The sequence below is a fragment of the Bacillus sp. SYZHCR11 genome, from assembly GCF_057196865.1.
In genome coordinates this window covers 1-57,671 of sequence record NZ_JBXUND010000001.1, presented here as the reverse complement: position 1 = coordinate 57,671, position 57,671 = coordinate 1, and the positions used below count along the sequence as shown (strand labels likewise).

43 protein-coding genes (1 of these 43 running past the window's edge) are annotated in these 57,671 nt (G+C 49.1%); 10 read left to right on the top strand and 33 right to left on the bottom strand.

From position 1 onward, the window contains the following. The 13 genes from AC2CGA_RS00215 to AC2CGA_RS00155 form a co-directional block, all read right to left on the bottom strand. On the bottom strand, window positions 1-1,098 hold the 5' portion of the coding sequence (locus tag AC2CGA_RS00215) for a D-alanyl-D-alanine carboxypeptidase family protein (protein ID WP_003153342.1). 72 nt of this gene lie to the left of the window's left edge; the window shows 1,098 of its 1,170 coding nt (coding positions 1-1,098); the start codon lies at window positions 1,096-1,098; its stop codon lies off the left edge, out of view. A gap of 136 nt (window positions 1,099-1,234) precedes the next feature. Further along, window positions 1,235-2,053 carry a purine-nucleoside phosphorylase gene (locus AC2CGA_RS00210; RefSeq protein ID WP_003153340.1) on the bottom strand — a complete coding sequence of 273 codons (819 nt, stop codon included), beginning with the start codon at window positions 2,051-2,053 and terminating at the stop codon, window positions 1,235-1,237. Between the two features lie 11 nt (window positions 2,054-2,064). Beyond that, window positions 2,065-3,249: a phosphopentomutase gene (gene deoB, locus AC2CGA_RS00205; RefSeq protein WP_003153338.1), complete on the bottom strand. Its 1,185-nt coding sequence runs from the start codon at window positions 3,247-3,249 to the stop codon at window positions 2,065-2,067. A 168-nt stretch (window positions 3,250-3,417) separates the two neighbouring features. Then, window positions 3,418-4,308 (bottom strand): site-specific tyrosine recombinase XerD, encoded by an 891-nt coding sequence (xerD, locus tag AC2CGA_RS00200; RefSeq protein WP_003153334.1) that lies wholly within the window; start codon window positions 4,306-4,308, stop codon window positions 3,418-3,420. A 7-nt stretch (window positions 4,309-4,315) separates the two neighbouring features. Next, window positions 4,316-4,543: a YqzK family protein gene (locus AC2CGA_RS00195; RefSeq protein WP_003153331.1), complete on the bottom strand. Its 228-nt coding sequence runs from the start codon at window positions 4,541-4,543 to the stop codon at window positions 4,316-4,318. 115 nt (window positions 4,544-4,658) lie between these two features. After that, on the bottom strand, window positions 4,659-5,108 hold the full coding sequence (gene fur / locus AC2CGA_RS00190) for a ferric iron uptake transcriptional regulator (RefSeq protein ID WP_003153330.1): 450 nt from the start codon (window positions 5,106-5,108) through the stop codon (window positions 4,659-4,661). A gap of 112 nt (window positions 5,109-5,220) precedes the next feature. Further along, window positions 5,221-5,865, bottom strand: coding sequence for a stage II sporulation protein M (gene spoIIM / locus AC2CGA_RS00185; protein WP_003153328.1), 645 nt, complete (start codon window positions 5,863-5,865; stop codon window positions 5,221-5,223). Between the two features lie 76 nt (window positions 5,866-5,941). After that, a complete protein-coding gene (locus AC2CGA_RS00180; RefSeq protein ID WP_139885582.1) occupies window positions 5,942-6,169 on the bottom strand; it encodes a hypothetical protein in 228 nt (75 codons plus the stop codon). Between the two features lie 56 nt (window positions 6,170-6,225). Further along, complete coding sequence (locus AC2CGA_RS00175) at window positions 6,226-6,516, bottom strand: hypothetical protein (protein ID WP_003153325.1); 291 nt, start codon at window positions 6,514-6,516, stop codon at window positions 6,226-6,228. A gap of 112 nt (window positions 6,517-6,628) precedes the next feature. Next, entirely contained in the window at window positions 6,629-7,942 is a 1,314-nt protein-coding gene (locus AC2CGA_RS00170) for an NAD-dependent malic enzyme (RefSeq protein ID WP_014305342.1), read from the bottom strand. A gap of 12 nt (window positions 7,943-7,954) precedes the next feature. Further along, window positions 7,955-9,361, bottom strand: a complete 1,407-nt coding sequence (gene nhaC, locus AC2CGA_RS00165) for a Na+/H+ antiporter NhaC (protein ID WP_139885581.1) — start codon at window positions 9,359-9,361, stop codon at window positions 7,955-7,957. Window positions 9,362-9,502: 141 nt separating this feature from the next. Continuing rightward, a complete protein-coding gene (gene aspA, locus AC2CGA_RS00160) occupies window positions 9,503-10,930 on the bottom strand; it encodes an aspartate ammonia-lyase (RefSeq protein ID WP_003153322.1) in 1,428 nt (475 codons plus the stop codon). A gap of 37 nt (window positions 10,931-10,967) precedes the next feature. Then, the gene (locus AC2CGA_RS00155; RefSeq protein ID WP_003153321.1) at window positions 10,968-11,957 is read right to left on the bottom strand and encodes a type I asparaginase; all 990 of its coding nucleotides are present in this window, start codon (window positions 11,955-11,957) and stop codon (window positions 10,968-10,970) included. Window positions 11,958-12,133: 176 nt separating this feature from the next. Here AC2CGA_RS00155 and AC2CGA_RS00150 point away from each other — a divergent pair, with 176 nt between their 5' ends. Continuing rightward, window positions 12,134-12,487 carry a helix-turn-helix domain-containing protein gene (locus AC2CGA_RS00150; RefSeq protein ID WP_003153320.1) on the top strand — a complete coding sequence of 118 codons (354 nt, stop codon included), beginning with the start codon at window positions 12,134-12,136 and terminating at the stop codon, window positions 12,485-12,487. 10 nt (window positions 12,488-12,497) lie between these two features. On the opposite strand, the gene AC2CGA_RS00145 is transcribed toward AC2CGA_RS00150, so the two are convergent. Together AC2CGA_RS00145 and AC2CGA_RS00140 are read right to left on the bottom strand one after the other, a co-directional pair. Further along, on the bottom strand, window positions 12,498-13,661 hold the full coding sequence (locus tag AC2CGA_RS00145; protein WP_139885580.1) for a TIGR00375 family protein: 1,164 nt from the start codon (window positions 13,659-13,661) through the stop codon (window positions 12,498-12,500). Beyond that, window positions 13,661-14,215: an NUDIX hydrolase gene (locus AC2CGA_RS00140; RefSeq protein WP_003153317.1), complete on the bottom strand. Its 555-nt coding sequence runs from the start codon at window positions 14,213-14,215 to the stop codon at window positions 13,661-13,663. The genes AC2CGA_RS00145 and AC2CGA_RS00140 overlap by 1 nt, the downstream gene beginning before the upstream one ends. A gap of 78 nt (window positions 14,216-14,293) precedes the next feature. On the opposite strand from AC2CGA_RS00140, the gene mciZ reads away from it, so the two are divergent. Together mciZ and AC2CGA_RS00130 are read left to right on the top strand one after the other, a co-directional pair. Further along, window positions 14,294-14,416 (top strand): Z-ring formation inhibitor MciZ, encoded by a 123-nt coding sequence (mciZ, locus tag AC2CGA_RS00135; protein WP_003153315.1) that lies wholly within the window; start codon window positions 14,294-14,296, stop codon window positions 14,414-14,416. A 62-nt stretch (window positions 14,417-14,478) separates the two neighbouring features. Beyond that, a complete protein-coding gene (locus AC2CGA_RS00130) occupies window positions 14,479-15,399 on the top strand; it encodes an aldo/keto reductase (RefSeq protein ID WP_003153313.1) in 921 nt (306 codons plus the stop codon). Window positions 15,400-15,431: 32 nt separating this feature from the next. Here the strand turns inward: AC2CGA_RS00130 and AC2CGA_RS00125 are convergent, their stop codons facing one another. After that, window positions 15,432-15,656, bottom strand: a complete 225-nt coding sequence (locus AC2CGA_RS00125; RefSeq protein WP_007409396.1) for a YqkE family protein — start codon at window positions 15,654-15,656, stop codon at window positions 15,432-15,434. A 122-nt stretch (window positions 15,657-15,778) separates the two neighbouring features. Here AC2CGA_RS00125 and AC2CGA_RS00120 point away from each other — a divergent pair, with 122 nt between their 5' ends. After that, the gene (locus AC2CGA_RS00120; RefSeq protein ID WP_043867642.1) at window positions 15,779-16,693 is read left to right on the top strand and encodes an alpha/beta hydrolase; all 915 of its coding nucleotides are present in this window, start codon (window positions 15,779-15,781) and stop codon (window positions 16,691-16,693) included. 39 nt (window positions 16,694-16,732) lie between these two features. On the opposite strand, the gene AC2CGA_RS00115 is transcribed toward AC2CGA_RS00120, so the two are convergent. From AC2CGA_RS00115 to AC2CGA_RS00095, 5 genes are all read right to left on the bottom strand, one after another. After that, a complete protein-coding gene (locus AC2CGA_RS00115) occupies window positions 16,733-16,972 on the bottom strand; it encodes a DUF2552 family protein (RefSeq protein WP_003153307.1) in 240 nt (79 codons plus the stop codon). Continuing rightward, window positions 16,947-17,309: an iron-sulfur cluster biosynthesis family protein gene (locus AC2CGA_RS00110; RefSeq protein WP_057080505.1), complete on the bottom strand. Its 363-nt coding sequence runs from the start codon at window positions 17,307-17,309 to the stop codon at window positions 16,947-16,949. The genes AC2CGA_RS00115 and AC2CGA_RS00110 overlap by 26 nt, the downstream gene beginning before the upstream one ends. A 71-nt stretch (window positions 17,310-17,380) precedes the next feature. After that, window positions 17,381-18,349 carry a GNAT family N-acetyltransferase gene (locus AC2CGA_RS00105; RefSeq protein ID WP_014305347.1) on the bottom strand — a complete coding sequence of 323 codons (969 nt, stop codon included), beginning with the start codon at window positions 18,347-18,349 and terminating at the stop codon, window positions 17,381-17,383. Then, complete coding sequence (locus AC2CGA_RS00100) at window positions 18,346-18,690, bottom strand: antibiotic biosynthesis monooxygenase family protein (RefSeq protein ID WP_003153298.1); 345 nt, start codon at window positions 18,688-18,690, stop codon at window positions 18,346-18,348. The genes AC2CGA_RS00105 and AC2CGA_RS00100 overlap by 4 nt, the downstream gene beginning before the upstream one ends. Window positions 18,691-18,702: 12 nt before the next feature. Next, on the bottom strand, window positions 18,703-19,173 hold the full coding sequence (locus tag AC2CGA_RS00095; RefSeq protein WP_003153297.1) for a GNAT family N-acetyltransferase: 471 nt from the start codon (window positions 19,171-19,173) through the stop codon (window positions 18,703-18,705). Between the two features lie 215 nt (window positions 19,174-19,388). On the opposite strand from AC2CGA_RS00095, the gene AC2CGA_RS00090 reads away from it, so the two are divergent. The 5 genes from AC2CGA_RS00090 (at window position 19,389) to AC2CGA_RS00070 (ending at window position 22,683) form a co-directional block, all read left to right on the top strand. Next, window positions 19,389-20,615 (top strand): DNA polymerase IV, encoded by a 1,227-nt coding sequence (locus tag AC2CGA_RS00090; protein ID WP_063174304.1) that lies wholly within the window; start codon window positions 19,389-19,391, stop codon window positions 20,613-20,615. 14 nt (window positions 20,616-20,629) lie between these two features. Then, window positions 20,630-20,974 (top strand): YolD-like family protein, encoded by a 345-nt coding sequence (locus tag AC2CGA_RS00085; RefSeq protein ID WP_139885579.1) that lies wholly within the window; start codon window positions 20,630-20,632, stop codon window positions 20,972-20,974. Between the two features lie 99 nt (window positions 20,975-21,073). Beyond that, the gene (locus AC2CGA_RS00080; RefSeq protein ID WP_003153294.1) at window positions 21,074-21,280 is read left to right on the top strand and encodes a YqzH family protein; all 207 of its coding nucleotides are present in this window, start codon (window positions 21,074-21,076) and stop codon (window positions 21,278-21,280) included. Window positions 21,281-21,353: 73 nt separating this feature from the next. After that, window positions 21,354-22,424, top strand: coding sequence for an AI-2E family transporter (locus AC2CGA_RS00075; protein WP_139885578.1), 1,071 nt, complete (start codon window positions 21,354-21,356; stop codon window positions 22,422-22,424). 91 nt (window positions 22,425-22,515) lie between these two features. Then, window positions 22,516-22,683, top strand: a complete 168-nt coding sequence (locus AC2CGA_RS00070) for a DUF4083 family protein (protein ID WP_095324145.1) — start codon at window positions 22,516-22,518, stop codon at window positions 22,681-22,683. A gap of 1 nt (window position 22,684) precedes the next feature. Here the strand turns inward: AC2CGA_RS00070 and AC2CGA_RS00065 are convergent, their stop codons facing one another. The 5 genes from AC2CGA_RS00065 to AC2CGA_RS00045 form a co-directional block, all read right to left on the bottom strand. Then, window positions 22,685-23,077 (bottom strand): VOC family protein, encoded by a 393-nt coding sequence (locus AC2CGA_RS00065; RefSeq protein WP_015388045.1) that lies wholly within the window; start codon window positions 23,075-23,077, stop codon window positions 22,685-22,687. Window positions 23,078-23,098: 21 nt separating this feature from the next. Beyond that, entirely contained in the window at window positions 23,099-24,058 is a 960-nt protein-coding gene (gene coaA / locus AC2CGA_RS00060; RefSeq protein WP_003153290.1) for a type I pantothenate kinase, read from the bottom strand. Window positions 24,059-24,133: 75 nt separating this feature from the next. Next, entirely contained in the window at window positions 24,134-25,483 is a 1,350-nt protein-coding gene (gene dsdA / locus AC2CGA_RS00055; RefSeq protein ID WP_139885577.1) for a D-serine ammonia-lyase, read from the bottom strand. Between the two features lie 16 nt (window positions 25,484-25,499). Continuing rightward, window positions 25,500-26,276 carry an SDR family NAD(P)-dependent oxidoreductase gene (locus AC2CGA_RS00050; RefSeq protein WP_063174307.1) on the bottom strand — a complete coding sequence of 259 codons (777 nt, stop codon included), beginning with the start codon at window positions 26,274-26,276 and terminating at the stop codon, window positions 25,500-25,502. Between the two features lie 5 nt (window positions 26,277-26,281). Then, a complete protein-coding gene (locus AC2CGA_RS00045; RefSeq protein ID WP_025852791.1) occupies window positions 26,282-27,241 on the bottom strand; it encodes an MBL fold metallo-hydrolase in 960 nt (319 codons plus the stop codon). A gap of 393 nt (window positions 27,242-27,634) precedes the next feature. Between AC2CGA_RS00045 and proC the strand changes: the two genes are divergently transcribed. Beyond that, window positions 27,635-28,477: a pyrroline-5-carboxylate reductase gene (gene proC / locus AC2CGA_RS00040; RefSeq protein WP_014305355.1), complete on the top strand. Its 843-nt coding sequence runs from the start codon at window positions 27,635-27,637 to the stop codon at window positions 28,475-28,477. Window positions 28,478-28,510: 33 nt separating this feature from the next. Here proC and AC2CGA_RS00035 read toward each other — a convergent pair whose 3' ends face one another. The 7 genes from AC2CGA_RS00035 to AC2CGA_RS00005 form a co-directional block, all read right to left on the bottom strand. After that, window positions 28,511-29,257, bottom strand: coding sequence for a polyketide synthase (locus AC2CGA_RS00035; RefSeq protein ID WP_014305356.1), 747 nt, complete (start codon window positions 29,255-29,257; stop codon window positions 28,511-28,513). A 49-nt stretch (window positions 29,258-29,306) separates the two neighbouring features. Then, window positions 29,307-30,554 (bottom strand): hydroxymethylglutaryl-CoA synthase family protein, encoded by a 1,248-nt coding sequence (locus AC2CGA_RS00030; protein ID WP_003153278.1) that lies wholly within the window; start codon window positions 30,552-30,554, stop codon window positions 29,307-29,309. Window positions 30,555-30,610: 56 nt separating this feature from the next. Continuing rightward, complete coding sequence (locus AC2CGA_RS00025) at window positions 30,611-31,765, bottom strand: cytochrome P450 (RefSeq protein ID WP_003153276.1); 1,155 nt, start codon at window positions 31,763-31,765, stop codon at window positions 30,611-30,613. An 81-nt stretch (window positions 31,766-31,846) separates the two neighbouring features. Then, a complete protein-coding gene (locus AC2CGA_RS00020; RefSeq protein WP_139885576.1) occupies window positions 31,847-38,062 on the bottom strand; it encodes a beta-ketoacyl synthase N-terminal-like domain-containing protein in 6,216 nt (2,071 codons plus the stop codon). Then, window positions 38,059-44,214, bottom strand: coding sequence for a type I polyketide synthase (locus AC2CGA_RS00015; protein WP_139885575.1), 6,156 nt, complete (start codon window positions 44,212-44,214; stop codon window positions 38,059-38,061). The genes AC2CGA_RS00020 and AC2CGA_RS00015 overlap by 4 nt, the downstream gene beginning before the upstream one ends. Before the next feature lie 22 nt (window positions 44,215-44,236). Further along, entirely contained in the window at window positions 44,237-51,955 is a 7,719-nt protein-coding gene (locus AC2CGA_RS00010) for a type I polyketide synthase (protein WP_484480096.1), read from the bottom strand. Window positions 51,956-51,959: 4 nt separating this feature from the next. Next, a partial coding sequence (locus tag AC2CGA_RS00005) for a beta-ketoacyl synthase N-terminal-like domain-containing protein (protein ID WP_484480095.1) occupies window positions 51,960-57,671 on the bottom strand: 5,712 nt, incomplete at its 5' end.

The window sequence follows — 57,671 nt, the reverse complement described above, 5'->3', positions numbered from 1 at the left end:
TTTTGCCGTGACCGGGCTTTCAACGAGCACCTTTCCGTCTTTTTTCAGAACGAGGCTGCCGAGCACCTCTCCTTTTTTAACCGGAGCCGTTACATTGCCGTTGATTTTCACTTCTTTTTTTACTTTGTCCATGTTCTCTCCCTTTTTGGCCAGAAGAGAAATCGGCTCAGATGTGGTCAGCTTGATCAGTTTCTGTTTTCCTTTTTTCACTTTTACCGTTCCGACGATTTGATTCCGTTTGTACAGCGGGTGTGTTTTGAACTGGCTGAAGGCGTAATCAAGCATTTTGGTCACTTGGGCGTTTCTTTCTTTCGGGGTGCTGGCTCCGAAAACGACAGCAATGACCCTCATATTCCCTTTTTTAGCGGTGGCGGTTAAACAATACTTCGCTTCGCCTGTAAAGCCCGTCTTCACGCCGTCTACACCCGGGTAAAATTTGATCAGCCGGTTTGTATTGACGAGCCAGAACTTTTTGTCTGTATTTTCTCTTAAATAATCCTCATACGTTCCCGTAAATTGAGTGATTTTATCGTACTTTAATAATTCCTTCGCCATTTTCGCCATGTCATAAGCAGAGCTGTAATGGTCTTTTTCAGGCAGTCCTGTCGGGTTTTTGAAGGAGGTATCTTTCAATCCCAATTCTTTTGCTTTTTTGTTCATCCGGCTGACGAAATCCTCTTCTGAACCGGCGATATACTCCGCCATTGCGACAGATGCGTCATTTCCGGAAGCTATCGCAATTCCTTTGAGCATTTCTTTTACCGTCATTTCTTCTCCGGGTTCAAGGAAAATCTGTGATCCGCCCATGGACGCGGCGTGTTCACTCGTCCTGACTTTATCGCTCATCTTTATTTTCCCTTTGTCAAGCGCTTCCATGATTAAAAGCATGGTCATGATTTTTGTCATGCTTGCCGGCGCCAGACGCTCCCGGCTGTTCTTGTTATAAAGAATGCTTCCCGTATCGCGTTCAATCAGCACGGCGCTTTTGGCTTCATGAGCGAGCTCCGATGTATGTTTTCCGTCCGGCTTTGCAAAAGCGGACGGTGCTGATGCCGTTAATAAAATGCCAATCAACAAAGTGGATATAAGACGTTTCATCTCCAAAGCCCTCCATTTCATAATCCTTTTTATTTTTTCCAAATCCGGTGGTTTTATACGCCTCATCTGGAAAATGTTTCGTGTTGAGGGCACAAAAAAACAGCTGCTTCCGAAGAAACAGCTGACTTATGCTGACTTATTTTTGAGATCGTGCGACTACGGCTTTGACAAGCTTCAAAAAGCCGCCTTTTACTTTTTCCGTCATTTCCATTACTTCTTCATGAGATAACGGCTGGTCAAGAATACCCGCCGCCGCGTTGGAAATGCATGAGATGCCGAGCACGCGCATCCCCGCGTGGTTGGCGACGATGACTTCCGGCACGGTCGACATGCCGACAGCGTCAGACCCCATCGTTCTTAAAAACCGAACCTCAGCAGGTGTTTCGTAAGACGGCCCCGTAACAGCTGTATACACACCTTTTTGAACAGGAATGCCCAGCTCATCGGCCGTTTTTTCAGCCAAGCTTGACAGCTCTTTGTCATAGGCTTCTGACATGTCCGGGAATCTCGCTCCGAATTCAGCTTCGTTCGGCCCGATTAACGGGTTGGTGCCTGTAAAGTTGATATGGTCTGTAATAATCATCAGATCGCCGGCGCGGAATTCAGTGTTGATACCGCCGGCTGCATTCGTCACGACGAGAGATTCAACGCCGAGCGCTTTCATCACGCGGACTGGAAATGTGACCTGATCCATTGAGTAGCCTTCATAGTAATGAAAGCGGCCCTGCATCGCGATGACCTGCACGCCTTCAAGCGTTCCCATCACAAGCTGGCCGGCATGGCCTTCTACCGTTGAGACCGGAAAATCAGGGATCGTTTCATATGTAAGCTTGACAGCTCCTTCAATTTCATCGGCCAATACGCCGAGCCCTGACCCTAAAATCAGACCGATCTTTGGTGTTTCTTTCACGTGTTCTTTAATAAATGCAGCAGCACGTTCGATCTTTTGTTTCAAAAAAAGTCCCCCTACTGTAATCTTGATAAAAAGCTTTTTCCGTATTCCGGCTTTTCCGTTTTAAAATTATCGGCAATAGTTGCGCCGATATCGGCAAATGTATCCGCAAGCGGCAGCTGTTCTGTATGTTTGTGCTTTTTGCTGTAAACAAGAAGCGGCACATACTCCCGCGTGTGATCCGTGCCGTGATGGACAGGATCATTGCCGTGATCCGCAGTGATGATCAAAAGATCGTCTTCTTTCATTTTTTCAAACACTTCCGGAAGCCTCGCGTCGAATTCCTCAAGCGCTTTTCCGTACCCTTCCGGATCGCGGCGGTGTCCGTACAGCGCGTCGAAATCAACGAGGTTGGCAAAGCTCAGGCCCGTAAACTCTTCACCGAGCGTTTCAATCACTTTGTCCATGCCATCCATATTAGATACCGTGCGGCGGGAAGATGTAATGCCTTCTCCGTCATAAATATCAGAAATTTTGCCGATGGAAATGACGTCTAATCCGCTGTCTTTCATTCCGTTCATTACCGTGCGGCCGAACGGTTTGAGCGCATAATCATGACGGTTCGGCGTGCGTTTGAAGCTGCCCGGTTCTCCGACGAACGGTCTTGCGATAATCCGGCCGACCATGTACTTCGGATCAAGCGTCAGTTCTCTGGCCGTTTCACAGATGCTGTACAGCTCTTCCAGCGGAACGACATCTTCGTGAGCCGCAATCTGCAGCACGGAATCTGCTGATGTATAAACGATCAGCGCACCCGTTTCCATATGTTCTTTTCCGAGCTCGTCCAGAATCGCCGTGCCTGAAGCCGGCTTATTTCCGATGATTTTCCGTCCTGAACGCCGCTCAAGTTCCTGAAGAAGTTCATCCGGGAATCCTTCCGGGAACACTTTAAACGGTTTTTCAATGTAGAGGCCCATAATCTCCCAGTGCCCCGTCATCGTATCTTTCCCGTTTGACGCCTCCTGCATTTTTCCGTAGTACGCAAGAGGGTGCTCCGTTTTTTCCACGCCCTTAATGTCTCCGATCAGTCCGAGACCGAGCTGCGCCATATGGGGCATATGTAAGCCGTTCATGTGCTCTGCGATATGTCCGAGCGTATTTGCGCCTATATCATTAAAATCGGCGGCGTCCGGCGCTTCACCGATTCCGACAGAATCCATTACAATTAAAAATACCCGGTTATATTTGTATTCAGACATCATAAAAGCCTCCTTTTCTTCCATCTGTCCATTGTAGCTTACAGAGGTCAGACAACTCAAGTATAAACCGTTTACATTCTTGTTGACAATGCCGATTCAAATAATTAGAACCTTCTCTGTATTCCGCCAATCCGGCAAAAAAAGCCGCGGCCCCTCTGGCAGCGGCTCCTAAGCGCGCGGATGATACTGTTTGTACACGTCCTTCAGCCTTGTTTTCGTCACATGCGTATAAATTTGCGTCGTGGAAATATCGGCATGTCCGAGCATCTCCTGCACGGCGCGCAGATCCGCGCCGTTTTCGAGCAGGTGCGTTGCAAAAGAGTGCCGGAGCGTGTGCGGTGTCAGCTCTTTTTTAATCCCCGCTTCAAGGGCGATTTTTTTCAGGTTTTTCCAGAATCCCTGACGGCTGATCTGCCTGCCGTGATGATTCAGAAAAAGCGCTTCGGTTACGTTTTTCTTTAATAATTTCCCTCTGGCTTTTTCAATGTATGCTTCTATCGCATGGGAAGCGGCTTCACCAATCGGCACAATCCGCTCTTTCCGCCCTTTTCCGAAGCAGCGGACGAATCCCATCGTCAAATGGACGTCGGATAATTTCAGCTCGATCATCTCGCTGACCCGGATGCCGGTTGCGTACAGCAGTTCAAGCATGGCTTTATCCCTGAGACCGAACGGGCTGTCAAGCTTAGGCGTGTCCAATAACCGCTCAACTTCGTGAAGCGCCAATACTTTCGGAAGCGTCCGCTCTGTTTTTTGTGTTTCAATATGTACCGAAGGATCTTTATCCGCGGCTTTTTCCCTTAACAGAAATTGATGAAAAGACCGGATCGACGCCAAATGCCTGGCAGACGTCTTGCCGGATTTCCCGGAGTCCTTTATATGCTTTAAATATTGAATAATATGAAGACGGGTCACATCATTCCATGAAGTGATCTGAAGGGTTTCAGTTAAGAAGAGAGAATAACTTTTCAGATCACGCTCATAGGACATCATCGTATTTTGGGCCAGCCCTCTTTCAACCCTCACATAATGGATGAAATCCTTAATTTGATCCTTCACTCTTGATCTACTCCCCGTTTTGGTAAAAAAAGATCAATCGGCCGAACCAGCCGTCTTTCTCCTCATGTTCCGTTTTGGCCACTTTGACGGCGGAGCCTTCCGGTTTATCGTACCGATGATAGTTTTCATACTCTGAATTCACCCATATCATAGCATAATAGAACAGCGCGGTAAAACCTGTGAACAGAATAAACACTTTGATCGTATCCGCGGCTGTTTTCAGGAATCTGCCCATCTTTCGATCGACCCTTTCTTTTGGCGGCTGTTAGTACACCTTATGCCAATTTCAAAGGCTTTTATACATAAAAACAGCAAAAAACCCTTTCCTGGAAGAAAAGGTTCATAGGCTTTTACTCTGTTTCATCCCCGCGGCAGCGGTGGCAGATTCCGTGAAAAGTCAATCTATGATCTTTAATTTTAAATTTCCAATCACGTTCAATCACTTCTTCAACGTCTTCAAGCAGATCTTCTTCAATTTCATCGACGGCTCCGCACTCCATGCAGACCAAATGGTGATGAAAGTGAGCCGCGCCTTCTTTGCGAAGGTCGTAGCGGGATACGCCGTCCCCGAAGTTAATTTTATCAACGACTTTTAATTCTGTTAATAATTCTAATGTACGGTATACTGTAGCGAGACCAATTTCAGGAGATTTCTCTTTTACGAGGAGGTATACATCTTCTGCGCTTAAATGGTCTTCTTCGTTTTCAAGCAGCACTCTTACCGTTGCTTCCCGCTGTGGCGTAAGCTTGTAGCTTGACGAGTGCAGCTGCTTTTTAATTCGATCAATACGGTTTTCCATGTCTTTCCCTCCTACGCCGCATTCCATGACTCATTATAACAAAATACGCGCAGAGTTCCAACTATAATTATTATAAACTGATAAATAAAAGTATTATTTTGTGATAATTATTCTAAAATATGCGTGAAGACAGCTTTTCCATAAACAGCGGAGACACGTACGCTTCGAGCAGTGAAGCGATGACCGAGAAGAAAACGATGAGAATCAGTACGAAGGCGTAGCGTCCGAACCATTGGATCGGCGCGTCATGAAGGCTGCGTTTGACAAACAGCTGCCGGATCAGTTTCAGTGAAAAAGCGATGGAGCATGTCCCCATGATAAGATATGCCGGAATGAGAACGACGTTTTGCGGCAGAACCGAAATAAATGACAGGAAAAACCCGTTCATTCCCATTTGATTCACTAAAAAACCGACCGTGAAGCCGACGACGATTCCTTTTAAAAACACCATAATGAAAATAACCGGAAGACCGATTACGGAAATACCGAGAATCCACATCAGCCCCAAATATTTTACATCATGAAAGACGGCCTGCCAAAACATTTCTGAAGCGCCGGCATGTTTTCCGTCAGACAGCTGTCCGAAAAACTTGCTTAAATAGTAATACAAATCTTCTTTCTGCGTGATGGTCATGCTGTTGACGATGATCGCCCCGAAAATGACCCCCATCAAAAACAAGACGAACACAAATATATAAAGTGACAGATGATCCTTTACATGGCGAAAAAACAGTTCTTTGTACGATTGTTTTCTCATACCGCTTTCCTCCCGCTAATCTATTGACTTGATTTAGTAGATTGTATGTAAGAAAAGAGAAAACATGACAGAGAAATCATAGAAAGGCGCGAGATTCGGGCATAAAAAAAGAACCCCCGTCATCACTCCGGTGATCATAGGGGTTCCTTTTTTTATGCTTTATTCTTTCAAGCCTGTCTTTTTTGGTTTTCGTCACTCTTTCATGGGTGCTGAAAGACGGCGCCGTCCCCCTTGACAAGACTGCGTCACGCATCCCGTTTCTTCTGAGATGCATCCGCATTTTTTTCGTTTTGCTCTTCGCCATGTGCCAATCGCTCCTTTTTGCCTTTTCTTTATCATAACAAAAAAATCCCGATGTGTTCATGAATACGGCTCATGTTTCGACCGGTAAGCGCGCAGAGACGTTTTGGCAGATGAATAGCTCCCCATGGCGGCGTATCCGTAAAAAAATCCCATGAAAATCCCCGCATACACGTGTTCATGGTGACCGAAAACGATAGACACAACATTTCCGGCAGCAAGGGCAATCGTGGGAACGAATATGCCCGGAACCCGGCAGAACACTTTGATCAGCTGTGTAACGCATAAGACGACCGGCACGCCGATCACAGCATCCCAAATATTTGTATGGATTAGCGGAAAATAATCCACATTGACACCTCTTTATTCCGTCTTTTGCTATCTGTTAGCCTGCCTAAGAATTCCGCTTCCTATTCATGATAAAAAAACAGCACCGGCACATGTCCGGTACTGTAAGAGTTGTTTATTTTCCTGCCGCGGCCCGTTCTACGGCTGCTGATACGGCCTGATGCACGTCCGCATCCAAAGGCTGAGGCACGAGATCGCCGTGTTTTGTGCAAGAGGCGATGGCTTCTGCGGCCGCCACAAGCATTTCATGGTCGATTTTCTTGCTTTTGGCGTTCAGCGCGCCGCGGAAAATCCCCGGGAAGCCGAGAACATTATTGACCGAGCGGCCGTCGGCTGCATAAGCGGCTCCGGCTTGTAATGCGTCTTCCGGTTCAATCTCCGGCTTCGGATTAGATAAGGCCAGAATGACATGTCCTTTTCTGACATCCTCTTTTTTAATGAGACCCGGAACTCCGGTGGTGCTGATCACAATGTCACACGTGTCCATTAAATCTTTGATGCTTCCAAGCGGCTGACCTCCGTACTGAGCGAGGCGGTTCATTGCGTCTTCTGACTTGTCCGTTCCGCAGACCGCTTTGACCCCGTATGCCATAAACATCCGGCAGATGGCGACGCCTGCCGCGCCGAGACCGATCTGTCCGACCTTCGCTTCTTTTAAATCAAGACCGGCGCTTTTACAAGCGGAAATGGCGGCGGCGAGCGTGACGACCGCCGTGCCGTGCTGATCATCGTGCATAACCGGAATATCCAGTTCTTCTTTCAGGCGGTCTTCAATGTCAAAGCAGTGAGGCGAACCGATATCTTCAAGCAGTATTCCGCTGAACCCCGGAGAAATATGTTTTACCGTGCGAATAATTTCTTCCGGATCAGAGGTATCAAGCAAAATCGGAATTCCGCTGATACCCGCCAGCTGGTCAAAAAGCGCGGCTTTCCCTTCCATTACAGGCATTCCGGCGACAGAACCGATATTGCCGAGGCCGAGAATCGCCGTGCCGTCGGTGACAATGGCGACAGAATTGCTGATTGTCGTATAGATGGACGCTTTTTCAGGCTCGTTTTCAATCAGTCGGCACACATCGGCGACGCCCGGTGTATAAACACGGCCAAGCTCAGCCAATGTCCGGATCGGCATTTTGCTTTTCATTTGAATTTTGCCGCCTTCATGAGCAGAGAGCACTTCATCTGAGACTGTATGAAGCCGGATGCCTTCACCGAGAGCTTCAATGGCTTGAATGATTTCCTGCAGCTGCTCCTCATTTTCGGCCTGCACCGTGATGTTGCGCATTGTGTAGTTCGGGCCGACTTTAACGGTTTCAACTTCCCCGATATCTCCGCCCATCACTCCGATGGCGGTTGCCACTTTTCCGAGATTTCCGGGAACAGTCGGCGTTTCAATCATTAACGTCCGAATCATATGCTTTGTAATCATGAAATGAACCTCCTAACCCAATTTTTGAGATTGCAAGGATTTTTCTTTCGTGTACCAAATGAATTTCCCCGTGTATCCGTACAATATTGCCAGTCCGATAGATACAAAACTGAGCCACATGAACGGCAGATATGAAAATGTGGATACGCCGAGAATGCCGGCCATATAGATGCCGTTATCAGACCACGGCACCATCCCTGAAGTAAGCGTTCCGCCCACCTCTGCGTTCCGGGATAAAACTCTTCTGTCAAGTTTCAGTTTATCATAACTGTTCTCCATGATTTTCGGCGTCAGGATCAATGACACGTACATCGCACAGCCGAAAATGTTTCCTAAAAGGGCGACGATCAATGTCGAAAGCGTCACATTTCCCGGTGTGGTCAGCTTTTTCTCAAAAGTTGAGACAATCACTTTTAATACGCCGAGCTTCTCAAGAATACCTCCAAAACCGAGACCGAACAGGATAACGACTAACGTATCCAGCATACCGATAATGCCTCCGCGGTTTAACAGGCCGTTTAAAAATTCGACGTCCGTTTTAATAGAAAAACCATTATAAGCAGTCGCGATGGCACTGGCAAAATTCATTCCCTGAAAGACGGAAGCCCAGATTGCGCCAAGCAAAGCACCGATGATAATAACGGGCATAGACGGCTTTTTCAAAATCAGAAGGACAACGACGACAACAGCAGGAATGAGCATCCATATATGAATGTCAAACGTTTTCTGCAATGAAGATTTTAAAAATTCCACTTTGTCGAGATCAATATTTTTTCCGCCGTATATAAATCCCGTTACGGTAAATAGAATGGCCGTAATAATATAGGACGGAATTGACAGATACATCATCGCTCTGACGTGTGACAGCACATCCACCTTAGAAAGCGTGGAGGCAAGCACCGTACTGTCAGACAGCGGTGAAAGCTTGTCTCCGAAGTAAGCGCCGGACAAAACGGCTCCCGCTACGATCGGAAGCGGTATACCCATTCCCTCTCCGATGGCAATCATGGCGATTCCCGCGGTTCCCACGGTTCCCCACGATGTTCCGGTCGCAACGGACATAACGGAACAGATAACCAGTGTAGCCAGAAGGAAAATATGAGGATTAATAAACTCTAAACCATAATAAATTAACGTCGGCACAACGCCGCCGGCAATCCATGTCCCGATGAGCGCACCGACCGAAACGAGAATCAACACCGCTTCAAGACCGTTTGATATCCCGGTGACAATCGAATCCTGCAAGTCTTTATATGAATATCCCAGCCTGACTCCGAGAATAATAGCGAAAAACCAGGATATTAATAGAGCTAGCTGGATCGGCAGGTCTAAAAACACTGTGAACGATAAGACAAGTGCTAAAAACCCGAATAATAAGATAATAATTTCCAATAAATTTGGCAATCTGACCTCTTTCACAAGAAAATCCCCCTAGAAGAAAAAAGCTAAAACGCTTTCATCAAATGATATAACAAATTATACTATACTGCCTCATCCCTTTGTATGGCAACCGCCTATTCACTGAAAAACGTGAAAAGGCGGCTGTTGTTGCTTTAAAATTTATTTTTCTAATAGATCTTTTCCGGCAATCCCCGGTTTTGTCATTTCATACGGATTCAAAATGATATCCAATTCTTCTTCTGTCAGTACATCATTTTGAAGGCAGAGATCTCTTACAGATTGCCCCGTCATGATGGCTTCACGGGCAATTCGCGCAGCCGCTTCATAGCCGAGGTGCGGATTGACCGCTGTAATGACGCCGACGCTTTTTTCCACGTATTGCTTCAGACGTTTTTCGTTGGCTTCAATTCCCGCCAGACAATGATCGGTAAATGAACGGAACCCGTTATTCATGATGCTGATGGATTGAAGCAGGTTAAATACGAGTACCGGCTCCATTACGTTAAGCTCCAGCTGGCCCGCTTCTGAAGCGAGGCAGATCGTATTGTCATTCCCGATGACCTGGAAGGCGATTTGGTTGATCAGCTCTGCCATTACAGGGTTGACTTTCCCAGGCATAATGGATGATCCCGGCTGACGGGCGGGCAGTGAAATTTCCGCAAGTCCCGCGCGCGGACCTGAAGCCATTAAGCGCAGATCGTTGGCGATTTTAGACATGTTCATCATGCATACTTTCAACGCGGCTGAAACTTCCGTATACGCATCAGTGTTTTGTGTGGCGTCAACCAAATGGCCGGCGCCGACAAGCGGCAGTCCGCTGATGTCAGCCAGATGCTTTACAACCTGTTCTATGTAGCGCGGATCGGCATTAAGCCCCGTCCCTACGGCCGTTGCCCCCATGTTGACTTCATACAGATGCTGGCGGGATTGTTTAATTCGCTTTATGTCACGCTCGAGCACGCGGCTGTATGCTTCAAATTCCTGTCCGAGACGGATCGGCACAGCGTCCTGAAGGTGTGTGCGTCCCATTTTAATGACAGAATCAAATTGTTTCGCTTTATCCTTAAAGACACTCAGCATATGCGCCATCGTATCAAGGAGCTTATCCAAAAGTTTTAAGGTGGAAATATGGATTGCCGTCGGGAACACGTCGTTCGTCGATTGTGACATGTTGACGTGTGTGTTCGGGCTGAGGTGAATGTATTCACCTTTTTTATGGCCCATGATTTCAAGGGCCCTGTTGCCGATTACTTCGTTGGCATTCATGTTCATGGACGTTCCGGCTCCCCCTTGGATCGGATCGACGATGAATTGGTCATGCCATTTCCCCTCAAGGATCTCGTCTGCGGCCTGGACAATCGCATTTCCGATTCCTTCATACAGCCGTTTTACATCCATGTTGGCAAGCGCCGCCGCTTTTTTGACGATGGCGAGCGCATTAATCATCTCTTCGTGGATGCGGTAGCCGGTAATCGGAAAGTTTTCTTTCGCGCGCAGCGTTTGGATTCCGTAATACACATCAGCTTCAATTTGTTTTTCTCCGAGGAAATCTTTTTCCTGACGATATTCTTTTTGCGCGTTTGTCATGCTAAAACCCTACTTTCTCTTTGTGGTAGTCATGTTTTTACAGTACAACGTCGTCTGCGATCGGTGTCTCCATAATGTTTTTGACTTCAGCCAAGTTGTGAGACTGGCCGAGCGCCCACATTAATTTCGGCACGATGGCTTCCGTGTTCATATTTCTGGAGCGGATAATGAGATCTTGATTGACTCTTCGGCCGACTTCATAGACGCTCATGTCCTCTCCTTCTTCAAGACATTGTGTCGTAATGACGACGACAATGCCGCTTTCAATCATTTCATTGACTTTGGCGAGAATGTCTCTTCCTTCAAACGGCACGCCGCCGCTGCCGTAGCTTTCAATGACGATCCCTTTGTACATGCCCTTTAATGCGTCAAACATTTCCGGTTTCAGCCCCGGGTGGAGCTTGAGCAGGCACACGTCCGTGCAAAGTGAGGTATTGACCGTAAAGGCATCGTCTTTTGGCATGTGCACTTGTTTGTTGTATTCAATTCCGTTTTCGGTAATAAACGCGATATACGGATAGTTAATGCTCTCAAATGCATCATAGCTTTTCGTTCTTAATTTAATGGCGCGTGTGCCTTGAATGACTCTGCCGTCAAATACGACGTATACGCCGCCCACCCCTTCACATGCGAAGCGGATCGCGTCTGTGATATTTTTTTTGGCATCGGTTTTTTGAAATGTAATCGGAATTTGCGAACCCGTAATGACGATCGGTTTATCAGCATGCTGAAGCATATAAGACAGTGCCGCTGATGTATACGCCATTGTGTCTGTCCCGTGCGTAATGACGAACCCGTCATATGCGTCATATTTTTCTTTGACAGCATTTGCGATTTCGGCCCAGTATTCAGGCTGCATATTTGTGCTGTCGATGTTCATTAACGAATGGGTTTCCATCGTGTAATCGTTATCAAGTTTTGATACGTAGGTTAACAATTCGTCTGCTTTCACCCCGGGTGCAAGCCCGTTTTCTCCTTCGACTGAGGCGATTGTTCCTCCGGTTGTTAACAGCAATAATTTTTTCATACCCTGCACCTCTTCATCCATTTCTCAAGATGTGTTAAGCATTCGCTTTTCGCATACTTTTAATCAAATTATAGACAGACGATTGAAATTAATCAAGTGATTATTATTCAATTCGCGTACACTTTTGCATATCGATATGATATAATTTGCTCAAGTGAAAAGGAGCGGTTTTGAATATGAATTTAGATCGTTTAACTGAACTGAGAAAAAAGAAAAATTGGTCTCTTCAATATACGGCTGACCGTCTCGGCATCGCCAAAAGCACGTACGCCGGGTATGAATCAGGATACCGGCGTCCGTCATTCGAGGCGCTGGGCACGCTTGCCGATCTGTTTGACACGACGTGCGACGATTTACTGGGGCGCACTGAAAAAAAGGCGGAGCCGTTTACCCAGACCATCGAATTAACAAACGCCGCACAAGGCCGCGGCACACTGACCGTTGACGGACAGCCGCTGAATCAGGATGAAATCATCGAATTGATTGCGTTTGTCCGCACGAAAAAGAAGGTGCAGGAGGAGCTCCGCTAAAATCCGGCTTTTACGGCTTGATTCTGCCGTACGTCCCTCCGCCCCCGGCCTCAAGGACGAGCTGCCCGGTGCGCGCTTTATGAATGACAGCCGCTATTTTAGGCTGGACGACATGCGCCAATTCCTCTTCTTGCGCCTGATGAAGAATCGCCATCTCCGTCCCGAAAGCCCGCTTCAGTTTGTCTAACGTTTTCGGCCCGACCCCCGGAATGAACTGCAGCGGGATTTGATGAATATACGGCGGCCGCGGCACGCGGCTTTTTTTCGGGCCGCTCAGTTCCTCCAGCCGTTCACTGACCCCTTTTGTCATAGTTTTCCCCCCGCACTCCGGACAGGCGGAAGCTCCTTTTTCAACCGGGCTGCCGCAGCGGTCGCAAGCCGTCCGGTAATACTTCCCGAGCTTCGGGTTCAGCCCGTAATTCGCCGTGATTTTTCTTCCGTCCTTCCCTTTTAAAGCCAGCGAAAATTCCGTGAAATTCGCTTCTTTAAGAAGCATTTCATTATATTCTCTGCCGATTTTTCCTAAGGAATGCGCATCAGAATTTGTTAAAAATGTATACGGATCAAGTTCCGTTACCCGCGAAGCCATGTCGGTGTCGCAGCTTAATCCGAGTTCCGCCGCATCAATGAGCGCCGGGTCGAAAACTTCTGTCAAAGAAGATATGACCCCTTTTCCGTACAGGCTTTTATGCGGGGTGAACATATGGGCGGGAATAAACAGCCCGCCCAATTCCTTTGTTTTCCTTTGAAGATTCAAACCGGTTTCATAAATGCGCTGGGAACTGAGATGGATATTTTTAAGCCTTTTTGCGAGCCACTCAGAAAACATCTTCATTTCGGCAAGAGACGGCATAAAGACGAGAACGTGAATCGGCCCGCGGCATGTGTGATCATAGATTTCAAGCTCACTGCCCAACAGAAGCGTCGTATTCCGATACCGGATGCCGCCTTCTTTCAGCTCACGGTATCTGCTTTCATCAATTCCGCGCTCGATTTCTTCTATGACTTCCGGGGAATGGCAGTCGATGATGCCCAATAGTTCAATTCCCTTCCCCTCACTGGCCTCTTCTAAAATCCGATGCAGCGTCAACGTTTTGGCCCCGGTGATTTTGACCGGTTTTCCCGTATAGGTGCGGCCGATATGAATATGCAGATCCGCATAGATGGTTTTCATCATTTTTCCTTCAGCGCTTCTTTCAGCTGGAGATACTGAATCGCGTACGCCGTTTTTGCGTCATACACCCTGCGGGATTCAATCAGCTTCACGGCCTCTTCAAGCGTGACCTGCATGACTTCGACAAATTCATCCTCATCCAGTTCGCGCTTTTCTTCCAGCGGCGAAAGCCCTTCCGCAAGAAAGAGATGCACGATTTCATCAGCAAACCCGGGTGATGTATAAAAAGCGGTGATTTTCGTCAAGGTTTCCGCCGTATATCCCGTTTCTTCCTCTAGCTCTCTTAACGCCGTATGTTCCGGCTCTTCTCCCTTTTCAAGCTTACCGGCCGGAATTTCAACGATTGTCCGTTCCAGCGGCTTTCTGAACTGGTTCACCAAAATGATTTTTCCTTCTTCGGTCACCGCGAGTACGGCCACCGCTCCCGGATGTTTGACGATTTCCCGCTTGCTTGTTTTTCCGTTCGGGAGCTCTACATCCTCTAAGTAAAGATCTATGACTTTCCCGTCATACAGCTTTTTTTTCGCAAGTGTTTTTTCTTCTAAATGTTTCATCATGTCATCTCCCGTTCTGTCTCTCTATTATGCCTCATATATTTTATCATACATGCATGAGAGGGAGGTGCTTTTCGATTGAAGGTGTACCGGAAGGATAAAAGTATCGTATTGGTCGGAAAGGCGTGGGAAGTGCGGGCTAAACTGAAAGAATACGGACGGACATTCCGCTATGTCGGAGATTGGATCACCGGGCCTTAACAGTTGAAAACTTCGCGCCTTTATATTACGGTCAATAAAAGACTATAAAAAGGAGCGAAACGATGAGAAAACGCACACTGGGACATTCTGATTTAGAAATAAGCGAAATCGGGCTCGGCTGTATGTCGCTGGGCACGGATAAAGCTGAAGCGCTGTCTATTTTGGATGAAGCGATCGAGCTTGGAATCAATTATTTAGATACCGCTGATCTTTATGATTTCGGCAGAAATGAGGAAATTGTCGGGGAGGCCGTCAAAAACCGCAGGGACGACATCATTTTAGCCACGAAAGCCGGAAACCGCTGGAATGATGATAAAGACGGCTGGCATTGGGACGCCTCCAAAGGATACATAAAAGAAGCGGTCAAAAACAGTCTGCGCCGGCTGAAAACGGACTATATCGACCTTTATCAGCTGCATGGCGGCACGATGGAAGATCATATTGACGAAACGATCGAAGCGTTTGAGGACTTAAAACAGGAAGGCGTCATCCGGTATTACGGCATTTCCTCGATTCGTCCGAATGTCATTAAAGAATATGTAAAAAAATCAAATATCTCAAGCGTTATGATGCAATACAGCCTGCTGGACCGGCGTCCTGAGGAGTGGCTTCCCCTTTTAGAGGAGAACGGAATCAGCGTAGTCGCCAGAGGGCCTGTCGCTAAAGGGCTTCTTACGGAAAAACCGCTTGATCAAGCAGCCGCAAGCGTAAAAGAGAACGGCTATTTAACATATTCTTTTGCAGAACTGGAAGAAACCAAAAAAGCGATCGGCGCTGCCGCACCTGACTTGAGCATGACGGAGCTTTCCCTTCAATACTTACTGTCACAGCCGGCCGTCGCTTCTGTCATCACCGGAGCCAGCTCACTTGAGCAGCTGAGAGAAAATTGTTCGGCTGCAGAGGCCCGGCGTTTAAGCAGCCAGGAAATCAAAGCCCTGCAATACCATACAAAACGGGACGTATACGAAGCCCATCGTTCTTAAACAATAAAACCGGCACCTTGTCAGATGCCGGTTTATTTATATTTGTGCCAATCGAGACTGCTTTCATTCAGCAGCTCTTCAAAGCTTTTATGTTTTTCTTTTTCTTTTCGCTTTCTGATTTGTTCCGCTTTTTGCTGCGCCTGTTTTTTCTCGTCTTCTTCCTTCAGCTCACTTTTCATTTGCAAAAGCCTGGCCTTCAGATCTTCCTCCAGATCGTCTTTTAAGCTGTGTTTTTCTTTAGGCAGCTGCTTTTTCATCATTACGCCCCCCGTATCTGAATATGGTGAAGCAAGTGTACCACGGAGCGCCGGCGGCCGGCAACGTTCACGGTCCCAAAAAGCCGGAGGAAGGATTTTTCATATGAAAGGAGGGTGCCTGTGTGAAAAAATGGCTGGCGGTGTTCGGTTCGGCTTGCGCAGTCTTTTTGGCTGCCGGATTCGCTTTTACGAATCTGATTATGTTTATGAAGAAAAAGACGGATGAAGATATCATGAAAAAAGAAACGGCGGACGGGCATGATAGATTTGATTCCTTTCAGGCCATGGAAAAAGAAGAGGCCGTCATCCTGTCACGCCACGGGTATGAGATCAAAGGCTTTTACGTCGCCCCGCATCATACGGCAAACGCCATGATTATTTGTCACGGCGTTACCGTAAATTCGTTCAATTCATTGAAATACATGGATTTATTTTTAGATTCAGGCTGGAATGTGCTCGTATATGACCACCGCGGGCACGGAAAAAGCGGCGGCAGAACGACGAGCTACGGCTATTTTGAAAAAGATGATTTGGAAGAAGCCGTGAATTGGGTGAGACACAAAACGGGAGACGGCGGTCAAATCGGCATCCACGGGGAATCGATGGGAGCGGTGACGGCCTTATTATACGCGGGCGGGCATCAGGATGAAAAAGGCGCTGATTTTTATATTGCGGACTGTCCGTTCGCAAGCTTTCGCGATCAGCTCGCCTACAGACTGAAGCGGGAGTTCCGGCTGCCTCCGTGGCCGCTTCTGCCTTTGGCTGATTTCTTTTTGCGGATGAGAGAAGGATACCGTATCCGTGATGTATCGCCTCTATCGGTTATCAGCCGAATCCGGCAGCCCGTGCTGTTTATTCACAGTAAGGAAGATGATTATATACCTCCCGCTTCTTCCGAATTGCTGCACCGCAGAAAACGCGGACCGAAGATGCTCTATCTGGCCGAATCGGGCGGGCATGCCATGTCGTACACCAAAAATCCGGAGAGCTACCGCAAAGCCGTTCAAACCTTTTTAGATACCATGACGCAAACGTAAAAAAGCGAAAGAACGTATGCTGGTTCTTTCGCTTTCCCGTCATAAAACGTCGGTAATCCCGTCCATATTTTCTCCGATCCAGTCAATGGCGAGGTCGATTGTCGTAAACTCCTGCGCTTTGAAGGTCATCTCATCCTGAAGCAGCCAGACATCCTTCTGAACGGATTCAGCGCCTCCGATGGACCAGTGCAGCAGACTGTACGGGTGGTTGTTGTTCAGAAAGGATACCCACGTTTTATGCTGTGCCGTCTGTTTAATGGCTTTCAGCTTTTGATTCACTTTCTGTTTCTCCCTGCTTTACTAATATGCTCATTCTCGGGCTCAGCATCTCTGCCGGGCTTTTTAAGACGAGCGTTTTTGCCTTTTCATTGTAATCGATTGTCATTTCCTCGTCAAAAAACACTTTTTGTGAGGTCTGGATGTAAAGCGGAAGTCCGTTGGTTTCAATGGCTTCGCATTGTCCCGTTAATTCGTCCGCCAGCCAGATGGTCGGCACGCCGCTCACCGCGCACCCGCAGCCTTCTGCGTCATAGCGGAGCTGCGCTTTTTTCCCCGGGTTGGCGTCCATCGTCTGCTGAAGTGTGTGTTTCGCCGCATCCGTCACATGTATTTGCATAGATGATCCTCCGTTTTTCATTTTCGCCATTGTAGCATACCGAGCCGCTGTATGCATTGTTTCTGCTTTCTTTACAGCAGCCCGCTCTCCCAGTCCTTTGCCTCTTGTTCAGCCGCCTTGATCCAGTCATTTTTCCCTTCACTGTACTTTGCCGTATCGTACGGGTATGCCTTAGCGAGCCGCCGTTTCAGTTCCATGTATTGAGCCGCTTTTTCAGGCTTTTCAGTGAGGTAATCCCGGAACAGCAGATGGCGCTTCACATCCGGATGGCCTGTTTCGTATATGTGGACGTGGTGTGTGCGCTTGCTGCCGCCTTTTTGAAAGAAACGCCGGCCCTCTATCCCGTTTTCCCCTTGCGCCTCATAGCCGAGTGCTTCCAGCTGCGGGCTGAATCGGTCAGCATCTGAAATATCTTTGACCTCCGCCAGTATATCGATAACGGGTTTTGCGGCCATTCCCGGGATGGAGGTGCTGCCGATATGGCTGACAGAATGAAGTGCGGGGCCGAAGATTCGGATCAAGTCCGCCTTCTCTCTTTCAAACATCTCTTTCCATTCCGGCTTGTACGGAACAACTTCCGCTTTCCTCTTCGGATAAAGATGAAAAAACGAGAGGGTCAGCCCTTCCGGCGTCTCTGTCTGTCCGGCTTCTGTGAAGCCGGTTTTTAAATAGAGAGAGACTGCCGGAACGTTTTGACTGGCGGTAGCCGCCTCTATTTTTTGGGCGTCCCGGTTTTGGTCGATCACAAATTGAATAAGCGCCCGTCCGATTCCTTTCCGAAAGCCGGACGGGTGCACCGTCAGCCTGCATATGACAAGGTCATATCCCTTTTTTTCATACGAAATGACGCCTGCAAGCTGATCTTTCTCCTTGAAACCGGCAAACGTCTCCCGTGACCGCTGTATGTCACCGGGTGTTTCATGCAGGGCTGGAATGCCGAAAAAGCCGATCAGCTCGGCTTCTTTTTGATAAGAGCAGCGTTGAACCGCCGCAATTTCCCGCGCCGTCTGTTCTTGTGTATGCCGTAAAAATGTAATCAATCTTCCGCCCCTTTTGACGCAAACATCCGCTGTGACTCCGTCTTCGTAATGCGGACCGCGTACGCTTCATACCAGGCGCTTTTTCCTTTTTGTTTTGCCGCCCGGTGGTCAGTATGGTCTTTCCACCTTTTAATCGCCTCCAGGCTGTCCCAGTAGGAAACCGTGATGCCGCAGCCGTTTTCCTCCCGAACGCTTTCCGCGCCTAAAAAGCCCGGCTGTCCGCCTGCCAAATTCATCATGCGCTCTGCCGTATGCTCATATTCCTCATCATATTTTCCCTTTATTGATGAAAAAATGACCGCATAATAGGGCGGTTTGGGCGTGTCAGCTAAAAAACCCATATTCATCCCCCTCTACATATATTTCACAAACAGAATTCTGTCTTCTCCCGGACCGTCATAATTCGCAAAAACAGGGATTCCGTTTACGGTTTTGGTTCCTTTTTCAACTTCAAAGCCTAATTTTGTATGATAAGCGATTGATACTTTATTCACGGGCGCCGTCACGCAATTGACTTTTGTGCAGCCCCTTTTTTTCACCGTCTCCATAAATCGATCGTAGAGCTGTTTTCCAATTTGCATTTTTCTGAAATCCGGATGCACACCGGAAAAATGAATGTAGGCTGTCTCAGGGTCTGATTGTGACTGAAAACCGATTAAAAAACCGGTCATTCCCTCCGGCCCGTACGTGATAAAGCTCGTGTCCTGAAAATGTTCAAAAAACAAGCGCGGCAGTTTGTCTTTCATCTGCCTGCCGCCCCACCATTCATTCAAAACAGACGTAACCATTTCATAGTCTTCAGAGGTAATTGTTCGAATATCCATTATCGATTGACTCTCCTTTTCGTCCGGCAAAATGAATGTCAGCTCTTCTCATTGGAATATAAAAAATTATATGTGGGTTGTTTGCAATTGTAAATGATTTCTTTTCAAGCAAACGAATCAGCACGTCTTCCAGCCGGGGAATGATTTACCAGTATAAACGTGATCATTGTTCGGGTACAATGAAAAACAGAACAAACGTTCCCGGAGGTTTTTTTATGGCTGATATTCTTCTTGTTGATATGCAATCGTTTTATGCGTCTGTGGAAAAAGCGGAAGCGCCTCATCTCAAAAGCCGGCCCGTGATTGTCTCGGGAGATCCCGAAAGACGCAGCGGCGTCGTGCTTGCGGCTTGTCCGCTCGCCAAACGATACGGCGTAAAAAATGCCGAACGGCTGTGGGAAGCGCAGGCCAAATGTCCCGACGCCGTTATTGTCCGTCCGCGGATGCAGCGGTATATTGATGTATCCGTCATGATTACCGAACTGTTTGAACGGTATACCGATCTTGTAGAACCCTACTCCATCGATGAGCAGTTTCTCGACGTGACCGGAAGCAAGCGGCTGTTCGGTGATCCTTTTACAATTGCCGAAAGCATTCAACAAGCGATCATGCGTGAATTCGGAATTTATGCCCGTGTCGGCATCGGGCCGAATAAGGCGCTCGCGAAAATGGCTTGCGACCATTTTGCCAAAAAAAACGCATCCGGCATCCACAGATTGGATATGTCAAATATCAGGGAGGATCTGTGGCCGCTGCCGGTCGGAAAATTATTCGGCATCGGAAAACGGATGGAGCATCATTTAAGACGGATGGGCATCAGCACAATCGGCGGGCTTGCCGGGCACCCCGCCGAACTGCTGAAAAAACGCTGGGGCATTAACGGCGAATTGCTTCAGCGGACAGCCCGCGGCATCGATCCCTCTCCGGTCACCGTCAACACGCACAGCCGGCAAAAAGCGATCGGCCATAACATGACCCTCCCGAGAGACTACAGCCGCTTTGAGGATATCAAAGTCGTGCTGTTGGAGTTAAGCGAAGAAGTGGCCCGCCGCGCCCGTTTCAAACAATACATCGGCCATACGGTTTCGGTCAGCATCAGAGGCGCTGATTTTGAATTCCCTTCAGGTTTTCACAGACAGAGAAAGCTGGTCTCTCCGACTAATTTCGGAATGGATATTTTTAAAGCGGCGGTCAAGCTCTTCAAAGAGCATTGGAACGGTGAGCCCGTCCGCAGCGCCGGCGTCTCCCTTTCCCAGCTGGAGCCCTGTGATTATGTTCAGCTGAGCCTGTTTGATGCTCAGGAAAAAAAGATCAGTCTCGGCAAAGTATTGGATGATATTCATGAGCGGTACGGCCCTGCGTCGCTCCTCCATGCCGCTTCGCTGACAGAGGCCGGCCAAGCCTTTCACCGGGCTGAAAAAATCGGCGGGCATTACAAATAATTGAGGTGATATACATGAATCTGAACAAATTAACACCCGGGTATAATGTCATGTGGGAATCAAGCCGGATGATGCTGCCCGAACATCGGGAGCAGCTGCTTGCAAAAAAACGAAAAGAACGGGAATTCCGGCCTCCGGAACTGAGCGCAGAGCAACTGAACGACATGAACCGCATCATTGCGGCGTCGATTGAAGAAGACAGAGCCATCTCGGTCACCTATGCTTCAGCACGCGGCCCCCGCCGCTTTTGGGGATGGGTGAAACAAGTGAGGCATGACGAAAAACGTTTAAAAATCATAAACGATGAAGATGCGTTAACGCTGCCGTTTCATCTTATTCTCTCGGCTGAACTGGAATAAAAGCCTAAATCGTCCTGACAGAAAATATGATAGAAGAGTGGGAGGATCACATGATATTTAGTAGAATAAAGATGAATGACAAGAATAGGAGAATATATGATGGATCAATTTATAGAAAAAATGCTGGGACAAGCCCTCCGCCAGTATGGACGGAATGTGTCGACAGATCCGCTGAGCCCCTATGAAAAACAGAGTTTAAAAAAAGCTTTAGAAGAAAGAAGGAATGAAGAACCCGATGAGGATCTCCATGCCCATGTAGAAGATATTATCTATGATTACGTCACCAATCAGGGGCAGTTTTCCTGACACGGACGTTTATGCACCGGGCGATAAGGGAAACGTCCGAGAGTAAACCCTTAAAGATTGCGTGGTGCAGGATATGCCTGTCGGGCCTTATTTCAAGATCGGCTATGCCGTTCTTCTGTTATTTCTCATCATTTATCTTGGAACATTAATAGACTTTTTGTTCCAGCCTGTTGTGATTACGTTTAAAACCTTGTTTCCGCCCATTGTATTATCGGGCGTCCTTTACTATTTGTGCCGCCCGCTCGTCAGAGTGCTGCATGCGAAATTAAAGCTGCCCCAAGGAATCGCGATTTTAGCGATTTATGCGGGAACAGCCGGCCTTTTTGTCCTCTTCCTGTATACGGCGGGCCCTGCCGTTCAAAAACAGTTTACAGCCTTCACAGATCATATTCCGGAGCTTTCCGCAAAAGCTGAAAATTGGATCGGACACCTTCAGGACAGCAAATGGTTTTCCAGGCTTCAGCATGGGGATTCCTTTAAAAAATTAGCGGACAAAGCCGCAAATTATTCCGGTTCAATCGCTGATTCTCTCAGCAGTCTGGCCGGTACGGCTGCCAATGCCGCCATCACCGCAGCCATTATTCCGTTTGCGCTGTATTACATGTTAAAAGAAGGAAATAAAGCCCCCCGGCGACTGCTGCGGCTTCTTCCGGAAAAACATCAAAAAGAAGGAAAACAAATCCTTCGGGACATGGATGAAGCTCTCAGTTCATACATACAAGGACAGCTGCTCGTCAGTTTCTGTGTCGGCGTTCTCGTCACAATCGGCTATTTTATCATCGGGCTCGATTATCCGCTCGTTCTGGGCGCGTTCGCCATGGTGACAAATCTGATTCCGTTTATCGGGCCTTGGATCGGCACATTTCCCGGAGTCATTGTCGGATTGTTCGATTCACCGACCGAGGCGGTGCTGGTGATTACGGTCGTCGTCATTGTCCAGCAGCTTGAAAGCCAGCTGATTTCCCCGCAAATTATGGGACGGAAGCTGGACATTCACCCGCTGACCATTATTTTTCTTCTGCTTGCCGCCGGCAAATTCTCAGGAATTGCCGGGATGCTGCTGGCCATTCCGGGATATGCGGCCGCAAAAGTGGTCATAAGCCACATGCAGAAACTATTCATTCTCAGAAAAAAACAAAGCTAGGAGAGAAATGATTCATCCCCCATGTCTTCACATCGGTTAAAATGAAAAAACGGCGGGCTGAAGAAGCCCGCCGCACACGGAGGTAAAAAAGATGAACATCGGTGATGTCATTTTTCAATTGATTTCATTTATTGCAGCCGCATTTTTCCTGCTTGCCGTGATATACGTATTCAGAAGCTTGAAGCAGCGCCGCATACAATTGGACAGAATCGAAAAGAAACTCGACGCGCTGCGCGAAGAAAAAAACGAGAAGTTATAGTTCATTCAGAGGCAGGCGCAGCCAGCTCCACCTTTATCCGATCCGGGTCCTCCGTGTATACGGCGTAATGCGTGCTTCCGCCTGCATATGGATGGCGGTCCCTGTAAAGCACGGGGCATCCTCTGGCAAGCAGCTTTTCCGTCATCTCGTCAACCTGCTCTCTTGACGCAGCATGAAAAGCCAGATGGTTCAGCCCGACCCGGCATCTGTGGTACTCCGGTGTTAAAAAACGCTCCTCTGTCTGTACAAGCACAACATAAAATCCTGCGTTTTTCCAGCTGATGCCGGCGTCCCAATTTTGAAACTCCCTATAACCGAGCTCACCTAAAAACCATCCCCAAAACCGGGCGGAGGCTTTCAAGTCAGATACATACAATTCAATATGATGCATCATAATATTCGCTTCCTCCTCACATCACACCCGCCTTACCAGCACCTCTTCAACTTTATGGCCGTCACCTTTCCTCAAAATCAAATCCGATCTGAATTTTGTCGGCAGGATATTTTCATACAGATTCGGACGGTTGACGCTCTCCCAAATCGAGGCGGCCATGGTATCCGCTTCTGCATCAGACAAATCCTTAAATTTATGAAAATAAGAAGCCGGATCCTGAAAAGCGGTTTCTCTTAAGAGGCGGAAACGCTCCAAATACCACGTGAAAATCCGGCTTTCTTCGGCATCCACATAGATCGAAAAATCAAAGAAATCCGATACAAAAATCCGCGGATCTTCCCTGTCGTCCTCTAAGGTCGGCGACTGCAGGACATTGATTCCTTCGATAATAACGATATCCGCACCTTCGACAACCTCGACGGCGCCCTCTTCCCTGTCATAGGTAAGGTGGGAGTATACGGGCGCCTCCACTCTCTCTTTCCCTGACTTTATATCGTTCAGAAACTCAAGCAGCGCTTTCACGTCGTAGCTTTCCGGGAATCCCTTTCTGGACAGAAGGTTTTTCCTTTTTAATTCCGCCGTCGGATACAAGAAACCGTCGGTTGTCACCAGGCTCACCTTCGGCCTGTCCGGCAGACGGGAAAGAAGCTTTTGCAAAATTCTCGCCGTCGTGCTTTTGCCGACGGCGACGCTGCCCGCGATTCCGATGATAAACGGGATTTTCGCTGAATGCGGATGTTTCAGAAACACGTTGACATGCTGATTCCGTCTTGCGGCAGACGTGACATGAAGATGGAGCAGTCGCACAAGCGGAATATAAATCGTTTCTACTTCTTCCACCGACAGGTAGTCATTCAGCCCCTCTACGGCCTTGGCTTCTTCCTCCGAAACGGCAATGGAAAGATGGCCGCCGAATCCGGCCCACGACTCGCGGCTGTGCTGCGTATACAATGTATGTAAGTTCAATTCTTTACTTTTCACAATTCACACCAATCTCTCTGTATGGCTTTCCGATTAAAAAACAAACGCTTACAAAGATTGTAACGGAAAACCGCCTCACTGTCTGCCCATTTTTTTCACAAATGAGGAACCGATCCGGCTGTACTCTTCCATTTCCTCCTTGGGAACCATGCTTCCGCCGGTGCTCCACACAAGGTGCACGGCATTTTCCATCTCAAGCCCCCGCTCTTTTGTATAACGGTTACCGGCTTCGGTCTGAACGAACTTGACGGCTCCGGCCATACCGGCGAGTGCAGAGGGTTCAAGGCTCTTATTCTCGGCCGCTCTTAATTGATAAAGCAGCGAAAAAAGCGTGCCGTCATCAGCGGTATAACAGCCGCTGAGTACAGGCTCCATCAGAGGGCCGGCCAGTCCGGACGGCCTTCCTACCGCAAGTCCGTCGGCGGCTGTTTGATTATCAAGGCCGATATCCTGCACGCTGATTCCGTCATGCAAGCCGGAAAACAGTCCTAACAGCATACAGGGTGAATGCGTCGGCTCACCGAAAAAAATATGGACATGCTCGCCATAGATCAGCTTTAGCGCAAGCGCGACGCCGCCCGGGCCTCCTCCGACCCCGCACGGCAAATAAACGAAAAGCGGTTCATCTGCACCCGGCTTTATGTTCATTTGATCGAGCTGCTTTTTCACACGGCTTCCCGCAACGGCATACCCCAGAAACAGATCCCGGGAATGCTCATCATCAATAAAATAACAATAAGGGTCCTGCTTCGCCTGCATGCGCCCCTCTTTGACAGCCAGACTGTAGTCTGCTTCATATTCGATGACGCGAACCCCCTTTTCCCGGAGCAGCTCCTTTTTCCACTGCTTTGCGTCACTGGACATATGAACGGTCACACAAAAGCCGAGCTTCGCGCCGATTATGCCGATACTCAGACCTAAATTGCCCGTAGAACCGACGGCTATAGAGTATTTTGAGAAAAAAGCGGTAAACCGTTCCTCAGTCAATATGCTGTAATCATCGTCTGCTGAGAGCATTCCCGCTTTTAAAGCGAGATCTTCAGCATGCTTCAGCACTTCATAAATCCCGCCGCGCGCTTTAATAGAACCGGAAATCGGAAGTTCATTGTCGCATTTCAAAAGCAGACGCCCGGGGAAAGCCTGAGCGGCGCTTTGTTCCAGACGCTTTTTCATTTCATTGATGAAGACAAGCGGAGACTCAATGAGGCCTCCCGCCGCTTCCGTCTCCGGAAAAGCCGACGCGATATAAGGCGCAAACCGGCGCAGCCTTTCTTCCGCTTCGGCAATCTCCTTTTTCCATTCAGCGCCATTCTTTACTGGATCATCGGTTTTATGCGGGTTAATCCAAAATACTTCACGCGCCTCCGCCATTTGCCTGACTAAAGGCTCTGTCATCAATGCCTTGTGTATATCCCGGTCGGACATTCCTTTCTCCCCCTTGTTACTTTTTCTTTAATGCGCGGCCGGCCAGTTTTTCTGTAAACGAAGGGAAAAGCTGATACAGCTTCGTCCCGAGGCTCATCCATCGCGGAAGATTCATTTCCCGTTTATCCGTCAGAATCACGGATGTAATACGCTCTGCCACATGGTCGGCATCAAGCATCCATCTGCCGACGCTTTTCACATAACCGCCCTCTTTATCTGCAATTGTAAAGAAGTCTGTTTTGATCGGACCGGGATTAACCGTTGTCACGGCTACACCCGTACCGGCCAGCTCAAGCCGCAGCGCATTGGAATACCCTAAAACGGCGTGTTTCGTAGCGGAATAAAGGCTTGATTTCGGCGTCGCCAATTTGCCGGCCTGTGAGGCGATATTGATAATATGGCCGCTTTTCGCATGAAGCATCACCGGAAGACAGGCCTTCGTACAGGCGATTAATCCGAAGACGTTCACTTCAAACATCGCCCTCATATCCTCCAAAGATGAATCAGCGGCCGTTTCAAAAATGCCGAAGCCGGCGTTGTTGATTAATACGTCAACATGACCGATCAAACGCCTTACGTTTTCAGCCTCTTCTGCATGCCGGACGTCAAACGGAATGACATCACACTGTCCGCCGCGCGCGGTAATCGTTTTTTTCACTTCCTGCAAGCGGTCCTCCCGCCTGGCGGATAAAAAAACATGAGCCCCTTCTGCCGCGCAGGAATATGCAAGCCGTTCTCCGAGTCCGCCGGATGCTCCGGTGATCCAAATCCGCTTATCCGTTAATCTGCCCATTTCCTTCACCCCTTCACAGCTTTAAACATCAGAGTATTTCCCGACTGAAAGGATTCAGCCTCCCCTTTTGCAGCCAGTACGTCAAGATGGCCGATCGTTTCTGACATCGTTAAAAACAATTCATTTTCATACACAGCCGGAAACAGCCGCCGGCATACCTGGAAAGCCGTCAGCGTTTCCTCTGACAACAGGCGCAGCACATATTCCGACCGGTTTCTCTGTTTTTCAAGCCGCCTGTCAAAAGCAGGCTTTACGTCCGTCACCAGATCGCCGTGTCCCGGATATAAAAGGGACGGGTTTACGTCATACAGCCGCTTCATTGAGTTCAAGTAGTCGAGCATCGGGGCCGCGCGCACGCCCCCCTTTTCCGGAGCTTCCAGAATCGGATTGGTGGAGCTGTTGGACAAAAGCAGATCGCCGCTGAACATTTCACCGCTTTTTTCATGGTAGAGCGCAATGTGAGAAGCGGCATGACCCGGGATTTCGAGCACCGTCCAGCCGTTAAGCCCGTCGATTTTCCCGCCTTCTTCCACTGTTTTCGTTAACGGACGGTTTGCAGAAAATAAGTACGACAGCTTAACTGTTTTCTGTATGTCTTCAGGCGTCAGGGGAACGCCCATTTCAGTCATAAGCGACAGAAAAAAGTCCTCCTGCCGGGCGATATACGACTGATCCTGAGTAATGTACCTGTCATTCAGCGGATGCCCGATCACTTCCGTATCCTCGGAAAAAAGGTGCAGCAGACCTGAATGATCTGCGTGATGATGAGTGAGCACCACCTGTTCTATATCCGCCGCAGAAACGCCGTGTTCCTTAAGCTGAAATGAGAGCGATTCAGCCGCTTCCTTTGTATTCGGGCCGCAGTCAATAAGGGTTAAGGCTTCATCTTTTATTAAATAAACGATAACGTCGCCGACTGCAAACGGAGTCGGCACACGTATCGGAATGATCTTTCTCGCTGCCATGTTTACGCTCCTTCGTTCTTTTCATTCCTGAATAATCATATTTTAGCGTTTTCTTTTCACTGTGTCATTATTGCGCATATCGGAAAAAAAGATTGACATCCCGCTCTTTCGCATAGCATAATGAACAACAAACTAGAAAACACGGAACGCGATGACGAGGAACTAGTATATAAACAACGGCAGCAGAGAGCAATGTCCCCGGCTGAAAGACATTGCGGCCCTCTTGTTTACAGAACCTGCCCTCAGAGCGGTTAGGAAAACCTAAACGTATCCCTCGTTACGGGATTTGAGCTGAGCACGGCTGATTCGTGCTAATGTAAGGTGGTACCGCGAAACCTTTTCGTCCTTTTTGACGGGAAGGTTTTTTTGTGTTTTAGAAGAAGGAGGATTTATATGAAGAAAATCGGTTTTATCGGGGCCGGATCAATGGCGGAAGCAATGGTGAACGGACTGCTGCAAAGCGGAATGACAGCCCCCGGACATATATATATGACAAACCGGTCAAATGACAGCCGGCTTGAAGAGCTCCAAAAAACGTACGGAGTGAAACCGTGCCGGGATAAAGAAGAGTTTTTCAGCAATACCGACATTATTGTTCTCGCCTTTAAACCGAAAGATGCGGCAGAAAGCATTGAGAACATTCGCGAATACGTGAAAGATCAGCTTGTGATTTCTGTCATCGCGGGGCTGACGATTCACACGATTCAGCAATATTTCGGCAGAAAGCTCACCATCATCCGGGCGATGCCGAATACATCCGCGGCCATTCAGCAATCGGCGACCGGTTTTTCCGCAAGCTCTGAGGCGAGTGAAGCTGAAATCCGGACGGCAAAAGAGCTTCTGGAAACAATCGGAGAAGCGACGCTCTTTGAAGAAAAACACCTTGATGCCGTCACAGCCATTGCCGGAAGCGGTCCCGCCTATGTGTACCGGTATGTGGAAGCGATGGAAAAGGCCGCCCTTCAAGCCGGCCTGCCGGAAGAAACGGCAAAAGAGCTGATTTTACAAACCATGGCCGGGGCGACGGAAATGCTCAGAACAAGCAGCAAACGGCCTGAACGCCTGCGCAAGGAAATCACAAGCCCGGGCGGCACGACTGAAGCAGGCCTTCGCGCATTAGACGAGCGCCGCTTTGAAGAAGCCATCATGCACTGCATCGCAAAAACCGCAGCCCGGAGCGCCGAAATTAAAGAACAATTCGCAGGCTCCGTTCTGCAAAAGACGGACCAGTCATAAAGCATGGGGCATCCCATGCTTTTTTCATTCTGTTTAACTGCCGTATAAGCGGCTGATTCTCTCTTTTACTTCAGGAAGATGGAATGTGGCTTCGTGCATGTTTACCTCTTCCTCAACCGCTTTTGTCAGCTCTCTTTTGATCCGTGCGGTCACATTGGTTTTCAGCGCAACCAGTGAGGCTCTCGGTTTATCCGCCAGCAGCCGGGCCAATTCGCGGCCTCTTTGAAGGGCGTCTTTTTTCGGCAGCACTTCAAACGGAACACCCCGTTTTTCCAGAGCGGCGCCGCTGAAATTCGCGGCCGTAAACAGCATTTCTTCCCCGAGGACAATTCCCAGTTTTTCAGGCACAATATACGTCGCGCCCATTCCCGGTGTAAATCCGTACTTCATATAATTACAAGAATAAAAACTCTCTCTGCTTAAAATGACGAAATCCGAGCTCAGACCGATCGTAAAGCCGGCTCCGATCGCATGCCCCTGCATGACGGAAATCACAGGGATCCTGCAATCCAATAAAAGACTGTGAAGCTTTAAATCTGTAAATTGAAGCTTTCCGCTCTGAATGGTCAAAAGCCCCTCCTGCGTTCCTCCCGTGCAGAAATAATTTCCGTAACCCGTCAGAAGGACAGTTTTATAGGACGGATGGGCATTGATGTCTTGGAATACCCGGTGCAGCTCTCTTACAAACTCTTCTGACAGCCCGTTTTTCCCGGCCGTATCCTGCATTGTGACCTGCACAATGCCCGGTTCTGTTTCCTGTACATCAATCATTGGATTCATGTGTATTCTCCGTTTCTTTAAAAATACTCAAGCCTTTCCGGCTCTTATACTAGGTCGTCCATTCATACTTTCTGTGAAACTCTTTTATTTCAGTCAGCACTAATCGCGTTTTTCCTTGATGCGCATTCGGGATGTCTGCTGCGGGCGCGGCATTTCTTGTGCCGAATTTTACGATGCCGCTGTCTTGGAGCAGCCGGTCATAATCAGTCATCGATAAACGGACGCGTTCATCCAAATGCCGGCTGATCTGAAATTGATTCTGCCGCGCACGGCTTTGCGGCATAACGACACCGCTGTAAAATTCAGAGCAGCAGCCCGAACCGTATGAAAAACAGCCGACGCGTTTCGGCGTTTCAAAAGAGCCGTTATCAATCGTGCTGGCAAGAGATAAAAATACGGTGGCCCCCATGATGTTGCCGACGCGCTGACAGTATTGAATCCCAGGCAGCACGCGTTGCTGAAAATCCGCTTCAATGTCCTGCGGCTTAGCCTTTGCCAATTTTCTCATCATCGTCCGATGCGCTCCTTTTACCATTCCGCCAAACGGAGTATGAAAAGAAAGGTATTGAAATGTATTCTTATAATCCGCCCCGCTCACACGCTTTCGGTATTCCTGAAATGAATTTTCACAGCAATCCAAATAAGACATGAGCGACAGATCAGCATCCCCCGCTTCACTATCCGGAATCGGGCGGCAGGTATCCATGACTTCATACCCGTAATACCCGCTTGCACCTTGATCAAGCAAAAAGACATGAGGGGTGCTGCTGACTAAAAGCGCGACAGCTCCCGCCCCCGCACTCGGTTCGGCATAGGACCATTCCTCCGTCAACGCGTCACCGCCTTCAGCCACTAAAAAGCGGGAAATATCCGTTCCGATGATGAGCGCTTTCGCTCCCGGCGATGTTTGCGACAAGATGAAATTCACGCCCATTTGAAACCCGGCCGTTAAAGAATAGCAAGCCTGCTTCACCTCAAATAACCGGCAATTCCGCTTCAGCTGCAAATAATCATGGACATATGTACTGATGGATTTGCCAAAATCAATCCCGGATTCCGTACAGGTAATGACCATTTCAATCTGATTCCGTTCCTCTTCTGACAGAGAATCGATAATCGGTTTTGCGGCATTTACGGCGAACGTAATCGGATCTTCAAACGGAAGCGCCACCACTTTTTCTTTCATCAGCAGGTTCTCAAACCTTTTTTTATCCAGGTTCCGATGTTCCGCAAGCTCCATGACGTCTACATACGCGGTTCCGCCAAACACGTTCATTGCTTCGATTCCTACATTCATTTCTCCAAGCCCCCAGAGTAAAGAGGCTTCCCGTGAAGCCTCTTTTATTTTTTCGTTCAAAACTCAACAAGCAGCCTGTCAACGCCGTGAAATACAGGGCTCGGAACCAGATTCGGCTCTTGATCCTCAGTAAAACGCCATGCGGGCATCTGTTCAAAAAAGTGGGAAAGTGCGATTTTCGCTTCAAGCCGGGCCAGCGGCGCTCCTAAGCAATAATGGCTGCCCTGACCGAATGACAGGTGCTGATTCGGCTTTCGTCCCAAGTCAATCTGATCGGCATTTTCAAACTTCTTTTCATCTCTGTTCGCCGATCCAATCCACGCATATACTTTTTCTCCGGCCGGAATCGTTTTTCCGCCAATCTCGCTCTCAACCGCGGTGTAGCGGGTTACCCGCTGAATGGAAGGTCTGAGGCGGATGACTTCCTCAATAAAGTCAGGAAGGAGCGCCTTATTTTCAAGCAGCCGGGGCAGAATATGCGGGAACTCCTTGAGACTGAGAAATGAATTTCCGATCACATTTTCCGTCGTTACGTGCCCCGCGACGATCAACAAGCCGCAAAAACCGATTAATTGCTTGTCTGACAGCGGCTCTCCGTCTAAATCAGCTGAAATTAAATGGCTGATTAAATCATTTTGCGGCTGTTTTCTCCGCTGTAAAATAAACTGCATAAAGTATCCGATCATCTGCTTTTGCACTTCATTCATTTTCTTTTCATCTTTTACATTCTGGCTTTGGTCGACCCAGCTTTTAAAGATATCCCTGTCTTTCGGAGGAAATCCTAAAAGCTCTGCGATCACGATAATCGGAAGCGGAAATGCGTAATCTTCAATAATGTCCATCCTGCCTTTTGAACGGACGGCCTGAAGCAGGTCATCAGCGATCGCGGCTATACGCGGTGCAAGAGACTCAACCGATTTCGGCATGAACGGCTGATTGACCAATTTTCTGAAGACGGTGTGTTCAGGCGGGTCCATTTTCAAAAGGCTGTCTTTGTTAATATGCCGGATCATTTTTTCCTGCTTGTCCGCACTTAAGTATTTATGATCGGAAGAAAAATGACTGTAGTCAGAAATCACCCGCTTCACTTCATCATAGGTGAAGATTTCCCAGCAATCTTCCTTTTCATTGTAATGAACGGGAGAGGTTTCTCTCATCGTTTGGTACCACTTGTACGGCTGCTGCTGTCTGATTTTTGTTAAACTGGTCATTTTCATTCCTCCAAGATGTGTCCAAGATTTGAAATGACCCGCCAAAGCTTACGAGTAAACCCGGCGGGCGGATATGTGAATTTACGGTCTTATTTTGGCGGGCTGCTTCAGCATCTCACCATGCACGTTCAGTATCTTTTCCTGCAGTTTCAGAAAGCTGTGTTCTGTCATTCCGTCTGCCGAATATAAAACGCCGCAAAATTCAGAAATCGTTTCGGCTGCGCTGTCTTCAGCCAATAACGTCATATGGTTGGATACCGCCACATCCATGATGGCGATGTTTGTCATATGCTCTTGCCACTGGCTCCAGTAGTTGACGAAATCAGCGGATAAAATATCGGCCCTGATCGTAAAATACGGATCAAGCTCACCCAAGAAAATACCGTTTTTATTTCGGAAATAATAGCATGTCACCCCGTTCGGATCCGGAAGCGGCAGGAGTTCGTAATCAGTGATTTCGTAAGCGTCCTGAACGTTTATATTCTGCCTGATCAGATTTTTCACCAACGCGTCCGTCTTCGTTAACCCCCGCTGTTTGGCTTTTGCTATTAATTGCTCTAAAAATATGTCTTCATGAAGATCGGCATCTAGTTCATCACGGTGAATCAAGGTTTCAGAAATGCGTTCCGGATGTTGATAGATCGGTGCAAATAAAGCCATGTTCACCGTCTGCAGCATCATATTTTTATCAAATAATTCATCAGGAATGTTTATTTCCCGCGCACCCGCCGAGTCAAAGGAGTCGAGCATGACGATTGACTCAACGGTTTCTCCAGCCAGCTGCAATTGCCGGGTGACTTCATAAGCGAGCATGCCCCCTAATGAATAGCCGCCTACATCGTAAGGCCCCCGGGGCTGCACGGTACGTATGAGCTTAACGTAATATTCCGCCATGTTTTTAATGCCGCGGATCGGTTCCCGGTCTGTCATCCATCCTCTTGCCTGAATTCCGTAAAAAGGACGCCCGGTCCGTTCGGCAACAGGCTGGTACAGCTCCACTGCCCCCAGCGCGGAATGAAACCAGAAAATCGGTCTTCCCTTTTCCCCCGGGTTAAGACAGATCAGTTCGGGCGGTTCTTGATCATCTGTCTCTTCTGATATATCGTTTTGTTTCGTATGTTCCTCATGTACTTCATCAGTGTCTTTTTGAACGGAACCGGTCAGATACCCGGCTAATTTTGCGATTGTCGGATATTCATAGACCAGATTTGCCGTAATAGACGCTTGATACGTTTTATTAATAGACTGAACCCATTCCACACCGATAATAGAATCCAGCCCCATGTCAATGAATGCCTCATGCTCATCAATATCTTCCGGCTTCAGAAACAGGATGTCCGCAAGGCTTTCTTTAAGCTCTTTGCGCAAAGTGCCGTCAGAGATGCCGGCAAGGGGAGTTTCTGCTTCCGGGATTTGCGGACGTACCGCTGTTTCCTCCGCTTCAGCATACTCGGGTTTCTTTATTTGCCCCGCTATATATTCCGCAAGCTCCTCAAGCGTCGGGTGTTCATACACCTTATTGGCAGTAATTTCAGTGTGGTACGTTTTATTTACTGTTTGTATCCATTCAACCCCGATAATGGAGTCAAGCCCCATGTCGATGAAAGGCTCATCAGCATCAATATCTTCCGGCGACAAAAATAAAATATCTGCCAGGCTTATCCTCAATTCTTCAAGCAATGTTCTATTGTCTTCGGAAACGGCGTTTTCCGGCTGCTGGACAGGAACAGTACAATCCAAAGGCTGTAAGACGATCGGTTTTTGCAATGTCTCCGGTTCAAACGCTGTCATTTCGATCTCAGTTAAAGGACTCAGAGAAATCAGACCTTCATGTTCAGGCTGTGGCGGAGACGGGGGAACGGTTTGCGTTTCAGACTTTTTCATGGCTTGGCCTGGTAAAGAACTGTTTACATCAGCCGCCCAATACCTTTCTTTTAAAAACGGATAGGCAGGAAGCGGCGTTTTATAATATTGCCCTCCGTCAAAAAGCCGTGTGAAAGGAAGATCATATCCTCTGCAAAAAAGGTCAGCGATATGTGCCAGGCTTTCTCTGTACTGTGCGGGTGAAGCCGCCGAGCGGTACTGTTCAATGCATTCCATTCCGAATGTTTTCATTCCGGCTTCGTCTGCCGGCTTCTGGTCCTTCAAATTGGACACAAACACACCCGGAAGCTCTCTTTTTACAAGCCACTCCGATAATACCCGCTTCAGTTCGTCCTCACTGCTTACGATACAGGCAAACCGGTGATGCAGATGCTTTCTGCCGAGCAGGAGCGTATAACTTATATTTCCCAGATCGCTGTCTTTGTTCTTGCTGAGTGAATCCAGCAGGCGTTCTGCCTGAATTTCCAGCTGACGCTCCGTCCGCGCAGATAAAGGAATGAGGCAGGCCGGTTTTGCCGGTGACCGGCGCACGGTTTGCGGCGCCTCTTCAATAACAAGATGGGCATTTGTTCCGCTGAATCCGAATGAACTGATGGCGGCTCTGCGCGGTGCATCCGGATTCCGTTCCCACGGTATCAGCTTTTCATTCACAAAAAACGGGCTGTCCGCAAATTGAATATGCTGATTGGCTTGATGAAAATGCAGGGAAGCCGGAATCTGCCGATGCTTCAGCGACAGCAGGATTTTAAACAGCCCGGCCATCCCCGCGGCCGCAGCGGCATGTCCGAGATTGGTTTTCACAGAGCCGATGGCGCAATATCCTTTTTTATCCGTATAGCGGCGGAAAGCGCGCGTTAAGGCGCTGAATTCGATCGGGTCGCCCAGTGCAGTGCCCGTTCCGTGAGCTTCCACCATTTGAATGGTTTCCGGATTAATGTGAAAAGTATCATAGACATGCCGTTCCAATCGTTCTTGAGAAAGCGCGCTTGGAGCGGTTATTCCGTTTGTAGCGCCGTCCTGATTCATTGCAGAGCCTTTTATGACGCCGTACACATGATCTCCGTCACTGACGGCGTCGCTAAGACGTTTCAGCACCACCGCTCCCACGCCTTCACCCGGCACGAAGCCGTCCGCGCTTTGATCAAACGTATGGCAGCGCCCGGTCGGTGACAGCATATTCGCCTTATTTGACGACTGATAAAAAGCGGGAGTGGATTGAATGAAAACCCCGCCCGCCACCGCCATTTCGGTTTCTTTCGTCCAGAGCCCCTGACATGCCAAATGAATGGCTGTCAGCGAACTGGAACATGCTGTATCAACAGTGATCGCCGGCCCTTGTAAATTAAGGTGATAGGCGATCCTTGCCGGAGTGACGGAATTGTGATTGCCCCAAAAAGCCTGCGCGGGCCCCTGCTGTTTAAAAATGGCCTGGTAATCTCCGCCGCAGGAGCCGGCATACACGCCGCATTCCCGGCCTCTTACCGAGTCTCCCGCATATCCCGCATCTTCAAGCGCTTTCCATGATTCTTCCAGAAACAGCCTCTGCTGCGGGTCCATATAGGTTGCTTCACGTCCCGATATATGAAAGAAAACGGGATCAAAACATTCAATGCCCTCTATAAAACTGCCATACTGGCATTGACTGTCAGAGACATCCCATCTGTCTGCTTTTTTAATCAGATCCCGTCCGGCGGCTAAGTTTTCCCAAAACTCATGGACATTCTCCGATTCAGCAAACCGCCCGCTCATCCCGATAATCGCGATCGGTTCTTTTTCAGGTAACACAGCTGCTGATTTTACCGTTTCGGCCGGATCCTTTTGTTCGGGGCGGTACGTCATTTGATACGGCTCAGAAACGCTGATGACGATTTTCCCGATATTTCCGCGGTCATCCAGACAGTGATACGCTTCTTTTATGTCTTCAAAGGAAAAGATTTTTGAGATGACAGGCTGAATGACTCCCTCTTCCGCCAGCCGCTGCAGTTCCAATTGATAGTCCTTGACCTGATCCGGATTTTGAAGAGACAGCTTCCGCAAATCCACGCTGTGAAACGATTGATTGTTATGAAGGACGGACAAGTCGACTGATTTAGCGGATTTCAGCGCAGTCATGGCAATTTCGATATATCTTCCGCCCGGCGCCAGGCAATTCATTCCTTTTTGCATGGCATCACCGGCCAGGGTATTAATGACAACATCCACCCCACGGCCGCCGGTCATTCGCATGATTTCCGTTTCAAAATCTTCTTCCAAATAGCAAATGGTATTGTTGATCCCGAGCGAATGCAGATACTCAATTTTTTTCTGTGATCCGGCCGTTGCATATATTTCCGCGCCGATATGCCGGGCCATTTGCACCGCGATCAGCCCCGTTCCTCCCGTCGCGGTCTGAATTAATATTTTTTCGCCTTTTTTAAGTCCGGCTTTCCGGAAGGCGTCTATCATTGTCACTGCCACGGTAGGAAGAGCGCATGCTTCTTCAAAGGTCAGCCGGGCCGGTTTATGATAGACTTGATGTTCTTTACATGTGATGAGATTCGCCTGAGAGCCAAATTCCTCTCCCATACCGACAATCACTTCATCACCCGGAATGACGGATGTTACATGCCTCCCTGTCTTGATCACGACGCCGCTTGCTTCGAATCCCGGAGTGAACGGATAAGGCGGCATCGTCGGATACAGCCCTCTGACACAAAGCAAGTCTCCGAAGTTCAAAGAAAAGGCGCGGACGGCTATTTGAACTTCGTCATCTTTTGTCTCGGGCACTTCACTGCGGGCAATCGTCAGATCTTCAATGCCGCCCGGACGGTCAATCACAACCCGGAACATTCCCGAGTCATCGGACTTTGCGAAAGAAAGCGGCATCCGTTCTTGTTTCGGTTTCTGATAACCGTTTTCCTTTCTATCCGTCTTCAAAGGTTTTTCAGCAGGCCGTTCTTCCTGAAGCACCGGGCGGATTTTCGCTCTTTCGGTCTCCAGAGATGAGGCTATGATGGTTTCATATTCTGCCGAGATATAACCGGTCAGCAGTTTCACATGATAGTAATCAAATAAAATCGTTGTCTGCAGTGTAAGATTCAATCGCTTATTAATCTCGTTAATCACATTGACGGCCAAAATGGAATCAATACCGTATTCAGAGAAATTCAGTTCTTCCTGAATATCCTCTTCTTTCATTTTTAATACATCGGCAATACTTGTTTTGATGACAGAGCGGACATGGGAAGCGACCGATTCCCCATCAGCCTTAACAGCTTGATGCTCCTCTGGCGCGCGGCTGCGGGAAACAGGCTGTGCGGGCTTTCGGAAAACTTCGGCCGGGGCGGCGTATGGCTTTCTGCCGTCTCTGATCCCTTGCATCCGGACGAGTCCGTCACTCTCAGCTGCGATAATCTGCTGACCTAAATCATGAGCCGTTTCAGCAGGGAAACAAACCGCTCTGTATCCTTCCGAATGCAGCACACGCTCCCACGATTTTGGATATAGGCCGGGACTTCCCGGAATCCGAAGCTCAGCATCCTCATAGGACCACCAGCCGTCAAGCAGCCCGAAGGTTAAATGGGTAAAAACAGAACGATCGCTGATTTCGTTTATCAAAATCATCCCGTTGTATTTCAGGAGCGCTTTCAGACGGCGCAGCGTCAAACCGATATTTTTTGTGGCGTGAAGCACATTGGCGGCGATGACAATATCGTAAACACCCGTTTTGATATTTTGTGATTCGCAAGGCTCCTCTGCATTAAACAAGGCTGTTGTCAAATACGGCACATCAGGTCCGTATTCCTGTTCGGCATGCATTAAAAAAGCTTTAGAAACATCCGTATAACAATATTCCGCAATCTGTTTTGCAAATGGTTTCAGTTTTGTAAACAGCATGGCGCTCGTTCCGCCCGTCCCGGCCCCTACTTCTATCAGCCTGATACGGGCATCGGGATGTTCTGTAAGGTAGGCTTTCAGGTAAGCGGCCGCGGAATCTGCTAACACTTCATTAAAATAATCCGCAACGGGATTATGCTTATAAACACCTTCAACGAGCCGCATTGATGAATCGGGAAATACGATATCCGTAGCCGGACGTTCTCCTTTTAAAATTGAAGGCATCGCTTTTATCGTCGCCTCGGCCAATTCAGCTTGCGCAAGCTCCCCCTTGGGAAGCAGGCGTTTATGGGCATTCCACTCATTCCAGACTGTGCGGCCGTCCGGGCGCTGATCCGCGAGAAGAGTGATCGTGTATCCGTCATACGCGATATATCCGTTTTCTTTTAATAGATTCAGGCTTTCTTCCAGCCATCTGCCGTATGTGCCGATCACGCCGGCGCTCCGCATGGATGCTGCAGGTGTGGTGACAGGCTCGCTGAAAAACCCGATTGACTGTAATTGGTAAAAGAGCAGTTTGCAAAGAAGGCTGTTCATATGCGCAACTCCATTTCTCGTTTTAAAGTCTCAAGCCGTTCATTCCGATCCGGATTTTGCCGCTTGACGCTTTCCATAAATGAAGGCTCCGGGCCGGATACAACCGATATTGCATCTTGATCCGTCAGTGCGGCTAAGCCGTGCGGAGCAGCTTTGATGAATGCCGCTTGGCTGAACGGTTCTGATAGTAAGACTTCCAGCGCCTCCATTGCTTCATCGGGTTCAATAGAACCGATCCCTGACGCCTCCATCCGTTTTCTGTAAGACGGGTCTGATACAACGCCCAGACTGCCCCAATATCCCCAATTCATGACTTTCACTTCACAATCAAGCAAGGAAGCGATATGGCGGGCAAAGGCGTCTTGAAATGTACACCCTGCCGCATAGTTGCTTTGCCCGGCATTTTTTGTGAAAGAATTAACGGATGAGAAAAACAGCACAAAATCAAGCGGTTCTCCCTTAAAAGCTTCGATCATTCGGACGCTCGTATTCACCTTAGCTGAAAAAGCGTTTCTGAAAGAAGCTTCATCCATATTCGCCATACTTTTGTCGGCAAGCGTTATCGCGGAATGGATGACTCCCGTTATATTGCCGTATCGCTCTCTTACGGAACGGACGGCCGCTTTAAGCGCTGCGGCATCTTGAGCATCAGCCTGTATATAATGCGGCGCGGGGCCTGATAGGGCCAGCCTGTCTATTTTGCTCTGAATCTCCTGATCCTTCGGCCGCCTGCCGATCCATATCATCCGTGCCTTGTAACGGGTGATCATGTATTTGCTCCATGCTTCTCCGATGCCGCCCGCTCCGCCGATGACAGCATAAACGCCGCCTTCTCTGTACGACATACGCGGAGCGGAACTTGTCAGCACCCGGACTGTTTTTTGCTTGTGCCAAGCTCCGTTACGGTACGCGGCAGCATTTCCGTCCGGATCTGGAGGAAGGCGCCAGATGTTTTTCATCTCAGACGAATCACTGCCTTCTTCTGCATCAATCAGCCTGATGTCCCAGTTCGGATATTCTTTTGCCAATGAACCGATCAAACCGTGTACGCCTGCATGCTCAGGCTGCGGGAGATCACCCGGATACACGGACTGTGTCTGCCGGGTGACCGCCGTAAAGCTGATGTTTCGGTTTCCATACCCGAGTGACAGCAGCGCTTTGATGAAACGGAAACATTGAATCACCCCATTCTCCTGCTCATCAAGCATTTCCTGACTGGCGGATGCGGGTGCGAAACGATCCGGCGCAATCCATAAGAAATGGCGGATATCTTGATAACCGGCTGTCAATTCACGTAATGTTTGCTCGCTTGAATGATCCGGCGTCTCCGCCAGATGGGCGCGGGGCCACATTTTTGCCGCGGCCTTTATGGTATTTCCCGGCTTTCCGATGATCAGCAATTGTTCCTGATCAACCGCTCGATTTTCTTCCAGGGAAAAGAAAGTTTTGTCCCAAACAGGGGTAAGCATCGCCGTCTGAACTTCCTGCCGTTTGCTTTCGGTTTGGTTTGTCTGCCGGACAGCCCGGCAGGAGAAGCCCGTCAATCTCATACAAACAGCGCCGTTTTCATCACATAAATCAATATCCAGCGTCAGCGCTCCGTTATCTGACCGATCGCTCTGTTTGCGGACAAGCGCCCACATCGTTTTCTGAGTCGGCTGAAATATTTCTGCCTGCCGCAGGGAAAACGGCAGCATCGGAGTGTCTCCTGCAGTATCTGAACCGGCACCCAGTGACGCCTGAAACGCGGCATCCAGAAGACTCGGATGGATGACAAACTGATCGGCGGTACTGTCTGCCGTTTCCGGCAGCGACAGCCGGGCTGCAGCCCCCCTCTCTCCGATCATCAGCTGATCAATGCCTTGATGGCTCGGCCCGTAGATCATACCCGCATGCCGGAAAGCCTGATAAACCTCATCAGACGTCATAACCGATTGGCTGCAGCCGGACAGCCAGCCCTCTAAATGAACAGACGGAGCCGCTGCTATCTCTCCCGATACGGCGGTGCCTTTACTGTATAAAATCCGTTCTCCCCCAGGTTCTTCCGATAGGCTGTAAATCGTAAATTCAATGTCTTCATTTTCCTTAAGAATAAGGCTGATATGGACTTCTACATCCGTCCCTTTATGAATGACAGGCCTCATCCATATGAGATCTTTCAAATACATTCCTTTACGTCCGTCCGGCACAGCGTATGCGGCACGCTCAACGGCCGCTCTGGCCATTTCGATCACGGCGGCTCCCGGGAGCACCTTCTGTCCATTGACTGAGTGATCAGTGAAAAAGAATTCCCGTCCGGTAAAAACAGAGGTGAATTTCAGCTCCCAAAGATCGGATGTGTTTTCATGGAGCAGCGGATGGATCACCGTTTTGCCGTCATCCCTTTTTGAAACCGCCTCGGCTTCATCTTGAGTCCAGCATCTGACTTTTGCAAACGGATAGGCGGGAAGACTGATTCTCTGGGGTTTTTGTCCCGAATATAACAAGTTCCAGTCCACATCAACTCCTTGCACCCACATTTTCAGCAAATGACCGTACTTTCTCTTTTTCAGCCATTTAACCATGGCTTCCTGCAAATCTTCATCAGATTCAAACACAGCCACTGTCTCGTGATTTCGCTTCGCCCGTCCCCTGTAAAGATGCGGTGCGTTTTCATTTTCCAAGTACGATCTGATCTTGTCCTCCAGCTCCTTAAGGGAGTCCGCAATGAGAGCCAGCCGCTCATCCATCGCTTCGCGCCCCGCTTGTAAAGTGTACGCGACATCAAATAAGTCCGGCTTATTAATATGCTTCTTTTGAAGAAAAGCAAGAAGGCGCTCCGCATATTCTGTCAGACGCTCGCCATTTTTCGCAGACAGCAGAATGACCGCCGGCTCTTGGCTGCTGATTGCTTGTTTGACAGGAGCCTCATATTCTTCAATAATGATATGCGCGTTAGAACCGCCCGCACCAAAGCTGCTGATTCCCGCCCTGAGCGGCTGTTCTTCTCCGTCTGCTGAAATCCGTTTCCAATCTGTTAATTCACGGCAGACGGAAAACGGCCCTTCATCAAATTGAATATTCGGATTTAAAACATCAGCATGCAAGGATGGGGCGATTTGTTTGTGCTTCATCTGCAGCAGCACTTTTGTAACTGCGGCGATGCCTGCTGCCGATTCCCCATGTCCGATATTTGATTTGACAGACCCGACAAGACATGTTTCAGGAACATCACCGAATGCATCGGTTAAAGCCCGGATTTCAATCGGATCGCCTAATTTCGTCCCTGTCCCGTGCGCTTCCACATAGCTGATCCGGCCCGGAGATACCCCCGCTTCCTGTAAAGCTTGAGAAATGACTTCGCTTTGCGCCTTGGGGTTCGGGACGGTGTAACCGCTCGCTCTCCCGCCGTGATTAATGGCAGCTCCTTTAATGACGCCGTAAATCCGATCTCCGTCTTGTACGGCGTCTTCTAAACGTTTAAGAAGCAGCACCCCGACCCCTTCTGCCGGAATATAGCCGTCACCTCCCGCGCCGAAACTCCCGCAGTGTCCTTTAGATGAGATGAACTGCCCCTGGCTCAGCATGAAGTACTTGTTAGGATGAACGGTGAGATTCACTCCGCCGGCAAGCGCCGCGCGAATCCGATGATCCCGCAGATCCCGGCACGCCATGTACAATGAAGTCAGCGAACCCGAACACATCGTATCGACCGAAATGCTCGGCCCTTGAAAGTCACAAAAATAGGAGACACGGTTAGCAATGGATGAAATCCCGCCGGGGAGCCCGATATGCCGTCCTTTCACTCCCGCTTCAGCCGCGAATAGCGGGTATTCCTGATACATGACACCGGCATACACGCCTACCTGACGCCCCAGTTCAGGTGATGTCCTCGTATATCCCGCATCCTCCATGGCCATCCAAGCATGCATTAAAAACAGCCGCTCCTGGGGATCAAGGTGTTCCGCTTCCCGGGGGGAAATCTTAAAAAACTCAGGATCAAAATCGGCGATCCCGTCAATGAACCCGCCCCATTTGCTGTAGATCGCTCCCGGCGCCGTACGGTCCTCGGAAAAGTAATGTTCCCATTTCCAGCGGTCTTTCGGAATTTCGGTAATACAATCCTTGCCTTGTTTGAGATTATCCCAAAACGCATCGATATCATCGGCCTGCGGATACTTGCCGGAAATCCCGACAACGGCAATATCCAGCGGTTTTCCTTTCGTTTCCTGACGGCTTTGATTCCCGGACGGGGCAAAAGACGCATTTTCAAGCCGATTTGGCTGAAGCACTTCTTTCACAGACGCATTTTTCAATTCCGCCAGCTGTTCCCCGGTATGACTGAGGATTGCGGCATCAAATGAGAGAAACCCGTCTTTTTTATGTTTGATTGTATTCACCACATAGACGGTATCAGACATGACAGGTCCGTAAAGCGTCAGCCTCTCAATCATGAGCGGGACGTGAATCCGCTTTTTCAGCTGCAATTCTTCTTCACCGAGCGACATATAACATGAATTCAATATAAGCGGGTCAAATGCAAAGTGATGCAGATCGCCTTTTTCTTTTTTTCCTGATAAGTCCAGCTGCAATAAAAAGGAGCTCTCACTCATTTTGTATCCCGCCGTTACCGTTTTCAGCATCGGGCCTATCGTGAAGTCGGCAACCGAATCGTACAGACGGGAAATGACATCCGGCGCCACCTTTTGTGCATGCGACTTCATTTGTTCAACGTCATATGATTTTTTTATGGGTGCCTCTGTATATCTGTTTATTTCTCCTTCGGCACATGTCTTCCGGCTTTCTTTACCGGAGACAGTGCAGCTTGCGGTAAAGCGTTCGGCACTCTTTTCTGCCGCAAATGAAATGTCAATCTGCGCGGCCTCTCCAGGCTCCAGCGTGACAGGCCCGCCCGTAAAGCGGATATCTTTCAGCTCGGCGGGATGCGTGCCGGAATGAGACGCTCCGGAGGCTTCAAGCACCAGACACGGATACACTACGCCCATCAGTGCCGGTTTGCCGAAAACCAGATGATCCTGAAGGAATGCTTCATGTTCATAGAAAGTAAATGTCTGACTGCCTGATTGTGTTTCAGAGACCGGTGCTGCATCCGCGACAAGGCCGGAAGATTCATCTGTTCCTTTTGTTTTTATGTCTTCGAGCAGTTCGGACATGCTGCTGCACTCAAATAAAAGAGTCGGATTCAGACGCAGATCAAACGCCCCTTCGATGTCTTTAATAATGGCCAGAAGCTGTGACGATTCAAGACCTAATTCAAAAAACACGGTGTGCGCATCATTTCTTGTGACTGGACGGCCTACGTATGTCGAGAAAATGCGGTATAAGGTTTCCTCCATCTGCTGAACGCCTGGTGTGAGCTGCCGGTCTGTCCGCACCTTTTTGGCTGTCAGGCCGAGCAGTGAAGCAATATGCGCACCGCTGAGGTTGTAAAAGTCAATATCCATTTTCACCATTTCAGAAGGCGTGCCGGACTTTTTCGAAATCACCGCGTAACAGCGCTCCGTAACAGTCTCAGCGGCAATAAACGACTCATAATAAATCGGTAAAAACAACTCGGCGCCTGCAGCTGTCTGCAATACGCCGGAGGCCATGGCGGCACCGTCCATCAGCGCGGGATGAAAGAGAGCGCCGGGGAGATTTTCCCGGCATGAATCAGACTGCCGAATATCAAGGAAACATGCCTCTTCATAAGCATAGATCTCTCCCTCCGGCTTCATCAGCCCGTCATGCGACAGTCCGCGGCTTCTCGCGGCTTCGTAAACCGCATGCAAGGAGACTGATGGAAGTGCGGCTTGTTGTTTTTTCTCCCCTGCGTCAAGACGCCTGTCTGATGAGAAGACTTCTTCATGCATCTCCGCGGATAAGAAAACCGTCCCGGAATCCGCCCCGCAAATCGAGGCAGTCCAGAACTCCTTTTCTTTACTGAATATGACACTCACATCAAGCCGCTCTGACCGCTTCACTGATAAAGGATGATAAATGGTCACCCGTTTCAGACAGATTGAACGGAATGAAAGATCAAGGCTTTGCTTTGCCAGCTGATAAAGCATATCAATATAGGCCAGACCGGGCATGACAGATTCTCCGTGAACAAGATGGTTTTTCATAATGGGATGCTCTGCCGTCAGGCGCAGATTCACTGTTTTTTTCATGGTTAGTCCCCTTTTAAAAACGTCACGTTGTCACCTGCCAAAACGAGTCTGCAGGTGCAGTGCTTGTCTCTGCTTTTTTCTCATATTTCTTTAAAAGATCCGCAATGTCTGTTTTTGCATTACTTGTTTTTTCCGGTTCACTTTCCGTGCTGTTCCAGCCGCCCAAAAGCGGGTAGTGTTTTTTTCTGAATTCCGGCGGCTGAGGCGCCCGGTGATGTTCCCGCTGTCTTTCACCTCTGTATTCTTCAACGAGGATATGAGCATTTGTCCCGCCGTCAGGAAATGAACTCTGAGCTGCGACGCGGGGTTTCTTCTCTGAATGCCAATCAACGGGTTCACGATTAAAATGAATACGCGACGCTTCAAAGTCATAATGTTCAAATGGGTCACGCGCTGATAAGAAAGGCGGAATCCGCTTATGATAGACGCTCAGCACACATCGGATGAAGCCCGCAAGACCTGAAGACAGAAGCAAATGCCCTACATTCGGTTTCACCGATCCGATCCGGCAGGGCAGAAGCGTTTTCCGGTTCAGCTGATAGACATCTGAGAGCGCCTTGATTTCCACCGAATCAACGATTGGGGAACCGCCTCCGTTCACTTCTATATATCCGATATCTTCAGGCGACTTTTCCGCCATATTAAGCGCAGTTTGAATGACATCTCTCTGCGCTCTTATATTCGGTGAACCGGGACCGAGCGTCCGGCCGTCATTGTTTACCGAGACGGCTTTTATGACGCCGTAAATACGGTCTCCGTCCCGCACCGCATCGCTCAATCGCTTGATAAAAACCGCCCCCGCTCCTTCTCCGAGCACTTCTCCCGCTGATTCACGGTCGAATATATGAAACACGCCGTTCTCATTTAAAATATGGCGCGCTCCGAATAACCGGTGCGCGGACGGAGATAAGAGCAGACTCACCGAACCGACTAAGGCCGCGTCAATCCTTCCGGCCAAAAGGGCGTCTTTTGCAAAGGACAGCCCGATCAGCCCTGAGGAACATGCTGTATCCACGACAAGGCTCGGCCCTGTGACATTCAAAAATCGTGAAATGTTGGCCGCCAAATAGTTTTGCCCCGCCCCCAAAATCGGGTTAGGCGCCTGCAGGATATGTTCCATACCGGCTGAAGGCTGCGCCCTGCCGCCGATGTACACGCCGACTTTCCGGCCCGACAAATCCTTTTGGCCGTACCCGGCATCATAAACGGAATGAACCGCTTCTTCTAATATGATCCGCGCCTGCGGGTCCATAATTGCCGCGTCTTTTTCAGAGATGCCGAAAAAGCCCGCATCAAACATGTCGATATCATCAATCCACCCCGCATAATCCTTTGCATTTGCTGTTGCATGCCAGCGCGATGCGGGGACAGGCCGGATGGCGGTATTCCCTTTCATCAGCAGCTCCCAAAAAGCATCCGTTCCGCCCGCCCCCGGGAAACGGCAGGAGATGCCGACGACGGCAATATCGTCTTCGGTATCCGCTTTCGGCTTCATGGATGTTCTCTCTTCAGCGGCGGCGGTTACATCAGGCTGAACGTCCCCGTCTTGAACGAAACCATTTTCTTTTGTCACAAAATCGGCTTCATGATGCGCTGCGAAATAGTCAACCATTTCTGTAATCGTTTGATATTGAAGCATTAAGGACGGTGTTAACTTGATGCTGATCCGTTTTTGCAATGATTGAACCAATTCCGCAAAGAGTATTGAGTCAATCCCGTATTCATCAAACGGCATATCATCTTTTATCTGCTCATCCGTCATTTTCAGTTCTTCGCTGAAAACGGTGCGCACCCATTGACGAATCATATCCTTCACCTTTTGGTCACCGGCAGTGCTTTTTTTCATGGGAGCTTCAGTTTTCTTCACCTTCAGAAGATCACCAAAATCAGCCTTACTGTCTTCGGGAACACAAGGAATTCCGCAGCTTTGTCCGTTTAATATAATGTAATCTAAAAACTTCAGTCCGTCTTCGGCAGACAGCCTGGAAAGTCCTGATTTTTGATAAGCAGGTGTTTCCGGCAGGCCTTCAGCCATGCCGGTTTCTTTCCAGACGGGCCATTGAACGGCTTTAACAAACACGTTTCCTTTACCTGCCTGATGATTTGCAAAAGAGTCCATAAATGAATTAGCCATCGCGTAGTCACTTTGCCCCGCAGCAAGCGAAGGGATCAGACCCGAAACGGATGAGAACAAAATAAAAAACGACAGCGGCTCATTCCGAACGGCTTCATAGAGACCGCAAAGCCCAGTTACTTTCGGTGTGCAAACGCTTTCGATCTCAGTTTCGGTTTTGTTATAAAAAGCGGGGTGTTCTCCCATTGCACCCGCGCAATGAAAAACACCGGTAATCGGTCCCATCGTGCCGCGGATGCTGTCCGTCATGTTCCGGAGCCCCTTTTGATCCGTAAGAGAAACGCTGTAATAACGGATCTCCGCGCCCCGCTCGGCTAACCTCTGCATCCGCTCGGCTTTTTCCGGGAGAATGCCGTCCTTTTTCATGTCTGCCCACTCCGAGGAATCGGGAAGCGGCTCCCGCCCCATGATGACCAGTTTTCTGCACCCGCGTGAAACGGCATGCTCCGCCGCAATTGCGCCGATCCCGCGCGATCCGCCCGTTATTAACAGCACATCATCAGACGAATAGGAAAGCTCAGGCACCGCAGACACATTCGTACCCGGCTTCAGAAACGGCACATAACGGCGATTCAGCCTGTAGCAGCATTCACTGCCGCTTTTGGCCCGCGGCTGTAAAAATTCAGTTTCAATCTGTCTGCTTAATTCTTCTGTATGCTCAATCGCACAATCGCTATCTATCGTAAAAGAATGAATGTTGGCATACTCAGCGCCCAGCATCCGGTACAGCCCCGCCGTTTTCGCCCCCTGCATCAGAGGTTTACTTTCCTTGAAAGGCTGGAGGCGGTGTGTCACTTGGCTGAGCACAGCGCCGCTATGACGGAATGATTCCAGAGCCTGCTGTAAAAAGGCAAGCTTTCCGTATTCTATCTCTTCCCGCCGTTCATATTCCGCATCATATGCGGTTATGTCGACGACCCCGAGTATCTGTTTGTTTTGAAGAGACTCCCGCACTCTGCCGTAAAGGTTTCGCCCCGATGCGGCAGCGTAATAATCGGCGCCGTCTTTTGCCTGATGGATGAAGCAGATCGTTTCAATATGGCCGTTTCCTTTAAATAGAGCATCGGCCAATCGGCTCGTCTTATCAGTTGCAAGTATCATTACTGTTCCTGATAATGCTTCAGACTCCGCCGGATCTTGCTGCTTCCAGTCTTTTTGAAGAATGATCTTTTGGTTTTCCGCCGGTTCGTCTGTCTGTTTCCGGATATCCGCAGGCACAGGCACCCAATACCGCTCCTTCGCGAACGGATATACAGGAAGGCTGACCCGTTTCGGCTTCTCTCCTTCGTATAACTGGTTCCAGTCAACGGCGGCTCCTTTTGCCCACTCCGTGAGCAATCTGGAATATTGCTTGTTTTTCAAAAGTTCGGCCATTCCACTTGTTGAAATATCATCTTGAGCACGTCCGCGGAAACACCCTTCAATTTCCGTTTTCCGTTCAAGCACATCCTTCAGTTTCGCTAGCAGGCCGCAAACGGATGTAACGATCAATGCCAGCCGTTCAGGCATCGCTTCTCTGCCCGCTTGAAGCGTGTAGGCCAGGTCTTTAAGATTGACTTCTTTTTCCCGTAAAAAGCGGTCATACCGTTTGACATATTCCAATAGCCGTTCTTCATTTTTTGCCGAAAGCAGAAACAGAACCGGCTCGTCTTCCCGTATACTCAGCGATTTCTTTTCAGCCTGCGGCGGCAGATATTCTTCTATGACAAAATGGGCATTGCTCCCGCTGGCGCCAAAAGAACTTAAACCCGCTCTTCTCGGCTGGTCAGGATGTGACGGCCGTTCCCATTCTTCCAGCCGGTCCGCCACATAAAACGGCGTATCCGGAAATGGAATATGGGGATTCAGCGTGTCCGCGTGCAATGACGGAAAGATTTCTCCATGCTTCAGCTGCAAAAGCACCTTTGTTAATCCGGCGATTCCGGCGGCTCCTTCTAAATGGCCGATATTTGATTTGGCAGAGCCGATGGCGCAAAACCGCTTCTTGTTTGTCCATTTGCGGAAAGCGCGGCTCAGCCCTTCAATTTCAATCGGATCACCCAGAGACGTACCCGTTCCGTGAGCTTCAATATAGCTCAATGTCTCCGGATCAATGCCGGCACTCTGAAAGGAATCTGTAATGACTTCCGCCTGTGATGCCGGATCAGGCACGGTCAAACCGGATGTTTTTCCGACATGGTTTAAAGCGGAACCTTTTATGACGCCATATATCGGACAGCCCATCTTTTCCGCTTCTTGAACGGTTGTCAGCAACACGGCGCCGACGCCTTCTCCCGGCACATAGCCGTCACCGCCGTCGGCGAAGCTTTTGCAGACGCCTTCTGAAGACAGAAATCCGGCATTCGCCAAAAACGCATATTTATGCGGATGTGTGACCGCATTAACACCGCCGGCAATGGCGAATTCGCACTCCCCCCTTTTAATGCTTTCACATGCCAAATGTATGGATGTGAGCGAAGAAGAGCACATCGTATCAACAGCCATTGACGGCCCTGTAAAGTTCAGGCAGTGAGACACGATATTCGGAACGGAGGCAGGCGTCACGCCCATAGACAGCGGTGTGCCCCGCTGTGTGATTTCAGCGCCGAACAGCTCATAATGGCTCCAAAACACACCTGCGAATACCCCGACGCGTTTTCTTTTTTGTGAAGATGGCCCGCGCGCCGTTCTGTCCTGATAAAAACCGGCATCTTCACAAGCTTCCCAAGCCGTCTCTAAAAACAGCCGCGCCTGCGGGTCCATCATTTCAGCTTGGCGCGGAGTCAGATTGAAAAACAGCGGATCAAAGCTGTCTATGCGATCTAAAAATCCTCCGTAACGGTAGAACTGATCTGCTTCATATGAGAAAGGATAACCTTTCCATCTGTCTTTCGGCATTGTTGTGATACAGTCTTTACCTGAGCGCAGATTTTGGTAAAATTCATCGATGCTTTCCGCCTGCGGATATCTTCCCGCCAATCCGATTACGGCAATATCGTGCTCTTCTGTATGTCTCTCTTGTTTTCGGCTCCTTCTCTTGACAGCTGCATGGGATAATGAAGAGCGGTTCTTGTCTGCCATCGGAACCAATCGGGCCATGCTTTCAGTTACAGCGGGCTCCTTCCCGTATAAAATAACGGATTGCAGCTTGCCGAGACGCAGCATATATTCTAGTGAAGCCATCCCTTCCCCGGCCGGAAGCGGGATGGTGCCGGTTGCATCATTCATGATCTCTTTCATCAAACTGTCAACCTGCATGCCGCCATCTTCCCAAAGCGGCCAGTTGATCGTCATAGAAGCCCCGGTCCGTTCGCCTTTTTCCGCTTTGCAATCGCGATATTTCATATATTCATCCATAAAAGCGTTCGCTGCGGCATAATCTGTCTGGCCCGCATTTCCGGTCAACGCCGAGAATGAGGAAAATGCGGCGAAAAATTCAAGCGGTTCATGCCGTGAAGCTTCGTCCGCATGAATCAGGCCGCTGATTTTCGGCAGGAACACCCGCTTCAAGTCAGAACTGTCTTTTTGGATGATAAATTGATCTTTTAAAACACCGGCGCAATGAAAAATGCCCGTCAGACGGCCGAAAGTTTCTGTAATCTGAGCAAATGCCCGCTCTGTTTCGGCTTTGCTGCCGATGTCCGCTTGAACGTAAAGAACTTCCGCTCCCAATGCTTTCAGTCTGCTGATCTTCTCAGACTGTTCCGGCGAACGCCCGATGAGTGCGAGCTTCACCTTTTCTTTTTCTGCAAGGTGACGGGCAAGCAGAAATCCAAGACCGCCGAGACCTCCTGTAATGACATATACGCCGTTTTGTTTCCAAGGAGACTGTGTCTGTCCGTCCGGTTTCTCAATACGTTCGAACAATCTGATCTGCCGCATATCGTCTTTATACCGAATGTCTGTGCAGCCTGCATGAGAGCAGTCTGCTTCTGTTCTAATGATTGCGGCCGTCTCACTTGGCAATCTCTCATTCTTGTCACAGAAGGTGATCACCTGAGTGCGAAGAGCCGGATTTTCCAGATGTGCCGTTTTCAGCATAGCCCCGAGAGCGGAAGACAATGCCGCTCCATTCTCAACGGCGCATACAAGCTGAATCAATGTATGTTCTTTCGGATGGTCTGTCAGTTCCCGTTTGAGCATACGAAATATAAGCTCGGCATCTGCTCCAAACTGCTCATCTGCAACCTCATGCTCCCTTTTCAGTTCTATCACTTCCGCTTCCGGGCAATGTGTGCCGAGTTCACCGGTGAGACGGGGTCCTGCATCGGCAGCGATAATGAGATGACGGGTGTGTTTTTGCCCGTTCTGCACCGCCGTTTCCAGCGGATGATCTTTCCAGGCGGGTTCAAAAAACAGAACCTCATCAGCAATGTCAGCGTCTGATGTATGCCGTTCTTCGGCCGAATCTTTCAGCACACAGCCCGCTTCATTGATAAGGTAATCCGCAAGGCGGCGGACAGATGAATATTCAAAAAGCAGTGTCGGATAAAACTGCTGCTGAAAAGTCTGCTCTAATATCTTTACAAGCTTCAGCAAATGAGCCGAGTCAAGCCCCATATCATAAAAGCCTTTCCGCACATCAATATCCTGTGCCGGACGATTGATCAGCCTGGCGATTTCCGACTTTATGTAAGTCACCATGTTTTGTTCCGGCGTTTGCTGTTCAGACACGTCTTCTGCGGCCACAGGACTTTCGGGCTCTCCACGGCCGCTTCTGTTCTGCTGAGGCGGCTTCTCTTTGTCTATCAGATGGGTAATCATATTCGCTTGTCTGACCCTTTTTACTGTCAGTTTCTCACATTCGGCCAATACGTTCCCTGCCCTGTCGTAAATCGTGAAGTCGGCCGAATAAAAATCAGGTTCGCTATCTGATGCGCCGCTTTCAGTGCGGCTGTTTTTCGCAGAATAAGTGTAAATCGTTTTCGGAAACCGCTGATATATGCAAAAACGATTAATCATAAAAGGAATATAAGGTGTGTCATTCTGCTTTTGGGCCGACAATGCAAAGGAAGAGCCGGCAAGGGTGGACGCATCTAAAAAAGCCGGATGCGCCTTAAATTTCTCCCGGAATCCTTCAGCCAAATCACTCAGAGTGAGCTCCATTAATTCTTCTTTATCCTGAAGCTGATAAACGGCCCCTTCATTTTTCATAAACTCGCCATGCTCAATATGGCTTCTTCTTGCAATTCCGTAAATGTCATGCATGTCCCATTTTCGGCTTGCGTTTTTCATGAATGCTTCAATATTCAGCTCTTTTGTCCGGGGCGTGTCTTTTTGCAAATAAAGCTGACATTCCATATTCTCATCCCGTTTTCCGCCAAGCGGTGTGCCGTTTTTTGCTTTTTCGCTTGTAATCTCAACTTTCCAGCTGTCACGCGCCGGCGTAAAGGTGACATACAGGTGTTTATCAAACTCTTCAGATGTTACAACAGGCTGCTTAAAAATAATCTGTCTTAATTCTATAGGCCTTTCACCGAGATACCCGGCGGCGAGCCGATACAGCATATCTATTAAAGTCACGCCCGGGAGGACGCGGATTTGGTGAACGCGATGATCCCGGACGATATAATTCGTATGGCTGATTTTCTGCAGGAACGTTTTGACTTGATCGGTGGCAACTGCCAATCTATCACACCTCGCTTATTTCAAACATTGCTTCTGTGCCCGCCTCATTTTCTTCCGCTTCGGACAACTGTGCTTTTTCAGGCCAATACCGCTGTTTTCGGTATACTGTCTGGCCGCCTTTCGGTTCCATGGTCGCTTTTCGTTCTTTCGGAATTCCTTCGTTGCTGACAATGATATGGGCGTTATTCCCGCCCAAACCGAACGCGCTGACCCCGGCCCTGAGTATCTCTTTTTTTCCGTCCCACCGCTTCAGCTCAAGCACAGGATAAAGCGGCGAATCATGAAATTGAAAGCGGGGGTTCGGTTTATGGCAATGCAAAGTCGGCGGCAGTTCTTCATTGGCAATCGCCAGCAAAACTTTGATGATTCCCGCCGCGCCCGCCGCACTCAGCAAGTGGCCGATATTGCTTTTGACGCTCCCTACACCGCAAAATTGTTTTTCATCGGAATAAGCAGACAAGACATTGGTTAATCCTTTTAATTCAATCGGGTCGCCGATCAAAGTACCGGTTCCGTGCGTCTCTACGTATGTCATGGTGTCCGGCTCGATTTCCGCTGATTGAACCGCCTGCTCAATCAAGTCCTGCTGCGCCCGGGGATTCGGCGTCGTCACCCCCATTGTGCTGCCGTCATTATTTATCGCAGAGCCGTCAATAACGCCGTATATTTTATCTTCGTCTTCTATCGCTTTTTCGAGCGGCTTCAGCATCAGCACACCGCAGCCCTCTCCGATTCCTGTTCCGTCCGCATCGGCATCGAAAGATTTTGAACGGCCATTTGGCGATAAGATTCTCGCCGCGCTCATTGTGAGAAAAGGTTTTTCATCAAGCAAAATGTCAACCCCGCCCGCAAAGGCCGCCTCCGCTTCTCCATTTTGAATAGCCTGCACGGCCAAATGAATTGCCGTAAGCGAACTGGAGCAGGCCGTATCTACGACCAGGTTGGGCCCTGTAAAGTTATAAATGTGCGCCATATGTGCGGTAATAAAATTTTGCCCCGCGCCAATAATCGCGTCTTTTTGCAAATATTGAAATTTCTGATGAAACGCACCTGCCCTTGCACCGGCAAAAACGCCGATACGGCGGCCCCAGAGATCCTCTTTTTGATAACCGGCATCGGCCAAAGCTTCCGCGCTCACTTCGAGCCACTGCCTTTGCAGCGGGTCTATCATCGGTGCCAGCGTTTCTGAAATATTAAAATACTCCGGGTCAAATTGATCAATATCATGAATAAAACCGCCCCATTTACTGATGCTTTTTCCTTCTTGATATTCACCCGGCTGATAGTGTTCCCCGGCGTTCCATCTGTCCGGCGGAACTTCAGTGACGGCATCCGTTCCGCTGCGGAGATTCTTCCAAAATTCTTTTATATCCCCCGCTTCCGGAAAATGACAGGCCATGCCGATGATCGCAACCTTTCCCCGTTTCCCGGGCTTATCTGCCGTTTTTTTGCTCTGTTTCGGCGTTTTCTGCAAAGGGACCTTCTCCGCGGGAACCGCTGCATCTGCCGAAAAAGCTTCCGGACAATGTGCGGCTAAATAATCCGCGAGCTGTTCTATGGTAGGGTGTTCCAGAAGGACAGTCGGATCAATTGAAACGGACGGCAGTTTTTGATCGATCTTTGTCAGCACTTGCGCCAGAAAGATAGAATCCATTCCGTATTCCTGAAAAGGCACATCGATATCCATATGCGTTTCATCGATACTCAGCTCTTTTGCCAAAAGCGACTTCAGCCAAGATTGAATATCAGTCCGGCTATGGACCCGTTTTTTTGTTTCAGGAGGTTTGGAAGCTGTTTTCATTCCTTTATGGGCGGCTGGCTTAGCGTTTTCAAGCGCTTTGATGTCCCAATCATATTTCACTTGTGCCGGCAGCACGACAGTTCCGGGTCTTTCTCTTAAAATGTAATCAAGCATCTTGAGACCTTCCGCGTCAGAGTGACGCAGCAATCCCGTTTGCTGATACATCCCGCTTTTTGTATCCCTGCTCATGCCCGTCTCATCCCATGCCGGCCATTGTATGCTCATGATGCCGCCCTCATTGTTTTCTGCAAAATAGTCCATATAAGAATTAGCCATCGCATAATCGCTCTGTCCCGCCGCAAGAATCGGGACGGCTGCCGAGACAGATGAAAACAGGACGAAAAATGCCGGCGCATCATCCTTTACACTCTCATACAGACTGTGAAGGCCGTCTGCTTTCGGGGCGAGCACCCGCGCGATACTGTTTTTGGATTTGCGGAGAAAAGCAGGGTTTTCACGGTCCGCAATTCCTGCGCAATGCAGAATGCCTCCGACAGGTCCGAGCGTTGTGGTTACCTCTTTTATAAGCCGTCCGACGGCCTGCTTATCCGTCAGATCAACTGCTGAGACGCACACTTTTACGCCCTGTGATTCCAGCTTTCGGATAAGCTGTATTTTTTCCAAAACGACAGGGTCTGTTTGCTCAAGATCCCACTCGGTTTTCGGCGGCAGCTCCTTTCTGCCTGTCAGAAGCAGTTTCTTCACACCGTATGCGGAAACGAAATGCTTGGCGCATAAAGCGCCGAGTCCGCGCGTTCCTCCGGTTATCATGAGGACGGCGTCTTTTGGAAACACAGTCCGGTCTGTTTGCACGGCTTCTGGTTCAATCTGATCAGTCTGCCGAAGAACATAGCTGAAGCGCATGCCGTCCCTGTAGCAAACAGCAGATTCCGTTAAGTCTGATTCAATTTCTTGTTTAATAAAAGCGGCTGTCTGCTCCAGCGGCTCTTCAGGATCAATATCGGCGTGACAGGTGAGAATATGGCTGTATTCATGCCGCAGCATGCGATAAAGCCCCGCTTTTTCAATACCATGCATAGCGGCCGCATTATTTTTGAAGGATTCAAGGCCTTTTGTAAGATAAAGCATTTTCATGTTTTCTTTTCCGCGGCCGTATTCAATCAGCTGCTGCAGCGATGCCACCCAGCTGATGTCCTGCCGCTTTTGTCGGGAGCCGCAGCCGGTGAAGTCAATAAACCCGGAATAGATGGCCGCATTCGCATCCTGTAAGAAAGAGATGAGCTGATTTTCCTGCACAATGTCAGCATCATTCAGCTGTTTTTTCACCTCGGCGGCAAGGTCTTTTGTATCCTCGGAGACGATGAGCGCTATTTTGCTGAATGGCTCGGATGAAGACACTGCCTCGCAAGGCTCCCATGTTTTCTGCAATACTACTGTTTTTTGATTCGAAAGCGGCAGCTGCTCCCGTTTCGGCACCCAATAGCGGTCTGCTCTGAACGGATAGGAGGGCAGGCTGATGCGGCGCGGCTTACTGTCCGTATACAGCTGCTCCCAATCTGTGTCAAATCCGTTTACCCAGAGCCGCAGCACTTTCTTGTATTTCTTTTTCTCAATCCAGGCGCTGACGAGGTCAGCTGCGTCTTCATCGTCTGAGAACATGGAGATCGTGTTATTCTCGCGTTTTTTACGGCCGCTGATGATATCTTCGCTGTTTTTTCCCGTCAGAAACGCGTTCAGTTTTTCAGTCAGTTCCTCTGCGGAGCCTGCAATGATTCCCAGCCTCGCTTCCATTGCGTCCCGTCCGGTCTGCAGTGTGTATGCAACATCTGCAAGATCGATATGGCGGGATGATCCGTTTTGGATAAAATCGCGAAGGAGACGCGCTCTTTCTTTCAGCCGCTCTTCATTTTTAGCCGACAAAACAAAAAGAGATGACGCTTTCTCACGGGTTTCCGGCTGTTCCGTCTCACTTTTGCCCATGTATTCTTCAATAACGATATGCGCATTGACGCCTCCGAAACCGAATGAGCTTACACCCGCCCGGCGGGGCAGGACCCGGCCGTTTTCATCACGCAGCGCTTCCCACTCCTTTGTTTCTGTCACAATGTAAAACGGGCTGTCCTTCAATTTGATATGGGGATTGATGTTCTCGCAATGCAGACTTTTGGCGAGCGTCCGATGTTTCAGCTGCATCAATACTTTGATAACGCCCGCAATGCCTGCTGCGAGCTCCAAATGTCCGATATTTGTCTTCACTGAGCCTATCCCGCAATATCCGCCCGGAGCCCCGTCTGTTTGGAAAGCTTTTTTCAATGCATTGATTTCAATCGGATCTCCGAGCGCCGTACCTGTTCCGTGCGCTTCTATATAAGTGATCGTTGACGGCTGAATACCGGCTTTTTGATAAGCGCTTTTCAGCACATCCGTCTGAGCCTGCGGGTTCGGCGCGGTAAGTGACGCTGAGCGTCCGCCGTGATTTTCCGCTGTACCGCGGATGAGGCCGTAGATGTGATCCCTGTCATGCTCAGCCTCTGAAAGCTTTTTCAAGACAATCATGCCGGCACCCTCTCCTCTGACATAACCGTCAGCCTGATCAGAAAATGTTTTGCAGCGCCCGTCTTCACTGAGCATGCCTGCTTTTTGAAAACCGATATGCCCTTCTGGCGTGACGATCGTGTTGACGCCTCCTGCGACCGCCATATCACAATCTCCCGTTTCAATGGCTTTTACCGCGCGGTGAATGGCGACTAAAGAGCTTGAACAAGCGGTTTCTATCGGCTCGCTCGGCCCGTGGATATCAAGAAAATAACTCATTCGGTTCGGCCCGACGGACGGCACGATTCCGGTCATCGTATACCCCTCGACAGGAAGACCCGCCTTATTGATTAAGGTTTGATATCCGCTTCCCAATGTGCCGGTGAAAATGCCGGTTTTTGTTCCGGCAATCCGTTTTGCCGAGTACCCCGCGTCTTCAATGGCTTTCCACACATACATCATTAATAGGCGCTGCTGAGGATCCATCATTTCAGCTTCTTTCGGAGATATCCCGAAAAACAGCGGGTCAAACCCGGCGATTCCATCTATAAAACCGCCCCATTTAATTGACGTTTTATTTGCATCCGCTGCCGGATCGCCGTAATATTCGCGCCAATCCCAGCGATCCCGGGGAATTTCTGTGATGCAATGCTCTCCTTTTGATAAACGTGTCCAGAATTCATCTATGTCTTTCGCTTGCGGAAAAATACCGCTGATTCCGATAATGGCTATCGGTTCGGTTTTTTCTTCTGATTTTCCTTTTACGGATACGGGCGTTTCCCGTTTGACATGAACGGCCGCCGGAGCTTCAGCTTTTCTTATTCCGGCTTTTGGAGCGGTTTTTGGAGCGGTTTTTAAACTCTCTCTTTCTAAGCTGCTGAATGCTTCTTTCCATTCAGATATCAAATGGCCGCTCAGTTTGCGCAATGTCGGAAATTCAAAGAAGATAGTCGGGCTGAGCTCAAGCTGATAAGACCGATTTAATAGATTTGTAAATTCAGTGAAGATGATCGAATCAAATCCGTATTCCGTCAGTTCGCTGTCAGCCTCAATATCTTTCATGCTTACCTTTAAAAGATCTGATACATGACGCTTTAGTTTCTCTTGAACCCGATCTTTCAGATCTCCTGCATCTGTCTCTGCCGGAGCTTTTGCGGCGGCGCTTTGTTCTTCACGCAGATCGAAAATATGGCTGCGAATCCGTTTTTCATCTCCTTCTGCCACCATGATCTGGTGTTCTCCGGAGGCAAAAGCGGCGTACAGCGCCTGGATGCCTGAAGCCGATCGCATGGCTTTCATTCCGGTCTGTTCATACATCAGCCGTTCGGTCTCTTTGTCCACACGCATACCGCCTTCTTCCCAAAGCGGCCAGTTGACGGACAGGGTCTGCCCGCTCCGCTTGTTGTCCCGCACGAGACG

What these genes read in the sequence shown, in the direction of transcription:
- deoB (WP_003153338.1), bottom strand. Translation starts at nt 3,249, where the DNA reads ATGTCTGAATACAAATATAACCGGGTATTTTTAATTGTAATGGATTCT.
- AC2CGA_RS00195 (WP_003153331.1), bottom strand. Translation starts at nt 4,543, where the DNA reads ATGGGCAGATTCCTGAAAACAGCCGCGGATACGATCAAAGTGTTTATT.
- fur (WP_003153330.1), bottom strand. Translation starts at nt 5,108, where the DNA reads ATGGAAAACCGTATTGATCGAATTAAAAAGCAGCTGCACTCGTCAAGC.
- spoIIM (WP_003153328.1), bottom strand. Translation starts at nt 5,865, where the DNA reads ATGAGAAAACAATCGTACAAAGAACTGTTTTTTCGCCATGTAAAGGAT.
- AC2CGA_RS00180 (WP_139885582.1), bottom strand. Translation starts at nt 6,169, where the DNA reads ATGGCGAAGAGCAAAACGAAAAAAATGCGGATGCATCTCAGAAGAAAC.
- AC2CGA_RS00170 (WP_014305342.1), bottom strand. Translation starts at nt 7,942, where the DNA reads ATGATTACAAAGCATATGATTCGGACGTTAATGATTGAAACGCCGACT.
- aspA (WP_003153322.1), bottom strand. Translation starts at nt 10,930, where the DNA reads ATGACAAACGCGCAAAAAGAATATCGTCAGGAAAAAGATTTCCTCGGA.
- AC2CGA_RS00155 (WP_003153321.1), bottom strand. Translation starts at nt 11,957, where the DNA reads ATGAAAAAATTATTGCTGTTAACAACCGGAGGAACAATCGCCTCAGTC.
- AC2CGA_RS00150 (WP_003153320.1), top strand. Translation starts at nt 12,134, where the DNA reads ATGAATTTAGATCGTTTAACTGAACTGAGAAAAAAGAAAAATTGGTCT.
- AC2CGA_RS00145 (WP_139885580.1), bottom strand. Translation starts at nt 13,661, where the DNA reads ATGAAAACCATCTATGCGGATCTGCATATTCATATCGGCCGCACCTAT.
- AC2CGA_RS00140 (WP_003153317.1), bottom strand. Translation starts at nt 14,215, where the DNA reads ATGAAACATTTAGAAGAAAAAACACTTGCGAAAAAAAAGCTGTATGAC.
- AC2CGA_RS00130 (WP_003153313.1), top strand. Translation starts at nt 14,479, where the DNA reads ATGAGAAAACGCACACTGGGACATTCTGATTTAGAAATAAGCGAAATC.
- AC2CGA_RS00125 (WP_007409396.1), bottom strand. Translation starts at nt 15,656, where the DNA reads ATGAAAAAGCAGCTGCCTAAAGAAAAACACAGCTTAAAAGACGATCTG.
- AC2CGA_RS00110 (WP_057080505.1), bottom strand. Translation starts at nt 17,309, where the DNA reads ATGCAAATACATGTGACGGATGCGGCGAAACACACACTTCAGCAGACG.
- AC2CGA_RS00100 (WP_003153298.1), bottom strand. Translation starts at nt 18,690, where the DNA reads ATGGGTTTTTTAGCTGACACGCCCAAACCGCCCTATTATGCGGTCATT.
- AC2CGA_RS00095 (WP_003153297.1), bottom strand. Translation starts at nt 19,173, where the DNA reads ATGGATATTCGAACAATTACCTCTGAAGACTATGAAATGGTTACGTCT.
- AC2CGA_RS00090 (WP_063174304.1), top strand. Translation starts at nt 19,389, where the DNA reads ATGGCTGATATTCTTCTTGTTGATATGCAATCGTTTTATGCGTCTGTG.
- AC2CGA_RS00085 (WP_139885579.1), top strand. Translation starts at nt 20,630, where the DNA reads ATGAATCTGAACAAATTAACACCCGGGTATAATGTCATGTGGGAATCA.
- AC2CGA_RS00080 (WP_003153294.1), top strand. Translation starts at nt 21,074, where the DNA reads ATGGATCAATTTATAGAAAAAATGCTGGGACAAGCCCTCCGCCAGTAT.
- AC2CGA_RS00075 (WP_139885578.1), top strand. Translation starts at nt 21,354, where the DNA reads ATGCCTGTCGGGCCTTATTTCAAGATCGGCTATGCCGTTCTTCTGTTA.
- AC2CGA_RS00070 (WP_095324145.1), top strand. Translation starts at nt 22,516, where the DNA reads ATGAACATCGGTGATGTCATTTTTCAATTGATTTCATTTATTGCAGCC.
- AC2CGA_RS00065 (WP_015388045.1), bottom strand. Translation starts at nt 23,077, where the DNA reads ATGATGCATCATATTGAATTGTATGTATCTGACTTGAAAGCCTCCGCC.
- dsdA (WP_139885577.1), bottom strand. Translation starts at nt 25,483, where the DNA reads ATGTCCGACCGGGATATACACAAGGCATTGATGACAGAGCCTTTAGTC.
- AC2CGA_RS00050 (WP_063174307.1), bottom strand. Translation starts at nt 26,276, where the DNA reads ATGGGCAGATTAACGGATAAGCGGATTTGGATCACCGGAGCATCCGGC.
- AC2CGA_RS00045 (WP_025852791.1), bottom strand. Translation starts at nt 27,241, where the DNA reads ATGGCAGCGAGAAAGATCATTCCGATACGTGTGCCGACTCCGTTTGCA.
- proC (WP_014305355.1), top strand. Translation starts at nt 27,635, where the DNA reads ATGAAGAAAATCGGTTTTATCGGGGCCGGATCAATGGCGGAAGCAATG.
- AC2CGA_RS00035 (WP_014305356.1), bottom strand. Translation starts at nt 29,257, where the DNA reads ATGAATCCAATGATTGATGTACAGGAAACAGAACCGGGCATTGTGCAG.
- AC2CGA_RS00030 (WP_003153278.1), bottom strand. Translation starts at nt 30,554, where the DNA reads ATGAATGTAGGAATCGAAGCAATGAACGTGTTTGGCGGAACCGCGTAT.
- AC2CGA_RS00025 (WP_003153276.1), bottom strand. Translation starts at nt 31,765, where the DNA reads ATGACCAGTTTAACAAAAATCAGACAGCAGCAGCCGTACAAGTGGTAC.
- AC2CGA_RS00020 (WP_139885576.1), bottom strand. Translation starts at nt 38,062, where the DNA reads ATGAACAGCCTTCTTTGCAAACTGCTCTTTTACCAATTACAGTCAATC.
- AC2CGA_RS00015 (WP_139885575.1), bottom strand. Translation starts at nt 44,214, where the DNA reads ATGAAAAAAACAGTGAATCTGCGCCTGACGGCAGAGCATCCCATTATG.